The 55,185-nt window shown below is 70.8% G+C and carries 54 protein-coding genes, 4 pseudogenes and 1 riboswitch (2 of these 59 only partly in view); of the genes and pseudogenes, 40 read left to right on the top strand and 18 right to left on the bottom strand.

Annotated elements, in window-relative coordinates; genetic code table 11:
* The 7 genes from HJD23_RS11705 to gcvT form a co-directional block, all read right to left on the bottom strand.
* Positions 1–639 carry the 5' portion of a Crp/Fnr family transcriptional regulator gene (locus HJD23_RS11705; RefSeq protein ID WP_171112722.1) on the bottom strand. 39 nt of this gene lie to the left of the window's left edge, so only the first 639 of its 678 coding nucleotides appear in the window; its start codon is at positions 637–639; its stop codon lies beyond the left edge, outside the window.
* Positions 640–641: 2 nt separating this feature from the next.
* Positions 642–1,139, bottom strand: coding sequence for a Pycsar system effector family protein (locus HJD23_RS11700; RefSeq protein WP_171112724.1), 498 nt, complete (start codon positions 1,137–1,139; stop codon positions 642–644).
* 13 nt (positions 1,140–1,152) lie between these two features.
* The gene (locus HJD23_RS11695; protein WP_171112726.1) at positions 1,153–1,710 is read right to left on the bottom strand and encodes a glycoside hydrolase family 25 protein; all 558 of its coding nucleotides are present in this window, start codon (positions 1,708–1,710) and stop codon (positions 1,153–1,155) included.
* A 68-nt stretch (positions 1,711–1,778) separates the two neighbouring features.
* On the bottom strand, positions 1,779–3,146 hold the full coding sequence (locus tag HJD23_RS11690; protein WP_171112727.1) for an L-serine ammonia-lyase: 1,368 nt from the start codon (positions 3,144–3,146) through the stop codon (positions 1,779–1,781).
* A 64-nt stretch (positions 3,147–3,210) separates the two neighbouring features.
* The gene (glyA, locus tag HJD23_RS11685; protein WP_171112729.1) at positions 3,211–4,473 is read right to left on the bottom strand and encodes a serine hydroxymethyltransferase; all 1,263 of its coding nucleotides are present in this window, start codon (positions 4,471–4,473) and stop codon (positions 3,211–3,213) included.
* Between the two features lie 14 nt (positions 4,474–4,487).
* Positions 4,488–4,865, bottom strand: a complete 378-nt coding sequence (gene gcvH / locus HJD23_RS11680) for a glycine cleavage system protein GcvH (RefSeq protein ID WP_171112731.1) — start codon at positions 4,863–4,865, stop codon at positions 4,488–4,490.
* Positions 4,866–4,965: 100 nt separating this feature from the next.
* Positions 4,966–6,084: a glycine cleavage system aminomethyltransferase GcvT gene (gcvT, locus tag HJD23_RS11675; protein ID WP_171112732.1), complete on the bottom strand. Its 1,119-nt coding sequence runs from the start codon at positions 6,082–6,084 to the stop codon at positions 4,966–4,968.
* Between the two features lie 153 nt (positions 6,085–6,237).
* A riboswitch (glycine riboswitch) is annotated at positions 6,238–6,337 on the bottom strand.
* Between the two features lie 183 nt (positions 6,338–6,520).
* Between gcvT and HJD23_RS11670 the strand changes: the two genes are divergently transcribed.
* The 11 genes and pseudogenes from HJD23_RS11670 (at position 6,521) to HJD23_RS11625 (ending at position 17,582) form a co-directional block, all read left to right on the top strand.
* Entirely contained in the window at positions 6,521–7,189 is a 669-nt protein-coding gene (locus HJD23_RS11670) for an AAA family ATPase (RefSeq protein ID WP_171112734.1), read from the top strand.
* A gap of 384 nt (positions 7,190–7,573) precedes the next feature.
* Positions 7,574–8,353, top strand: a complete 780-nt coding sequence (locus HJD23_RS11665; protein ID WP_171112736.1) for an enhanced serine sensitivity protein SseB — start codon at positions 7,574–7,576, stop codon at positions 8,351–8,353.
* A gap of 179 nt (positions 8,354–8,532) precedes the next feature.
* On the top strand, positions 8,533–9,318 hold the full coding sequence (locus HJD23_RS11660; RefSeq protein ID WP_171112738.1) for an enhanced serine sensitivity protein SseB C-terminal domain-containing protein: 786 nt from the start codon (positions 8,533–8,535) through the stop codon (positions 9,316–9,318).
* 411 nt (positions 9,319–9,729) lie between these two features.
* Entirely contained in the window at positions 9,730–11,397 is a 1,668-nt protein-coding gene (locus HJD23_RS11655; protein ID WP_171112740.1) for an ABC transporter substrate-binding protein, read from the top strand.
* Between the two features lie 99 nt (positions 11,398–11,496).
* Positions 11,497–12,501 (top strand): ABC transporter permease, encoded by a 1,005-nt coding sequence (locus HJD23_RS11650; RefSeq protein WP_171112742.1) that lies wholly within the window; start codon positions 11,497–11,499, stop codon positions 12,499–12,501.
* A 1-nt stretch (position 12,502) separates the two neighbouring features.
* Entirely contained in the window at positions 12,503–13,459 is a 957-nt protein-coding gene (locus HJD23_RS11645; RefSeq protein WP_171112744.1) for an ABC transporter permease, read from the top strand.
* 6 nt (positions 13,460–13,465) lie between these two features.
* A complete protein-coding gene (locus tag HJD23_RS11640; RefSeq protein ID WP_171112746.1) occupies positions 13,466–14,470 on the top strand; it encodes an ABC transporter ATP-binding protein in 1,005 nt (334 codons plus the stop codon).
* Positions 14,467–15,648: an oligopeptide/dipeptide ABC transporter ATP-binding protein gene (locus HJD23_RS11635; protein ID WP_171112748.1), complete on the top strand. Its 1,182-nt coding sequence runs from the start codon at positions 14,467–14,469 to the stop codon at positions 15,646–15,648. The genes HJD23_RS11640 and HJD23_RS11635 overlap by 4 nt, the downstream gene beginning before the upstream one ends.
* 131 nt (positions 15,649–15,779) lie before the next feature.
* Positions 15,780–15,932: pseudogene (locus HJD23_RS43725) on the top strand (peptide ABC transporter ATP-binding protein); the annotation flags it as partial.
* 86 nt (positions 15,933–16,018) lie between these two features.
* Positions 16,019–16,711, top strand: coding sequence for a trimeric intracellular cation channel family protein (locus HJD23_RS11630; protein ID WP_171112750.1), 693 nt, complete (start codon positions 16,019–16,021; stop codon positions 16,709–16,711).
* A 25-nt stretch (positions 16,712–16,736) separates the two neighbouring features.
* Positions 16,737–17,582: a thioesterase family protein gene (locus HJD23_RS11625; protein WP_171112751.1), complete on the top strand. Its 846-nt coding sequence runs from the start codon at positions 16,737–16,739 to the stop codon at positions 17,580–17,582.
* Positions 17,583–17,598: 16 nt separating this feature from the next.
* On the opposite strand, the gene HJD23_RS11620 is transcribed toward HJD23_RS11625, so the two are convergent.
* Positions 17,599–18,222 carry a TetR family transcriptional regulator gene (locus HJD23_RS11620; RefSeq protein WP_171134015.1) on the bottom strand — a complete coding sequence of 208 codons (624 nt, stop codon included), beginning with the start codon at positions 18,220–18,222 and terminating at the stop codon, positions 17,599–17,601.
* 114 nt (positions 18,223–18,336) lie between these two features.
* Between HJD23_RS11620 and HJD23_RS11615 the strand changes: the two genes are divergently transcribed.
* The 3 genes from HJD23_RS11615 to HJD23_RS11605 all read left to right on the top strand — a co-directional run bounded on the left by HJD23_RS11615 (position 18,337) and on the right by HJD23_RS11605 (position 20,038).
* Positions 18,337–18,504, top strand: coding sequence for a hypothetical protein (locus tag HJD23_RS11615; protein WP_167529661.1), 168 nt, complete (start codon positions 18,337–18,339; stop codon positions 18,502–18,504).
* A gap of 16 nt (positions 18,505–18,520) precedes the next feature.
* Positions 18,521–18,787 carry a DUF4190 domain-containing protein gene (locus tag HJD23_RS11610; RefSeq protein WP_171112754.1) on the top strand — a complete coding sequence of 89 codons (267 nt, stop codon included), beginning with the start codon at positions 18,521–18,523 and terminating at the stop codon, positions 18,785–18,787.
* An 87-nt stretch (positions 18,788–18,874) separates the two neighbouring features.
* Positions 18,875–20,038, top strand: coding sequence for a cysteine desulfurase family protein (locus HJD23_RS11605; protein WP_171112756.1), 1,164 nt, complete (start codon positions 18,875–18,877; stop codon positions 20,036–20,038).
* 3 nt (positions 20,039–20,041) lie between these two features.
* Here HJD23_RS11605 and HJD23_RS11600 read toward each other — a convergent pair whose 3' ends face one another.
* Complete coding sequence (locus tag HJD23_RS11600; protein WP_171112758.1) at positions 20,042–20,713, bottom strand: N-acetylmuramoyl-L-alanine amidase; 672 nt, start codon at positions 20,711–20,713, stop codon at positions 20,042–20,044.
* Between the two features lie 60 nt (positions 20,714–20,773).
* Here HJD23_RS11600 and mnmA point away from each other — a divergent pair, with 60 nt between their 5' ends.
* On the top strand, positions 20,774–21,904 hold the full coding sequence (mnmA, locus tag HJD23_RS11595; protein ID WP_171112760.1) for a tRNA 2-thiouridine(34) synthase MnmA: 1,131 nt from the start codon (positions 20,774–20,776) through the stop codon (positions 21,902–21,904).
* A gap of 39 nt (positions 21,905–21,943) precedes the next feature.
* Here the strand turns inward: mnmA and HJD23_RS11590 are convergent, their stop codons facing one another.
* Positions 21,944–22,279 carry a DUF427 domain-containing protein gene (locus HJD23_RS11590; RefSeq protein WP_171112762.1) on the bottom strand — a complete coding sequence of 112 codons (336 nt, stop codon included), beginning with the start codon at positions 22,277–22,279 and terminating at the stop codon, positions 21,944–21,946.
* A gap of 51 nt (positions 22,280–22,330) precedes the next feature.
* On the opposite strand from HJD23_RS11590, the gene HJD23_RS11585 reads away from it, so the two are divergent.
* The 9 genes from HJD23_RS11585 (at position 22,331) to gatB (ending at position 33,121) form a co-directional block, all read left to right on the top strand.
* A complete protein-coding gene (locus HJD23_RS11585; RefSeq protein ID WP_171112763.1) occupies positions 22,331–22,870 on the top strand; it encodes a TIGR00730 family Rossman fold protein in 540 nt (179 codons plus the stop codon).
* A gap of 30 nt (positions 22,871–22,900) precedes the next feature.
* A complete protein-coding gene (locus HJD23_RS11580) occupies positions 22,901–23,590 on the top strand; it encodes an SDR family oxidoreductase (RefSeq protein ID WP_171112765.1) in 690 nt (229 codons plus the stop codon).
* A 32-nt stretch (positions 23,591–23,622) separates the two neighbouring features.
* A complete protein-coding gene (locus HJD23_RS11575; RefSeq protein ID WP_171112767.1) occupies positions 23,623–24,630 on the top strand; it encodes a methionine synthase in 1,008 nt (335 codons plus the stop codon).
* 15 nt (positions 24,631–24,645) lie between these two features.
* On the top strand, positions 24,646–26,841 hold the full coding sequence (gene ligA, locus HJD23_RS11570) for an NAD-dependent DNA ligase LigA (protein WP_171112769.1): 2,196 nt from the start codon (positions 24,646–24,648) through the stop codon (positions 26,839–26,841).
* A gap of 259 nt (positions 26,842–27,100) precedes the next feature.
* Positions 27,101–29,335, top strand: coding sequence for a bifunctional diguanylate cyclase/phosphodiesterase (locus tag HJD23_RS11565; protein WP_171112771.1), 2,235 nt, complete (start codon positions 27,101–27,103; stop codon positions 29,333–29,335).
* A gap of 221 nt (positions 29,336–29,556) precedes the next feature.
* Positions 29,557–29,853, top strand: a complete 297-nt coding sequence (gene gatC / locus HJD23_RS11560) for an Asp-tRNA(Asn)/Glu-tRNA(Gln) amidotransferase subunit GatC (protein WP_004925108.1) — start codon at positions 29,557–29,559, stop codon at positions 29,851–29,853.
* Between the two features lie 5 nt (positions 29,854–29,858).
* Positions 29,859–31,355: an Asp-tRNA(Asn)/Glu-tRNA(Gln) amidotransferase subunit GatA gene (gene gatA / locus HJD23_RS11555; RefSeq protein WP_171112772.1), complete on the top strand. Its 1,497-nt coding sequence runs from the start codon at positions 29,859–29,861 to the stop codon at positions 31,353–31,355.
* Entirely contained in the window at positions 31,352–31,591 is a 240-nt protein-coding gene (locus HJD23_RS11550; protein WP_141311504.1) for a hypothetical protein, read from the top strand. The genes gatA and HJD23_RS11550 overlap by 4 nt, the downstream gene beginning before the upstream one ends.
* Positions 31,592–31,606: 15 nt before the next feature.
* Entirely contained in the window at positions 31,607–33,121 is a 1,515-nt protein-coding gene (gene gatB / locus HJD23_RS11545; protein ID WP_171112775.1) for an Asp-tRNA(Asn)/Glu-tRNA(Gln) amidotransferase subunit GatB, read from the top strand.
* Positions 33,122–33,217: 96 nt separating this feature from the next.
* Here gatB and HJD23_RS11540 read toward each other — a convergent pair whose 3' ends face one another.
* Positions 33,218–33,997: a methyltransferase domain-containing protein gene (locus HJD23_RS11540; protein ID WP_171112777.1), complete on the bottom strand. Its 780-nt coding sequence runs from the start codon at positions 33,995–33,997 to the stop codon at positions 33,218–33,220.
* A 203-nt stretch (positions 33,998–34,200) separates the two neighbouring features.
* Between HJD23_RS11540 and HJD23_RS11535 the strand changes: the two genes are divergently transcribed.
* Genes HJD23_RS11535 through HJD23_RS11525 form a run of 3 tightly spaced genes read left to right on the top strand, consistent with a single transcriptional unit; the run spans position 34,201 to position 37,662 of the window.
* Positions 34,201–36,459, top strand: coding sequence for an MMPL family transporter (locus HJD23_RS11535; protein ID WP_171112779.1), 2,259 nt, complete (start codon positions 34,201–34,203; stop codon positions 36,457–36,459).
* On the top strand, positions 36,437–37,060 hold the full coding sequence (locus HJD23_RS11530; protein ID WP_171112781.1) for a GNAT family protein: 624 nt from the start codon (positions 36,437–36,439) through the stop codon (positions 37,058–37,060). Before HJD23_RS11535 ends, HJD23_RS11530 begins: the two co-directional genes overlap by 23 nt.
* Before the next feature lie 35 nt (positions 37,061–37,095).
* A complete protein-coding gene (locus HJD23_RS11525; protein ID WP_171112783.1) occupies positions 37,096–37,662 on the top strand; it encodes a hypothetical protein in 567 nt (188 codons plus the stop codon).
* Positions 37,663–37,796: 134 nt separating this feature from the next.
* Here the strand turns inward: HJD23_RS11525 and HJD23_RS11520 are convergent.
* A pseudogene (locus HJD23_RS11520) lies at positions 37,797–38,018 on the bottom strand (dihydrodipicolinate synthase family protein); the annotation flags it as partial.
* A 10-nt stretch (positions 38,019–38,028) separates the two neighbouring features.
* Positions 38,029–38,754, bottom strand: a complete 726-nt coding sequence (locus HJD23_RS11515) for an NAD(P)-dependent oxidoreductase (protein ID WP_232107780.1) — start codon at positions 38,752–38,754, stop codon at positions 38,029–38,031.
* Between the two features lie 352 nt (positions 38,755–39,106).
* Here HJD23_RS11515 and HJD23_RS11510 point away from each other — a divergent pair, with 352 nt between their 5' ends.
* The 6 genes and pseudogenes from HJD23_RS11510 (at position 39,107) to HJD23_RS43705 (ending at position 42,408) form a co-directional block, all read left to right on the top strand.
* Positions 39,107–40,168 carry an ABC transporter substrate-binding protein gene (locus HJD23_RS11510; protein WP_232107779.1) on the top strand — a complete coding sequence of 354 codons (1,062 nt, stop codon included), beginning with the start codon at positions 39,107–39,109 and terminating at the stop codon, positions 40,166–40,168.
* A 2-nt stretch (positions 40,169–40,170) separates the two neighbouring features.
* On the top strand, positions 40,171–40,488 hold the full coding sequence (locus HJD23_RS43720; RefSeq protein WP_232107778.1) for a hypothetical protein: 318 nt from the start codon (positions 40,171–40,173) through the stop codon (positions 40,486–40,488).
* A gap of 1 nt (position 40,489) precedes the next feature.
* The gene (locus tag HJD23_RS43715; RefSeq protein WP_240980688.1) at positions 40,490–40,798 is read left to right on the top strand and encodes a hypothetical protein; all 309 of its coding nucleotides are present in this window, start codon (positions 40,490–40,492) and stop codon (positions 40,796–40,798) included.
* Positions 40,753–41,418 carry an ABC transporter permease gene (locus HJD23_RS11505; protein WP_240980687.1) on the top strand — a complete coding sequence of 222 codons (666 nt, stop codon included), beginning with the start codon at positions 40,753–40,755 and terminating at the stop codon, positions 41,416–41,418. The genes HJD23_RS43715 and HJD23_RS11505 overlap by 46 nt, the downstream gene beginning before the upstream one ends.
* Positions 41,419–41,432: 14 nt before the next feature.
* Positions 41,433–41,984, top strand: a pseudogene (locus HJD23_RS44980) (ABC transporter permease subunit); the annotation flags it as partial.
* Positions 41,959–42,408: an ABC transporter permease subunit gene (locus HJD23_RS43705; protein WP_332109100.1), complete on the top strand. Its 450-nt coding sequence runs from the start codon at positions 41,959–41,961 to the stop codon at positions 42,406–42,408. The pseudogene HJD23_RS44980 and the gene HJD23_RS43705, both read left to right, overlap by 26 nt.
* Before the next feature lie 635 nt (positions 42,409–43,043).
* On the opposite strand, the gene HJD23_RS11495 is transcribed toward HJD23_RS43705, so the two are convergent.
* The 3 genes from HJD23_RS11495 to HJD23_RS11485 all read right to left on the bottom strand — a co-directional run bounded on the left by HJD23_RS11495 (position 43,044) and on the right by HJD23_RS11485 (position 44,790).
* Positions 43,044–43,517, bottom strand: a complete 474-nt coding sequence (locus HJD23_RS11495) for a hypothetical protein (protein ID WP_171112784.1) — start codon at positions 43,515–43,517, stop codon at positions 43,044–43,046.
* 578 nt (positions 43,518–44,095) lie between these two features.
* A complete protein-coding gene (locus HJD23_RS11490; protein WP_171111891.1) occupies positions 44,096–44,362 on the bottom strand; it encodes a hypothetical protein in 267 nt (88 codons plus the stop codon).
* A gap of 80 nt (positions 44,363–44,442) precedes the next feature.
* A complete protein-coding gene (locus HJD23_RS11485; RefSeq protein WP_171112786.1) occupies positions 44,443–44,790 on the bottom strand; it encodes a hypothetical protein in 348 nt (115 codons plus the stop codon).
* A 168-nt stretch (positions 44,791–44,958) separates the two neighbouring features.
* Here HJD23_RS11485 and HJD23_RS11480 point away from each other — a divergent pair.
* From HJD23_RS11480 to HJD23_RS11460, 5 genes and pseudogenes are all read left to right on the top strand, one after another.
* Positions 44,959–45,968, top strand: a pseudogene (locus tag HJD23_RS11480) (ABC transporter ATP-binding protein).
* A 61-nt stretch (positions 45,969–46,029) separates the two neighbouring features.
* On the top strand, positions 46,030–46,854 hold the full coding sequence (locus tag HJD23_RS11475; RefSeq protein ID WP_240980982.1) for a dipeptide/oligopeptide/nickel ABC transporter ATP-binding protein: 825 nt from the start codon (positions 46,030–46,032) through the stop codon (positions 46,852–46,854).
* Between the two features lie 128 nt (positions 46,855–46,982).
* A complete protein-coding gene (locus HJD23_RS11470) occupies positions 46,983–47,168 on the top strand; it encodes a hypothetical protein (RefSeq protein ID WP_171112788.1) in 186 nt (61 codons plus the stop codon).
* An 80-nt stretch (positions 47,169–47,248) separates the two neighbouring features.
* The gene (locus HJD23_RS11465; protein ID WP_171112790.1) at positions 47,249–50,323 is read left to right on the top strand and encodes a helix-turn-helix transcriptional regulator; all 3,075 of its coding nucleotides are present in this window, start codon (positions 47,249–47,251) and stop codon (positions 50,321–50,323) included.
* Between the two features lie 37 nt (positions 50,324–50,360).
* Positions 50,361–50,561, top strand: coding sequence for a DUF6191 domain-containing protein (locus tag HJD23_RS11460; protein WP_171112792.1), 201 nt, complete (start codon positions 50,361–50,363; stop codon positions 50,559–50,561).
* On the opposite strand, the gene HJD23_RS11455 is transcribed toward HJD23_RS11460, so the two are convergent.
* Together HJD23_RS11455 and HJD23_RS11450 are read right to left on the bottom strand one after the other, a co-directional pair.
* Complete coding sequence (locus tag HJD23_RS11455) at positions 50,562–51,764, bottom strand: PQQ-dependent sugar dehydrogenase (protein ID WP_171112794.1); 1,203 nt, start codon at positions 51,762–51,764, stop codon at positions 50,562–50,564.
* A 70-nt stretch (positions 51,765–51,834) separates the two neighbouring features.
* Complete coding sequence (locus HJD23_RS11450; RefSeq protein ID WP_171112795.1) at positions 51,835–52,833, bottom strand: aldo/keto reductase; 999 nt, start codon at positions 52,831–52,833, stop codon at positions 51,835–51,837.
* A gap of 75 nt (positions 52,834–52,908) precedes the next feature.
* On the opposite strand from HJD23_RS11450, the gene HJD23_RS11445 reads away from it, so the two are divergent.
* Positions 52,909–53,859: a 2-hydroxyacid dehydrogenase gene (locus tag HJD23_RS11445; RefSeq protein ID WP_171112797.1), complete on the top strand. Its 951-nt coding sequence runs from the start codon at positions 52,909–52,911 to the stop codon at positions 53,857–53,859.
* Between the two features lie 418 nt (positions 53,860–54,277).
* On the top strand, positions 54,278–55,185 hold the start of the coding sequence (locus tag HJD23_RS11440; RefSeq protein ID WP_171112799.1) for an EAL domain-containing protein. Its footprint extends 2,137 nt past the window's final position; the window shows 908 of its 3,045 coding nt (coding positions 1–908); the start codon lies at positions 54,278–54,280; the stop codon falls past the right edge of the window.

Genomic DNA, 55,185 nt, shown 5'->3' with positions numbered 1-55,185 from the left:
CACCACCAGCAGCGACTGACGCCCCGTCACCACCCAGCCCTGGGCCCGCCACTGCTCCAGCACCCGGCTCACCGTGCGCCGAGAGGTGAGCAGCAGTCCGGCGAGGTCGTCCTGGGAGAGGGGGAGACCGATCCGGCGGCCGGTGCCGTCGGGTTCCGGCTCGCCGCAGCGTTCGACCAGGTCGAGCAGGAGGGCGGCGAGCCGGGCGGGAACCGGCTCGGTGATGCCGGTGCGCTGGGCGTCGGCCTCGCGCAGCCGCTGCGACAGCGTCTGCTCCAGCGCCGCCGCGATGGACGGCCGGGACCGGGCGTACGCGGAGAAGCGGGCCGCCGTCAGCTGCAGTACGCCGACCGCGGTGGCCGTGAGGAGCGAGGCCGAGCGGCGCCGCCCCTCCAGACCGGCCTGCTCGCCCAGCAGTTGACCCGGACCGCGCAGGGCGAGCAGCGCGCGGTAACCGGCGTGCGACTGGGCGACCACCTTGATCCAGCCGCTCAGCAGCACGACCAGATGGTCCGAGTCGTCGCCCTGCGCCAGCAGCAGCCGGTCCGCCGGCAGCGACAGCCGGGTGCCGGAACGCTCCAGCAGGGCCCGGTCGTCGGGATCGAGCGCCTCCCAGAAGGAGGCGGGGCGGTGACTCATGGCTACCGACCCAGCAGCCAGGCGAGCACGACGACCACCACACCGGCCACCGCGAGCATCAACGACTGCCGCACCCGCTGCTGCTTGACCCATATGACCCGGCTCATGTCGACCAGCTGACGGCTGAGCGGGGCGAGCGCAGAGCTCTCGGTCAACGTCTCGGCAAGACGGTCGGGTTCCCAGTGCCGCAGATCCCCGAAGTACACGAAGTTCTGCCGCCAGTCGTGCCCCTGCGCCGTACCCAGCCGGGGACTGACCACGGAAGCGGCCGCGAGCGCCGCCAGCCCCAGCAGCCCCGCACCCAACCAGAACAGCACGGTCGCCAACGCACCGTCCAACTGCCCCACATGATGCCGGGATCCGGAGAACGCGACGATCGCACCGAGCGCAGCCGACTCCAACGTCAACGCGAACCCGGCCTTGGCGTCCACCTTCCCGGTCCAGTCGACAAGCGCCGCATGAATCCGCCAGGCCGTCTCGACGGCATCCGTCTCCGCCATGCTTCCCCCTTGTTCAGTCGCCCCTGGCCCACGTCCGTAAGGCGTCCTTGCTCGCGAAGTCCGCGACATTCTTGTCGATCGGGTCGTCCGTGTACTGGTGGAAGCGCCATTTCGCCTTGATGCGGGGCTTGCCCGCGGTGACGTAGTCGGCGATCCACAGGCCGTCGCCCGCGTAGGAGGTGGTGTCGATGTTCAACCAGAAGTGGCGGTTTGCATACAGCACCACCCGGTTCTTCGGCCGCAGCTCCTTCACCTTCCGAATGAACCGGTCCTTCTCCGCGTTGCTGGCATGCGTCCCGGCGCCGGTGGTCTCCCAGTCGACGGCGAGGATGTCACCGGCCCGCTCGGGGGCCTTGCCGACGAAGTACTCGGCCTGGGCCGTGAGGTTGCCCGGCCACAGGAAGTGGTAGAAGCCGACGACGAGCCCGGCGTCCCGGCCGCGCTCGGTCTGGGCGGCCAGCCTCGGGTTGACGTAGGAACGGCCCTCCGTCGCCTTGACGAAGACGAAGGAGAGGCCGTCGGTGTCGTACGTCGTGGACTGGTAGGAGCTGACGTCGATGCCGCGCAGCATGGGGACTCCCGGACATGACTGTGGGGGACGGGAGTTGATGATTCCCCTTCGCGGCGCCGACGACGCGCTCAGCACTCGATGATGTTCACCGCCAAGCCGCCCCGGGCCGTCTCCTTGTACTTCACGCTCATGTCGGCGCCGGTGTCCTTCATCGTCTTGATGACCTTGTCCAGGGAGACCTTGTGGCTGCCGTCGCCGCGCATCGCCATCCGCGCCGCCGTGACCGCCTTCACCGCGGCCATGCCGTTGCGTTCGATGCACGGGATCTGGACCAGGCCGCCGACCGGGTCACAGGTGAGGCCGAGGTTGTGTTCCATGCCGATCTCGGCGGCGTTCTCGACCTGCTCGGGGCTGCCGCCGAGCACCTCCGCGAGGGCGCCCGCGGCCATCGAGCAGGCGGAGCCGACCTCGCCCTGGCAGCCGACCTCGGCGCCGGAGATGGAGGCGTTCTCCTTGAAGAGCATGCCGATCGCGCCGGCGGCGAGGAGGAAACGGACCACGCCGTCCTCGTCCGCGCCCGGCACGAAGTTGATGTAGTAGTGCAGGACCGCCGGGATGATGCCGGCCGCGCCGTTGGTGGGGGCGGTGACGACCCGGCCGCCGGCCGCGTTCTCCTCGTTCACCGCCATCGCGTAGAGCGTGATCCACTCCATGGCGAGGGCCTTCGGGTCGCCCTCGGAGCGCAGCTTGCGCGCGGTGTTCGCGGCCCGGCGGCGCACCTTCAGCCCGCCCGGCAGGATGCCCTCCCGGGTCATGCCGCGCCGCACGCACGCCTGCATCACCCGCCATATGTCCAGCAGCCCGGCGCGGATCTCCTCCTCGGTGCGCCAGGCGCGCTCGTTCTCCAGCATCAGGGACGAGATCGACAGGCCCGTCTCCTTCGTCAGGCGCAGCAGCTCGTCGCCCGTGCGGAAGGGGTACTTCAGGACCGTGTCGTCCAGCTTGATGCGGTCCGCGCCGACTGCCTCCTCGTCGACGACGAATCCGCCGCCCACCGAGTAGTACGTCTTGGCCAGCAGCTCCGCCCCGGAGGCGTCGTACGCCCACAGGGTCATGCCGTTCGCGTGGTAGGGGAGGGCCTTACGGCGGTGGAGGACCATGTCGGCGTCGAAGTCGAAGCCGATCTCGTGCTCGCCGAGGAGGCTCAGCCGGCCTGCGGTCCTGATCGCCTCCACGCGTTCGTCGGCGCTCTCCACGTCCACCGTGCGCGGCGAGTCGCCCTCCAGGCCGAGCAGTACCGCCTTGGGCGTGCCGTGCCCGTGTCCGGTCGCGCCCAGGGAGCCGTACAGCTCGACGCGCAGCGCGGCGACGGAGCCCAGCAGCTCCTCGCTCCGCAGGCGGCGGGCGAACATCCGGGCCGCGCGCATCGGGCCGACCGTGTGGGAGCTGGACGGGCCGATGCCGATCGAGAACAGGTCGAAGACCGAGATGGCCACGGTGACTCCTCAGGGCAGGGGTGGTGCGGTGGGCTCCACGCGGCTGTGGAGCCCACTGTCGGAACTATTTGGTCAGGCCGGGGTACAGCGGGTGCTTGTCGGCGAGCGCCTTGACCCGTGCCTTCAGCGCATCCGCCTCGTACGACGGCTTGAGCGCCTCGGCGATCACGTCCGCGACCTCGGCGAAGTCCTCGGCCGTGAAGCCGCGGGTGGCCAGCGCGGGCGTACCGATCCGCAGCCCCGACGTCACCATCGGCGGGCGCGGGTCGTTCGGGATCGCGTTGCGGTTGACCGTGATGCCGACCTCGTGCAGCCGGTCCTCGGCCTGCTGGCCGTCCAGCTCGGAGTGGCGCAGGTCGACCAGGACCAGGTGGACGTCCGTGCCGCCGGAGAGGACGGACACGCCGTGCTGGGCGATGTCGTCCTGCACCAGCCGCTCGGCGAGCAGGCGCGCGCCTTCCAGGGTACGGCGCTGCCGCTCCTTGAAGTCCTCCGAGGCCGCGACCTTGAAGGCGACCGCCTTCGCGGCGATCACATGCTCCAGCGGGCCACCCTGCTGACCGGGGAAGACCGCGGAGTTGATCTTCTTCGCCAGCTCGGCCGTGGACAGGATCACACCGCCGCGCGGCCCGCCCAGCGTCTTGTGGGTGGTGGTGGTCACGACATGGGCGTGCGGCACCGGGTTCGGGTGCAGCCCGGCGGCGACCAGACCGGCGAAGTGGGCCATGTCGACCATCAGGTACGCGCTGACCTCGTCCGCGATCCGCCGGAAGGCGGCGAAGTCGAGCTGCCGGGGGTACGCCGACCAGCCGGCCACGATCAGCTTCGGCTTGTTCTCCTTGGCGAGGCGCTCCACCTCGGCCATGTCGACCAGGCCGTCCTCGCCGACGTGGTAGGCGACCACGTTGTAGAGCTTGCCGGAGAAGTTGATCTTCATGCCGTGGGTCAGGTGCCCGCCGTGGGCGAGGTTCAGACCCATGATCGTGTCGCCCGGCTTGAGCAGCGCGAACATCGCGGCCGCGTTGGCCTGCGCGCCCGAGTGCGGCTGCACGTTGGCGTGCTCGGCGCCGAACAGCTCCTTGATCCGGTCGATGGCGATCTGCTCGACCACGTCGACGTGCTCACAGCCGCCGTAGTAGCGGCGGCCGGGGTAGCCCTCGGCGTACTTGTTGGTCAGGACCGAGCCCTGCGCCTCCATGACCGCGACCGGGGCGAAGTTCTCCGAGGCGATCATTTCCAGGGTGGACTGCTGGCGGTGCAGCTCGGCGTCGACGGCGGCCGCGACGGCCGGGTCGAGCTCGTGCAGCGGGGTGTTCAAGGCGGACATGTGGCTACGACTCCTCAGCCGGCGGTGTGGGCGGCGTACTCGTCGGCGGAGAGCAGGTCGGCCGGCTCCTCGGCGATGCGCACCTTGAACAGCCAGCCACCCTCGAAGGGGGCGGAGTTCACCAGGGACGGGTCGTTCACGACGTCCTCGTTGATCTCGGTGACCTCACCGGAGACCGGGGAATACAGGTCGCTGACCGACTTGGTCGACTCCAGCTCGCCGCAGGTCTCGCCCGCGGCCACCTGGGAGCCCACCTCGGGGAGCTGGGCGTAGACGACATCGCCGAGCGCGTTCGCCGCGAACTCGGTGATGCCGACCGTCGCGACGCCTTCCTCGGCGGTCGACAGCCACTCGTGCTCCTTGCTGTAGCGCAGCTGCTGGGGGTTGCTCATGGCCTGAATTCTCCTGTACGCGCGGGAGTGCTGATGAATGGGGGACTGCTGGAACTGCGTGTGAGCAGGCAAAGGGTGCGCTTGGACCCGAGCCCAGTGTCTACTTCTGCCGCTTGTAGAACGGCAGCGCCACGACCTCGTACGGCTCGTGGGTGCCCCGGATGTCCACACCGACGCCCGGGGTGCCCGGCGCCGCGTGCGCGGCGTCGACGTACGCCATCGCGATCGGCTTGCCCAGCGTGGGGGAGGGGGCGCCGGAGGTGACCTCGCCGATCACCTCGCCGCCGGCGACCACGGCATACCCGGCGCGCGGTACCCGGCGGCCCTCGGCGACCAGGCCGACCAGGACGCGCGGGGGCTGGGAAGCGGCCCGCTCGGCGGCCTCGGTGAGCGCCGCGCGCCCCACGAAGTCGCCCTCCTTGTCGAACTTCACCACCCGGCCGAGCCCGGCGTCGAAGGGCGTGAGGGCGGTGGACAGCTCGTGCCCGTACAGCGGCATGCCCGCCTCCAGGCGCAGCGTGTCCCGGCAGGACAGCCCACACGGGACCAGGCCGACGCCCGCGCCCGCCTCGGTCAGCGCCTCCCACAGCGCGACGGCGTGCTCCGGCTTCACGAACAGCTCGAAGCCGTCCTCGCCGGTGTACCCGGTGCGCGCGATCAGCGCCGGGACGCCCGCGACGGTGCCGGGCAGGCCGGCGTAGTACTTCAGGCCGTCGAGGTCGGCGTCGGTGAGCTGCTTGAGGATGCCGGGGGACTCGGGGCCCTGGACGGCGATCAGGGCGTAGGCGTCCCGGTCGTCGCGGACGGCGGCGTCGAACCCCGCCGCGCGCTCGGTAAGCGCGTCCAGGACGATCTGGGCGTTGCTCGCGTTCGCCACGACCATGTACTCGGACTCGGCGAGCCGGTAGACGATCAGGTCGTCGAGGATGCCGCCGTCCGCCCGGCAGATCATGGTGTAGCGGGCGCGGCCGACGCCGACGGAGGCGATGTTGCCGACGAGCGCGTAGTTCAGCAGCTGCGCCGCCTGCGGGCCGGTGACGGTGATCTCGCCCATGTGCGACAGGTCGAACAGCCCGGCCTTCGTGCGCACCGCGAGGTGTTCGTCGCGCTCGGAGCCGTAGCGCAGGGGCATGTCCCAGCCGGCGAAGTCGGTCATGGTCGCGCCCAGCGAACGATGCAGGGCATCGAGCGCGGTACGACGGAGTGGGGTACTGCTCATCGGTCGGTCTCCCAAGGCATGACGGCGAGGTCGTTCCTCCCCATCTGTCATCGGAACCTGAGAGGTTCGCCATGACCGTCCGCGTGGGACGGGTGGACATGGCTTGCACCTTGGGTGGAGCCACTGCGGCAGCGGCCCGCTTTTCAGATGTGCCTCGCCCGCGCGGTAACGGGGCCTGAGAGATTCAAGGGAGGGACTTGCTCCTTCGGCGCCCCGGGCACGTCGTGTCCGGGAACTCTCCCGCGCGGATTCAAGCGGCCGGTATGCAGTTGGCGCGCACATCATTGCACGCATCGTTCCGGTGCGGCAGGGGGACCTTGGCTGTAGCAGCCTTGTTGCGTGAAGCGGACGGAAATGCGAGGCACCGCGTATTACCTTCTCTTTACGCTCGACGGGGACGGTAACTCGTGACCCGCCCCAGGGGAGGACGATCACGGTGAACAGGACCACGGCCTACGCGACCACCACGGGCCTCGCACTGCCCAAGCAGCCCGCCGCCCGGGCCCGGGAGGCGTGCGCCCCGCTGCCGTCCCCCGTGGTCCGCGACCTGCGCGACCGCGCGGGCCGCAGCCCGCACGCCCTGCTCTTCGGCCCCCACGACCTCGTCGTGATCACGGGCCTGCCCGGCAGCGGCAAGTCCACCCTCATGCGGCGGGCGGTCCGGGACGGGCGCATCGACTCCCAGGACACCCGCGACCGCTGGGACCGCGGTACGCCGAGCTGGCTGCCGTACGCGATCTACCGCCCCCTCGTCCGCCTCGCGCACTACGCCGGACTGCGCCGCGCCCTGCGCACCGGCGAGGGCGTCGTCGTCCACGACTGCGGTACGCAGGCCTGGGTGCGCGCCTGGCTGGCCCGCGAGGCCCGCCGCCGCGGCGGCACCCTCCACCTGCTGCTGCTCGACGTCACCCCCGAGCAGGCCCTGGCCGGCCAGCGCGCCCGCGGCCGCGGCGTCTCGCGCTACGCGTTCCTGCGCCACCGCCGCGCCGCCGCCCGCCTGCTGCACCGCGCCGAACGCGGCGACCTGCCCCGCGGCTGCGGCGCCGCGATCCTCCTCGACCGCCCGGCGGCGGACGCACTACGCAGAATCGGCTTCACGGGCTGACCCCTGCTCGCCCGCACTGCGGCGGGCGCGCTGCGCGGGATCGGCTGCAGGGGCTGACCCCTGCACGACCGCAGTGCGGCGGGCGCGCTGCGCGGGATCGAATGCAGGGGGCTGGGCGCGGCGGCGGAGGCATTGCGGTTCACGGGCTGAGCGCCGCGGCCGGTGCCTTGCGCGGGGGCCGGCTTTGCGGGCTGATCCCGGCTCGACCGCACCGCGGCGGGCGCGCTGCGCGGGACCGGCTTCACGGGCGGACCCGGCTCGACCGCACCGCGCCGGACGCGCTGCGTCGGATCGGCTGTACGGGCTGACGCGGCGGGCCGACCCGGCGTGTGGCGGGTTAGCCTTTTCAGCCGGCAGCACTGGTACGGAGCAGGCGGTAGGCAGATGGACTTCCCGGGGGACTTTCCGGCGCAGGCGCACCCCCATCCGCACGGCGGATGGCCCGGCAACGAGCTGGAGGAGGTGCTGTCGGCCTCCCTCGGCGTCCCGTCGGCCGGCGGCCGCATCGTCGAGGTGCTCGGCCGCAGCTTCGTGTGGGTGCCGCTGCCCAACGGCGGCGGTCCCCACAGCGGCCCCCTCGACCTGCCCAGCATGGAGATCGACGGCCAGGCCTACGTCCCGGTCTTCAGCTCCGAGGAACAGTTCCGCCAGGTCGTCGGCCCCCACATGTCGTACACCATCGCCCCCGCCGTCGAGTTCGCCCGCGGCCTGCCCCCACAGGCGGGCATCGCCGTGAACCCCGGCGGCGTCGTCGGCATCCCGCTCCCCCCGGCGGCGGTCGCCGAACTCGGCCGCGCCGGCCGCACCCCCCTCGACGGCCCCGCGAGCGGCGGCCGGGTCCGCCTCTTCGAACCCGACTGGCAGGACGACCCGGTCGACTTCCTCACCGCGGCGGCCACGGAGTTCGAGGCGATCGGCGTCGTCACCACGGCCCGCCGCTGCCTGGCGGCGATCGAGACGGCGGACCCGGTGATGTTCGTCGGCGTCGAACTCTCCCAATGGGAGGGCGACCTGCGCGCCGCCCCTCTGAACGCCCTCGGCCGCGCCCTGGGCAGGGTCCCGGTGAACTGGCCGGTCAACCTGGTCCTGATGGACGTGGCCCAGGACCCGGTGGTCACATGGCTGCGGGAGCGGGTGCGTCCCTTCTACCAACGGGGCCTGTAAAACGTCCCGGAAGGCAGCCAACCCAGGGGCGCGGGGCTGCATCGATGTGCGGCTCCGCCGCGTGGGCGCGGTCAACCACAAACCACCCGCACCCGCGAGGCGAGACCAAGCCCCAAGTCAGTAGGCGGCCTTAAGCTAGGTGCGAAAACGACGGCGTTGCACGAAGGGGCGGTAAAAGAGTGAGCGCGAGCGGCACCGCCGCGACCGGCCAGGTCGAGCACATGCTGCGCCAGGTGACGCCGGGGCGCTACGACTCCTACGAGGCACTCCTGCGCGCCCTCGCGACCCCCCACTCCGGCCAGGTGTGGATGCTGCTGTGGCACGGCCAGGCCGGCAGCCCCGACGCCCAGTACGGGAACATGGAGGTCGACGGCTACGGCTACGCGCCCTGCGTCACCTCCGCCCAGGAACTCTCGGCGAGCGGCTGGAACCGCTCGTACGAAGTGGTCGACGGCCTCGACGTGGCCCGCACCCTTTACCCCGACCACTACGGCCTCTGGCTGAACCCGCACGCCCCCGGCGGCGGCGTCGGCATCCCCTGGCTGGACCTGCGCCGCATCGCCACCGGCCTCGACCGCCAGCCCGCCGGACCCCTGCGGCTGACCGAACCCGGCATCCAGATCCCGCAGTTCTACGCCCTGCTGTCGCAGAACGCCCACCGCACCCCGGCCGTCCGCTCCCTGCGCCGCGCCTGGGTCCAGCCCGCGCTCGGGGCGCCGTATCTCGCCATCGGTCTCGATGTGTACGACACCTCCCCGCCCGCCGTGGACTCGGTGCGCGCGATGATGCAGCAGTCGATCGGCGCGGTCCCGGACGGACTGCCGGTGTCGACGGTCGCGATGTCCGACGAGTACGACCCGGTCGCGCTGTGGCTGCGCGCCAACGCCCGCCCGTTCTACGACCGCGAGGCCCACGCCGCCCCGGCACCGGCGGCCCGTGGATACGGTTATCCACCTTCCTACTGATCCCTACGGCCTTGTACGTGGCTGCGCCGAACGGCGGCTGTCTCTTGGCCCGCGACCATTCCTTCATGCTGATCCCCGTTTTCTGGTTTTGGTCTGTGGCGAAAGCATCGAGTGCTTCCGCTGCCGCAAAAGATGATGCGCAGGGGGAAACTCGCTGCACTGTGTGACCTGCGTCACTCGTCAGCTCGTTCCGTGAGTGCGGCTGGAGTTGAGGCATGCACCAACTCGCTCCTGTGTCAGGCGAGTTAACCACGCACATCCTTGATGTACCGGTAGCTTCCGATTTATCGAGTGTTCAGATCTCAGGTATGTATCACCGCTATGCGGACTGTTCTCGTGCGCCGGTCCCGTCTGTAGTGTTCAGGCGGTCAACTATGCATTCCCCTCAGCGGAACCCGGAGTGGCCGACCTATGCGCATACTCAGATCCCGCGCCGCCAGGGCGATCACGGCCGCGTTGGCGGTTGGTCTGATCGCCACCGGCTGTGCCAGTGAGCGAGACAAGGAAGACTCGAACGGCGACAAGGACACGTTCGTGTTCGGCGCCCCGGGAGACCCCAGCTCGCTGGACCCGGCGCTCGCGAGCGACGGCGAGACCTTCCGGGTCACCCGCCAGGCCTTCGAGGCGCTGCTCGAACACGAGCCGGGCGGCAGCAAGCTCGTCGGCGGCCTCGCCGAGAGCTGGGAGAGCAACGACGCGGGCACGGTCTGGACCTTCAACCTCCGCAAGGGCGTGAAGTTCCACGACGGCGAGACGTTCAACGCCGCGGCCGTATGCGCCAACTACGACCACTGGTTCAACTGGACGGGCACCTACCAGTCCAGCGCGGTCTCCTACTACTGGCAGACCATCATGGGCGGCTTCGCGAAGAACGAGGACAAGGAGACGCCCGAGGCGAACTACAAGTCCTGCACCGCGAAGGACGAGAACACCGCCGTCATCGAGGTCAAGAAGCCCTCCGCGAACCTGCCCGGCGGCTTCTCCCTCCAGGCCCTGGCGATCCACTCGCCGAAGGCCCTCAAGGAGTACGAGAAGCAGGAGGCGACCGCCAAGGGCGACGCCATCACGTACCCCAAGTACAGCCAGGAGGCCGGCACGGTCGCCGGCACCGGCCCGTACAAGATCGCGAAGTGGAACAAGGGCAACAAGGAAGTCACCCTTGAGCGCTTCGACGACTACTGGGGCGAGAAGGCCAAGGTCAAGAACCTCGTCATCCGCACCATCGACACCGAGGACGGCCGCCGCCAGGCCCTGCAGGCCGGTGACATCGACGGCTACGACCTGGTCGCGCCCGCCGATGTGAAGACCCTGGAGGGCGAGGGCTTCCAGGTCCCGACCCGTGGCGTCTTCAACCTCTTCTACCTCGGTATGACCCAGGAGAAGAACCCGGCGCTGAAGAAGAAGGAGGTCCGCCAGGCGATCGCGCACGCTCTCGACCGCGAGAACCTGGTCAAGACCCAGCTGCCCGAGGGCGGCAAGGTGGCCACGCAGTTCATGCCGGACACCGTCGACGGCTACTCGGACAAGGTCAAGACGTACGCGCACGACCCGGGCAAGGCCAAGCAGCTCCTCGCGGACGCCGGAGAGAGCGGCCTGCAGATCGAGTTCTGCTACCCGACCGAGGTCACCCGCCCGTACATGCCCGCCCCGCAGGACCTCTTCGAGCTGATGAAGTCCGACCTGGAAGAGGCCGGCATCAAGGTCACCCCGAAGCCCATGAAGTGGGCCCCGGACTACCTGGACGCCACCGAGTCCGGCAGCTGCGCCCTGCACATGCTGGGCTGGACCGGTGACTTCAACGACGGCTTCAACTTCATCGGCACCTGGTTCGCCGAGTACGACAAGCAGTGGGGTTTCAAGAACCAGCAGCTGTTCGACGCGGTGAACGCCGGCTCCGAGGTGGGCAACCCCGCGGAGCGCGTCGCGGCGTACAAGAAGGCCAACGAGGTCATCATGGACTACCTGCCGGGTGTCCCGATCTCCTCCTCGCCGCCCGCGATCGCCTTCGGCAAGAACGTGAACCCGCCGAAGGTCTCCCCGCTGACCCAGGAGAACTTCGCGGAAGTCTCCTTCAAGTAAGCATCAGGCAGGCATGACACAGGTCCGTCCGGCTGCCGACCTCGGCGGCCGGGCGGACCTGTTCATGAAGGCACACACGTAAGAAAGGGGCATTGCGGGGTGCTGCGTCTCGTCGTACGAAGACTGCTCCAACTCATTCCCACCCTGCTCGGCCTGTCGGTTCTGCTGTTCCTCTGGCTCAACCGGCTGCCCGGCGGACCCGCCTCAGCGATCCTGGGGGAGAGGGCCACCGAGGCCGAAGTGGCGCGCATCAACCGCGCGTTGGGGCTCGACCAGCCCCTGTACGTCCAGTACTGGCGCTTCCTCAAGCGGATCGCCGAACTCGACCTGGGCACCTCCGTGCAGACCGGACAGCCGGTCTGGGAGGAGTTCACGCTGCGCTTCCCCGCCACCGTCGAGCTGTCCGTCGCCGCGATGCTCATCGCCGTGGCGGTCGGAGTCCCGCTCGGCTACTTCGCCGCCCGCAAGCGGGGCGGCTGGCTGGACGTCACGGCGGTCTCCGGTTCGCTCGTCGGGATCTGCGTCCCGGTCTTCTTCCTCGCCCTGATCCTCAAGGGCATCTTCGCCGTCAACCTGGGCCTCTTCCCCAGCTACGGCCGCCAGTCCACCGGCATCAACGCCACGGACGTTACCGGTTTCGCCGTCCTGGACGGCATCCTCACCGGCGAGTTCGACGCCTCCTGGGACGCGATCACACACCTCGTGCTGCCGGCCATCACCCTGGCCTCCATCCCGCTCGCCGTCATCGTGCGCATGACCCGGGCCAGCGTCCTGGAGGTGCTGGGCGAGGACTACATCCGCACCGCCGAGTCCAAGGGCCTGCGGCGCCGGGTGATCCGCGAGCGGCATGTGCTGCGCAACGCCATGCTGCCGGTGGTCACCGCGGTCGGCCTGCTCACCGGGTCGCTGCTGTCGGGGGCCGTGCTCACCGAGTCCGTGTTCTCCTTCGGCGGCATCGGCTCCTTCATCCGGACCGCGATCGACGGCCGTGACTACCCGGTGCTGGTCGGCTTCATCATGTTCATCGCGATCACGTACGTCCTGATCAACCTGCTGGTGGACGTGGCGTACAGCCTCATCGACCCGAGAGTGCGGGTGCACTGACGTGAGCACCACCAAGACCGAGAAGATCCAGCGCCTCGCGGAGCTCACCGCACACAACGAGTCCACGACCGGCGCGAGTCTGTGGCGGGAAGCCTTCCGCCGGCTGAAGTCCAGCAAGATGGCGATCATCGGTGCCGCCATCATCGCCGTCTTCGTGATCCTCGCCGTCATCGGCCCGTGGGTCGCCCCCTACAGCCCGACCGCGCAGACGTGGCGCAGTGAAGTCCTGGTGAACGCGGGGCAGTTCGTCGGACCGCGCGCCGAGAACTGGCTCGGCCTGGACCACCTGGGCCGGGACATGTTCTCCCGCATGCTGGTCGGCGCCCGGCAGACCCTGCTCGTCGGTGTCGTGTCGACCCTCATCGGGCTCACGGTGGGCTTCCTCATCGGCGGCCTCTCGGGCGCCGCGGCCACGCTGGGCGGCGCGGCCGGCAAGCGCGTCGACTCCGTCGTCATGCGCTTCACCGACATGCTGCTGGCGCTGCCGTCGCTGCTGCTCGCGGTGTCCGTCGCGGCGGTCCTGGGCCAGTCCCTGACCACGGTGATGATCGCCGTGGGTGTGGTGCAGGTGCCGATCTTCGCCCGGCTGCTGCGCGGCTCGATGCTCGCCCAGGGGGGCACCGACTATGTGCTGGCCGCCCGCGCCCTGGGCGTCCGCAGGCGGCGCATCGTCCTGACCCAGATCATGCCCAACTCGCTCAGCCCGGTGATCGTGCAGGCGACGCTGTCCCTCGCCACCGCGATCATCGAGGCGGCCGCCCTGTCCTACCTGGGTCTCGGCAACCCCGACCCGGCGGTTCCCGAGTGGGGCGTCATGCTGTCGCAGGCGCAGCGCTTCTTCGACAACGCGCCGATGATGGCGGTCTATCCGGCGGTCGGCATCATCATCACCGCCCTCGGCTTCACCCTGCTCGGCGAGGCCATGCGGGAAGCCCTCGACCCGAAGCTGCGAGGCTGAACCACCATGCCACTTCTCACAGTCGACGAACTGACCGTCACCTTCGGCGGACAGCACGGCCGCAAGGAGTCCCGAGCGGTCGACGGCGTCTCGTTCTCCGTCGACCAGGGCCAGGTCGTGGGGCTGGTCGGCGAATCCGGCTGCGGCAAGTCCGTCACCTCTCTGGCACTGATGGGGCTGCTGCCGCGCAAGGGTGTCCGGGTCGGCGGCCGTGCCGACTTCGACGGTTCCGACCTGCTCACCATGGACCGGGCCAAGCTGCGCGACCTGCGGGGCAGCCGCATCGCCATGATCTTCCAGGACCCGCTGTCGTCCCTGAACCCGGTCGTCCCCATCGGTATCCAGGTCACCGAGATCCTCCAGCGCCACCGCGGGCTCAAGGGCGAGGCCGCCCGCAAGGAGGCCGCCCACCTCCTGGACCGGGTCGGCATCCCCGACCCCACCCGGCGGCTCAAGGAGTACCCGCACCAGATGTCCGGCGGCATGCGCCAGCGCGCGCTGATCGCCATGGCGGTGGCCTGCGCGCCGAACCTGCTGATCGCCGACGAGCCCACCACGGCCCTCGACGTGACGATCCAGGCCCAGATCCTGGAACTCCTCAAGGAACTGGTGGACCAGGAGGGCACTGCCCTGCTGATGATCACCCACGACCTGGGCGTCGTGGCCGGGCTCTGCGACCAGGTCAACGTGCTCTACGCGGGCAAGGTCGTGGAATCCGCCGGTCGCCGGGAGCTGTTCGCCCACCCCACCCACCCCTACGCGCACGGACTGCTGGGCTCCATCCCGCGTCTGGACGCGCCGCGCGGCGAACCGCTGAACCCCGTGCGGGGCTCCATCAACGACCGGATCGCCTGGGCCGACGGCTGCGCCTTCGCCCCCCGCTGCGACCGCTACGAGCTGGACTGCCTGACCGGCACTCCCGAGCTCACCGAACCCCGCACGCCCGGTCACCAGGTGCGTTGCGTCCACCCCGTAGCCGAAGCCGCCCGGGCCGAGGAGGTCCCCGCATGAGCCTGCTCGAACTGGACGGCGTGAAAGTCCACTTCCCGGTCAAGAAGGGCATCCTCTTCGACCGCACCGTCGGCCACGTCCACGCGGTCGACGGAGTCTCGCTCAAGGTCGAGGCGGGCCAGACCTACGGCCTGGTCGGCGAGTCGGGCTGCGGCAAGACCACCCTCGGCCGGGCCGTGCTGCGCCTGGTGGACATCACCGACGGCGAGGTCGTGCTGGACGGCACCGACCTGGCGAAGCTGCCCGCCGAGGAGATGCGGCGCTTCCGGCGCCGCCTCCAGATGGTCTTCCAGGACCCGCTGGGCTCCCTCAATCCCCGGCAGAACATCGAGTCGATCCTCACCGAGGGCATGCTCGCCCACGGCGTGGGCGGCGCCACGCAGGAGGAGCGCCGGGAGAAGATCAAGGCGATCCTGGCCAAGGTCGGTCTGCCGGCCAACGCCCTGTCGCGCTACCCGCACGAGTTCTCCGGCGGCCAGCGTCAGCGCATCGGCATCGCCCGCGCCCTGGTGCTGGAACCCGACGTGATCATCTGCGATGAGCCGGTCTCGGCGCTGGACGTGTCCATTCAGGCGCAGGTGATCAACCTGCTGGAGGAACTCCAGGAGGAACTGGGCCTGACCTACCTGGTGATCGCCCATGACCTCGCCGTGGTCCGGCACATTTCCGACGTCATCGGCGTGATGTACCTGGGTGCGCTCGTGGAGGAGGCGCCGAGCGACGCCCTCTACGCCGAGCCGCGGCACCCCTACACCAGGGCCCTGATGTCGGCGGTGCCGGTGCCCGACCCGGAGGTCGAGGACCTGCGCGAGCGCATCCTGCTCACCGGCGACCTGCCCTCCCCGGCGAACCCGCCCGCCGGGTGCCGCTTCCACACCCGCTGCCCGTGGGTACAGGACACCCTTTGCGCGACCGACCGCCCCGAACTCACCGACGTCGGCGGCGGACACCGGGTGGCCTGCCACTACGCCGCCGAGATCGCGGCCGGGACGCTGCGGCGGACCACGGGAGAGGTGGTAACGGCGGCGCGTGAGGAGATAGCGGACGGGCTTGCGTCCGAGGCGGTGAACGGCCCGGCGTCGGAAGAGCCCGGGAAGTCCGACGGTGCCGGGGACTCCGCGGAAGTGACGGTGCCGAAGCAGCCGGAGGCGGGGGACGAGATGGGCAAGGCCGTGTAGCCCGCGGCACGATCAGCCGACCTTGCCCGTCCGCTCCGTCGGCGACATGCCCGCGGCCTGTGTGGCCGCGGGGCATGCCGGCCGGCGCTGCTGTGGGCCGGCTGATCACCCGGCTGCTGGAGCCGACCGGCGGCAAGATCGTCGAACTCGCCGACGGCGGCAAGCTGTACGAGTCGCCGATGCACTCGTACACCAAGGCCCTGCTGTCGGCCGTGCCGATCCCGGACCCCCGGCGCCGGTCGGCCAAGAGCGAGCGCATCCTGCTCAAGGGCGATGTGGCGACCCTGAGGTCCGTAATGACACGTAGGGTTCATGCAGCCCCTGCCTTGCTTTGTAAGGCAGGGGCTGCTGGACAGGTCAGAATGATGGGGTGTTCCAGGAACTGTTCACCCCGTCCGTCCAGCACACCCTCGACCTGGGCGGCATCTTCGTCTTCGCGATCTCCGGCGCCCTGCTGGCCGTCCGCAAGAACTTCGACGTCTTCGGCATCGCCGTGCTCGCCGAGGCCACCGCCCTGGGCGGCGGGCTCTTCCGGGACCTGGTCATCGGCGCCGTACCGCCGGCCGCGTTCACGGACCTGGGGTACTTCCTCACCCCGCTGCTCGCCGCGCTCCTGGTCGTCTTCCTGCACCCGCACGTGGAGCGCATCCAGGCCGGCGTCAACGTCTTCGACGCGGCCGGTCTCGGTCTGTTCTGCGTCGCGGGCACCACGAAGGCGTACGAGTACGGACTCGGCCTGCACGCGTCCGCGGCCCTGGGCCTGGCCACCGCCGTCGGCGGCGGCGTCCTGCGGGACGTGCTCGCCAACGAGGTGCCGTCGCTGCTGCGCTGGGACCGCGATCTGTACGCCGTCCCCGCGATCGTCGGCGCGACGATGGTCGCCCTGTGTATCCGCTACGACGCCCTCACTCCGCTGACCAGCACACTCGCCGCCGCCACCGCCTTCGTGCTGCGGCTGCTGGCGATGCGTTTCCACTGGCGGGCGCCACGGGCGTGGAACCGGCGCTCGACGGTCCGCGAGGAGGAGCCGGCCCCGCAGCCCGCGACAAAAGCTACCGCTTAGTAGTTTGTTGTTGTACCGTACCGCCATGGCTCAGGCATCCCAGGCGACCACCGGCAACAGCGAGTTCGACCGCGACACCGCCGTCACCCGGCGCTCCGAGGGCGTCTACGACATCGACCTCTCCGCGGGCTGGACCATCATCAGCGCCGTCAACGGCGGCTACCTCCTCGCCGTCCTGGGCCGCGCCCTCGCCGACGCCCTGCCGCACCCCGACCCGTTCACGATCTCCGCGCACTACCTGACCGCCTCCCAGCCCGGCCCCGCGGTCGTCCGCACCGACGTCGTCCGCACCGGCCGCACCCTCTCCACCGGCCAGGCCTCGCTCTTCCAGTACGACGACCAGGGCCGCGAGGTCGAACGGATCCGTGTCCTCGCCTCCTACGGCGACCTCGGCTCCCTCCCGGACGACGTCCGTACGACCGCGCGGCCGCCCGCGATGCCGCCGATGGACCAGTGCTTCGGCCCCGAGGACGGCCCCGCCCCCGTCGACGGCAGCTCGGCGATCACCGAACGGCTGCTGCTCAAGCTCGACCCGTCCACCCTGGGCTGGGCGCTGGGCGCGCCCTCCGGCAAGGGCGAGATGCGGGCCTGGTTCGGCCTCAAGGACGGCCGGGACGCCGACCCCTTCTCGCTGCTGCTCGCGGTGGACGCGCTGCCGCCGACCGCCTTCGAACTTGGGATCTCCGGCTGGGTGCCGACGGTCGAGCTGACCGTGCATGTGCGCTGCCGTCCGGCGCCGGGCCCGCTCCGGGTGTCCATCACGACGCGCAACCTCGCCGGTGGGTTCCTGGAGGAGGACGCCGAGGTGTGGGACAGCGCGGACCGGTTGGTGGCGCAGTCCCGGCAGTTGGCTCGGGTGCGGCTCCGGTAGCGGCCGTACGCGCCGGTCAGTCCAGCCAGTGTTCGCGGCCGATGCTGATCAGCCGCAGTCGGCGGGTCGCCAGCCGGGCGACCCGCCGTTGCTGTTCCTCGGAGCCCAGTGCCTCCAGGAAGAGCGAGGCTGTGACCAGCATCTGGTCGACGTAGAGCCCCGCGAGCATCAGCAGATCGTCGTCGCTCCAGCCCTCGGCCGCGCGGTCCTTGGCCAGCTCGGCCTTCACTTCCTCGGTGAACAGGGCCAGTTGACCGCGAATGGCCTCCCGCACCGGCTGCACCCCGCCGTGCTGCTCGCGGGCGATGAAACGGATGTGGGCGGGGTGGGTCCGCACATGACCGCCGATCAACTCCACGGCGCGGGTGATGCGTGCGTCGCTGTCGCCGGCCGTGGACACGATGGTGCGGATCGTCGGATGCAGACTGCTCAGCGCCTCCTCGACCAGGGCCACGCCGAGGTCCGCGGTGGAGCGGAAGTGCCGGTAGAAGGCGGTCGGGGCGACACCGACCGCACGGGTGACCTCGCGCAGACCCAGACTGCTCAGGCTCTGCTCCTCCAGCAGCTCCAACGCGGCGTCCAGGAGCGCCTGTCGGGTCTTCTGCTTCTGCGCCTGCCGGATGCCGAGGGTGTGACTCATACCATGCAGTTAACAACTGTTCTCTGTAATTGGGAAGCCGTGCGCACGCTAGGCTGGGAAGTCAGTGAACAAGTGTAACTACAAACGTTCACCGAAGCAGAGGGGACTCATCCCATGCTCTTCCTGGTCGCCGCGCTCCTGCTGCTCGGCGTGGTCATGGGCACCGTGGCCCACGCGCCGATCGGCTTCACTCTCGTCACCGCCGCCGTGATCGCCGCCTGGCTCGGCGTCTTCGCACTCCGCGAGCGGCACGGCCGCCGGCGCCGGACGCCGACCCACTGACCGTCAGGAGCCCACCATGCAGCTGACCGCACCGGCCAAGCGCCGCACCGGCATCCACGACACCGACGGCATGGCCGTCGCGTCCTTCGTCCTGGGCCTCCTGGGCCTTCTGGTCCTCAACATCTTCCTCGGCCCCATCGCGATCGCCCTGGCCACCATCGCCCTCTGGCGCGGCACCAACCGCCGCTTCCGCGCCTGCCTCGGCCTCGGCCTGGGCGTCGCGGACCTGGTGGTCCTGGCGGCATTCATGCAGGCGGACAACACGATTTCGTGGAGTTTCTGAGGGCGACCCACGAATAGATGGGGTGAGCAACAACCCGGCCGACCTCGAAACCGGCCAAGGACCGCCGCGCGTAGAATCGGCGTCACCATGGCATACCTCGACCACGCCGCGACCACCCCGATGCTCCCGGAGGCGGCGGAGGCACTCACCGCCCACCTGCGCAGCACGGGCAACGCCTCCTCCCTCCACGCATCCGGCCGCCAGGCCCGCCGCACCGTCGAGGAAGCCCGCGAGACCCTCGCGGAAGCCCTCGGCGCCCGCCCCAGCGAGGTCGTCTTCACCTCCGGCGGCACCGAGGCCGACAACCTCGCCGTCAAGGGCCTGTACTGGTCCCGTCGCGCCGCCGACCCGGCCCGCACCCGGGTCCTGGCCAGCCCCGTCGAGCACCACGCCGTCCTGGACGCCGTCCACTGGCTCGGCGAACACGAGGGCGCCACCGTCGAGTACCTCCCCGTCGACTCCTACGGCCGGGTCCATCCCGAGGCCCTGCGCGAGGCCATCGCCCGCAACCCCGACGATGTCGCCCTCGCCACCGTCATGTGGGCGAACAACGAGATCGGCACGGTCCTGCCGATCCGCGAACTCGCCGAGACGGCCGCCGAGTGCGGCGTACCGCTGCACTCCGACGCCGTCCAGGCCTTCGGTCAGCTCCCGGTCGACTTCGCCGCCTCCGGCCTGGCCGCGATGACCGTCTCCGGCCACAAGATCGGCGGCCCGTACGGCATCGGCGCGCTGATCCTGGGCCGTGAGTACAGCCCCGTACCCGTCCTGCACGGCGGCGGCCAGGAGCGGCACGTCCGCTCCGGCACCCTCGACGTCCCCGCCATCGCCTCCTTCGCCGTGGCCGGCCGGCACGCCGCCGAGCACCGCGAGCGGTTCGCCCGCGAGATCGGCGCCCTGCGCGACGACCTGGTCGACGTGGTCCGCACGGCGGTGCCGGACGCGATCCTCGGCGGTGACCCGGTGAACCGCCTCCCGGCCAACGCCCACTTCACGTTCCCCGGCTGCGAGGGCGACTCCCTGCTGCTGCTCCTGGACGCCCAGGGCATCGAGTGCTCCACCGGCTCCGCCTGCACCGCCGGAGTCGCCCAGCCCAGCCACGTCCTGCTCGCCACCGGCACCGACCCGGACCTGGCCCGCGGCACCCTCCGCTTCTCCCTCGGCCACACCTCCACGACGGCCGACGTCGAGGCGGTCGCCAAGGCCATCGGCCCGGCGGTGGAACGCGCCCGCGCGGCAGGACTCACCTAGGACCTAGGCCGGCGTCGCAGCCGAACTCGCCTGCCGTACGAGCTTCATGTACCGGTCCCAGTCCCAGTGCTCCCCGGGATCGGTGTGGTCGGTGCCCGGCACCTCCACGTGCCCGATGATGTGCTCGCGGTCGACGGGTATGCCGTACCGCGCGCATATCCGCGCCGTGAGGCGGGCGGACGCGGCGTACATGGCGTCCGTGAAGTCCTGCGGGCGGTCGACGAAGCCCGCGTGCTCGATGCCGACGCTGCGTTCGTTGTAGTCGCGGTTGCCCGCGTGGTACGCCACGTCCAGCTCGCGGATCATCTGCGCGATGTGGCCGTCCTCGCGGACGATGTAGTGCGAGGCCGCACCGTGCCCCGGGTCCTGGAAGACCTTCACCGCGCTGTCGAAGCTGCCCTGGGTGACATGGATGATCACCATGTCGATCGTGAAGTCGTCGGGGCGGTCCGCCCGCCGCCAGTTCGCCGACGAGGCCGCCACCCAGCGCGCGCCCGTGTAGTCGACGGCCCCCGCCACCCGCGGCTTCTCCACCCCGGGCACCTGCCACCACAGCCGCGACAGCTCGTCGCGCGCCAGCACGGCGCCCGTGCCCACCGCGGCCGCGGCCCCGCCGATGATCAGCGCGCGCCGCCCGATCCGCCGGTCCTGGCCGCCGCCCTTCGTCTGCTCCATGTGATCGAGAACGGATACTCGCGGGCTTCGGTTCCCGCGCCCCCGTACCCTGGAAGGGTTATGACTGACACCCCGCAGCGCTCCCGCCCCCTCCGCGTCCTCGCCGCCATGTCCGGCGGTGTGGACTCCGCCGTCGCCGCCGCCCGGGCGGCCGAGGCGGGTCATGACGTGACCGGAGTCCATCTCGCGCTCTCCGCGAACCCGCAGTCGTTCCGCACGGGCGCGCGGGGCTGCTGCACGATCGAGGACTCCCGCGACGCCCGCCGCGCCGCCGACGTCATCGGCATCCCGTTCTACGTCTGGGACCTCGCCGACCGCTTCCGCGAGGACGTCGTGGAGGATTTCGTCGCCGAGTACGAGGCGGGCCGTACGCCCAACCCGTGCCTGCGCTGCAACGAGAAGATCAAGTTCGCCGCGCTGCTGGACAAGGCGCTGGCGCTGGGCTTCGACGCGGTCTGCACCGGGCACTACGCGAAGATCGTGACGCTGCCCGACGGCAGCCGCGAGCTGCACCGCGCCTCCGACATGGCCAAGGACCAGTCGTACGTCCTCGGCGTGCTGGACGAGAAGCAGCTCGCGCACGCGATGTTCCCGCTCGGTGACACGGTCACCACCAAGGACGAGATCCGCGCGGAGGCCGAGCGCCGGGGCCTGGCGGTGGCCAAGAAGCCGGACTCGCACGACATCTGCTTCATCGCCGACGGTGACACGCAGGGCTTCCTGGCGAACCGGCTCGGCCGGGCGGAGGGCGACATCGTCGACGAGTCCGGCACCAGGCTGGGCACCCACGACGGGGCGTACGGCTTCACCATCGGACAGCGCAAGGGGCTCAGGATCGGCACTCCCGCGCCCGACGGCAAGCCGCGCTACGTCCTGGACATCTCGCCGGTGAACAACACGGTCACCGTGGGCCCCGCCGAGGCCCTCGACGTCTCGGCGCTCACCGCGATCAAGCCCCGCTGGTGCGGCGCCGCCCCGCTCGGCCCCGGCACCTACACCGCCCAGCTGCGCGCCCACGGCGGCGAGACCGAGGTGAGCGCGGAGCTCATCGACGGCGAACTCCAGGTGACCTTCACCGAGCCGGTTCGGGGCGTCGCCCCCGGCCAGGCGATCGTCCTCTACGACGGCACGCGCGTGGTCGGCTCGGCGACCATCGCGTCGACCACGCGCGCGACGGCGGGCGTGGCCTGAACCGACCGGCTCGGGCCAACCGCCACCTCGTAGAACGATTCAGGCCACTTCCACCTCGTAGAAGCAGAGGTGGTCCTTGATCGCGGCCACGTCCGGCTTCGGTTCCGGGTAGGACCAGACGAGGTCGGCCGCGTCCGGCAGCGACCAGTAGGACGCGGTGCCCTTGAACGGGCAGTACGTGTGTGTCTCCGACGGCGTCAGCAGGTCGAGCCGGACGTCCTGCGGCGGGATGTAGTAGCGCACGGGACAGCCCGTCTCCCGCAGGACGAGGGGCCGGTCGCTCTCCGCCAGCACCTGCCCGTCATGGACGACGCGCACGCGCTGTGTGCTCTGCTCGATGGTGATCGTGTGGCCTTGAGTCGTGTCCTGGGTCATGTCGGGAAAAGCACTCGCGGGCGCCCGGTTCTTCCCCCGTACGGTTGCCCCATGAATATCTGCGTCTTCCTCTCCGCCGCCGACCTCGACGACTGCTACACCCGCCCCGCGCGCGAGTTCGCGAAACTGCTGGGCAAGGGCGGGCACACGCTGGTGTGGGGTGGTTCGGACGTCGGCCTGATGAAGGTGGTGGCGGACGGCGTGCAGGAGGCGGGCGGGTGGCTGGTGGGCGTCTCCGTGGAGTTCCTGGCTGCCAAGGCACGCGAGGGCGTCGACGAGATGGTGATCGCCCGGGACCTCGCCGAGCGCAAGAAGCTGCTCCTGGAGAAGTCCGACGCCGTGGTGATCATGGTGGGCGGTACCGGTACGCTGGACGAGGCCACGGAGATCCTGGAGCTGAAGAAGCACGGCCACACCGACAAGCCCGTGGTGCTGCTGAACACCGCGGGTTTCTACGACGGCCTGAAGGAACAGTTCCGCCGCATGGAGGACGAGGGGTTCCTGCCCCGGCCGCTGACCGACCTGGTGTTCTTCGCGGAGGAGCCGGTGGGGGCGCTGGCGTACCTGGAGGAGAGCCGGGGCGTGGCGTGATGACACGCGGGTGATGCGAGCATGGCGGACATGGCTACACATGTGATCACCGGGGCGGGTTCCGGCATCGGCGCGGCCGTGGCCCGCCGTCTGCACGCGCGCAGGGACGACCTCGTGCTGCACGCGCGCGACGCGGGCCGCGCGAAGGAACTGGCGGCCGAGTTCCCCGGGGTGAGGACACTCGTCGGCGACCTCGCGGACCCCGACAGGCTGAGCTGGGCGCTGTCCCACCAGACGCTGCCGGACCGGGTGGACTCCCTGCTGCACATCGCCGGCGTGGTCGACCTGGGCCCGGTCGGCGACCTCACCCCCAAGGCCTGGCGTCACCAGCTCAACGTCAACCTCATCGCCCCCGCCGAGCTCACCCGTCTTTTCCTGCCCCAACTGCGCGCCGCCCGCGGCCACGTGGTGTTCGTGAACTCCGGCGCGGGGCTGAACGCCCACGCCGACTGGTCCGCGTACGCGGCCTCCAAGCACGGCCTGAAGGCCCTCGCCGACTCCCTGCGGCACGAGGAGCACGCGGGCGGCGTCCGCGTCACCTCCGTCTACCCCGGCCGCACGGCGAGCCCCATGCAGGCCAAGGTCCACCAGCAGGAGGGCAAGGAGTACGACCCGTCGAAGTGGATCGACCCGGAGTCCGTCGCCACGACGATCCTGATGGCCCTGGACCTGCCGAGGGACGCGGAGGTGAACGACCTGACGGTGCGGCCGGGGCGGTGAAACCGGCGGCGGGCGTTCCGTAGGCTGCCGGAGTGAGCGAAAACAGCCAGTTCCACTTCGGTGCCGCCACCGGCGTCGGTTCCCTGCCGGGCGGGGACGCCCGTGAGGCCGCCAAGACCGTCACCGGGTCCTTCGAGGACTTCCCGTTCCTGCCCGAGCTGCCCGCGCGGGGGCCCGGCGCCGACATGATCGGGCGGACCGCCGGGATGCTCGTCGAGCTGTACGCGCGCGTGGAGCCCAGTGGCTGGCGTTTCGGGGACCGGCCGGGGCGGGACACCAAGCGGGCGTGGGCGTGGCTCGGCGAGGACCTCGACGCCCTGGAGGAGTTCACGCAGGGGTACGAGGGCCCGCTGAAGGTGCAGGCCGTCGGGCCGTGGACGCTCGCCGCGGCCATCGAGCTGAGGAACGGCGAGGCGGTCCTGTCCGACCCCGGCGCCTGCCGCGACCTCGCCGCCTCCCTCACCGAGGGCCTGCGCCTGCACCTGGCCGAGGTGCGACGGCGTGTCCCCGGCGCCCGGCTCGTGCTCCAGCTCGACGAGCCCTCCCTCACCGCCGTACTGCGCGGCCGGGTGCGGACCGCCAGCGGCTACCGCACCCACCGTGCCGTCGACCGGCAGATCGTCGAGGCCACGCTCCGGGACGTCGTCGGCGTGCACGAGGGCGGCCCGGTCGTGGTCCACTCCTGCGCCCCCGACGTCCCGTTCGCGCTGCTGCGCCGGGCCGGTGCCGCCGCCGTCTCCTTCGACTTCTCGCTTCTCACCGAGCGTGACGACGACGCGATCGGCGAGGCCGTGGAGGGCGGCACCCGGCTGTTCGCCGGTGTCGTGCCGAGCACGGACGGCCCATTGTCAGACCCTGCCGGTAGCGTCATGGGTGTCAGGACGCTGTGGCGCAGGCTGGGGCTGTCACCGGGGCTTCTTCCGGAGGCGGTCACGGTCACGCCCACGTGCGGACTCGCGGGCGCCTCCCCCGAGTACGCGCGCAGGGCCCTCGCCCACTGCGTCCGGGCGGCGAGATCCCTCGCGGACAACCCTGAGTAACGGGAGGACGACACGGTGGCCGGCGACAAGCAAGCGGAGTCCACAGCGGTACCCGCCGAGGCACGGGAGCGGCATGCGCAGCTCGCCGAGCAGGTCGAGGAGCACCGCTTCCGGTACTACGTGAAGGACGCTCCCGTCGTCAGCGACGCGGAGTTCGACCAGCTCCTGCGCTCCCTGGAGGAGCTGGAGGAGGAGTACCCGGAGCTGCGCACCCCGGACTCGCCGACCCAGAAGGTCGCCGGGTCCTACGAGACGGATTTCACGGCGGTCGAGCACCGCCAGCGCATGCTCTCCCTCGACAACACCTTCAACGACGACGAGCTCGCCGCGTGGGCCGATCGCATCGCCCGTGAGCTGGGCGCGCAGGACTACCACTTCCTGTGCGAGCTCAAGGTCGACGGCCTCGCCGTCAACCTCACCTACGAACACGGCCGCCTCACGCGCGCGGCGACCCGCGGCGACGGCCGCACCGGCGAGGACATCACCCCCAACGTCCGGACCATCGCCGAGATCCCGGACCGGCTGAAGGGCGACCGCGTCCCGGACCTGGTGGAGATCCGCGGCGAGGTCTACTTCCCGATGGAGAAGTTCGAGGAGCTCAACCGCCGCCTGGTGGAGGCCGGCGACAAGCCCTTCGCCAACCCGCGCAACGCGGCGGCCGGTTCCCTGCGCCAGAAGGACCCGCGCGTCACGGCCACCCGCCCGCTGCACATGGTGGTGCACGGCATCGGCGCCCTGGAGGGCTTCTCAGGCCTCACCCGCCTCTCCCAGGCCTACGACCTGCTCAAGGAGTGGGGCCTGCCCACCTCGCTGCACAACAAGGTGGTCGACGACCTCGAAGGCGTACGGGAGTTCATCGCGTACTACGGCGAGAACCGCCACTCCGTGGAGCACGAGATCGACGGCGTGGTGGTCAAGCTCGACGAGATCCGCCTCCAGGGCCGCCTCGGGTCGACGGCCCGCGCCCCGCGCTGGGCGATCGCGTACAAGTATGCGCCGGAGGAGGTCAACACCAAGCTCGTCAACATCCGCGTGGGCGTGGGCCGTACCGGCCGGGTCACACCGTACGCGCAGGTCGAGCCGGTGACGGTGGCCGGCTCGGAGGTCGAGTTCGCCACCCTGCACAACCAGGACATCGTCAAGGCCAAGGGCGTCCTCATCGGCGACACCGTGGTGCTGCGCAAGGCCGGTGACGTCATCCCGGAGATCCTCGGCCCGGTCGTCGACCTGCGCGACGGCACCGAGCGCGAGTTCGTGATGCCGTCCGAGTGCCCCGAGTGCGGTACGGCGCTGAGGCCGATGAAGGAGGGCGACGTCGATCTGCGCTGCCCGAACTCCCGCGCCTGCCCCGCGCAGTTGCGCGAACGGTTGTTCTATCTGGCGGGTCGCAAGGCGCTGGACATCGAGCACTTCGGCTATGTCGCCGCGGCCGCGCTCACCGGTCCGCTGGAGCCCGAGGAGCCGCCGCTGAAGGACGAGAGCGACCTGTTCGACCTCACCGTCGAGCAGCTGCTGCCCATCAAGGCGTACGTCCTCGACCAGGACAGCGGCCTGCCCAAGCGGGACCCGAAGACCGGCGAGGAGAAGATCGCCACGGTCTTCGCCAACCAGCAGGGCGAGCCCAAGAAGAACGCCCTCGCGATGCTGGAGAACATCGCGGCCGCCAAGCAGCGCCCACTCGCTCGTATCCTGACCGGCCTGTCGATCCGTCATGTCGGCCCGGTCGCCGCCGAGGCGCTGGCCCGCGAGTTCCGCTCCATCGACCGCATCGAACAGGCGACCGAGGAGGAGCTGGCCACCACCGATGGGGTCGGCCCCATCATCGCCGCCTCGCTCAAGGAGTGGTTCGCGGAGGACTGGCACCGCGAGATCATCCGCAAGTGGAAGGCCGCCGGCGTCCGCCTGGAGGAGGAGAGCACCGGCGAGGACGAGGGCCCCCGCCCGCTCGAAGGCCTCACCGTCGTCGTCACCGGCACGCTCGAACACTTCACGCGGGACGGCGCGAAGGAGGCGCTGCAGACCCGGGGCGCCAAGGTGACGGGTTCTGTTTCGAAGAAGACGTCATTCGTCGTTGTGGGTGACAGCCCCGGATCGAAATACGACAAGGCTATGCAGCTCAAGGTGCCGGTCCTGAACGAGGAAGGGTTCAACGTCCTGCTCCAGCAAGGGCCTGAGGCCGCGTCGGAGGTCGCGCTTCCGACCGGTGAGTAGCGGTTGAGGAACACCCGATCGGCGCATATCAGATGCATACGGGCGGCCGGGGCGCATTCGGGCAACCGTCGACGACCGGTGCCCGTGGAAGCCTTCTGCGGCCTACTGTTGAGGTGTGCACCTGCCGTGCCCAGCTGCGGTTGGGGCATCCCCTTGCTCTTGGCGAGCACGGGGAACGGTTTTCCAACGCGGTGCCGTTGAGGGATGTCGGGCAACGGGCCGCGTGGCGTGGGCACCGCCGGCTGTGAGAGGGACGGGAATGGAACCGACCGAGAGCGCCGCCCCGTACTCACGGCTGCGCCGGATGGCCGGCGCCTGGCGAGGGGGACTCCGTTCGGCCTGGCGCGCGAGTGCCGCGGCGACGCGGGATCACGACGCCGGGCAGCGCATCGTGCCGGCCGGATGCGACGCCGCCGCCCTCACCGCCGGGCAGACCGCCGGACTGCCGGGAGTCGACGCCGAACGGCACCTGTCCTGGCCCGCGCTGCCCGCGGCGGTCGTCGCGGCCGCCGGGTTCGCCCTCGGCGCCGGATTCCTGCGGGCGTTCACCGGCCACCACCCCCTCTTCCCGTCCGGCACGGCCGGCTGGTCGCTGGCCGTGCTGACCGGCATCATCGTCGGCCACCTGGTCGCGCTCGGCCGCGCCCGCTGGTGGGGCGGCACCGGCTCCGGCGCCGCCCTCACCCTCGCCGTCCTGCTGCTGTACGGCTGGGTGTCCGCCGGGCTGGTCAGCCTCACCGTCGTCGTCCTGGTCGGCATAGCCCGGCGCCACCGCTGGCGGCAGGGCGTGCTGCACGGCGCGGTGGACATCCTCGGCATCGGCGCCGGCGCCCTCCTCCTGGCCGCCTTCGGCCGCGTACCGTCCGTCGAGAACCCCTGGCACCCCGCCACCTGGACCCTCTACACCGCCACCGAGGTCATCCTGGTCGCGACCGCCTACCTGGCGGTCTCCCGCACCCTGCTGTGGTACCTGCACGCGCCCCGCCCCGGCGGACTGCCCACCATCGCCCGCACCGCCCTGGTCCGGCACGGCCTGGTCGCGGTCGCACTGTTCGGCATCGCACCCCTGATCTGCGTGGTCGCCGTCGCCAAGCCGATCCTGCTGCCGCTGTTCGCCATCCCCCTCATCGCCCTCGACTCCACCCTGTGGATAGCCCGCGCCCGCGCGGAGGAGCAACTGCGCGATCCGCTCACCGGGCTGCCCAACCGCCAGTGGCTGCTGGAGCGCATCTGGACCGCTCTCGACGACGCCGAGCGCATCGACGCCCGTGCCGCCCTGATGCTGATCGACCTGGACCGGTTCCGATCGGTCAACGACACCCTCGGTCATCTCGCCGGTGACCGGCTGCTGCTGCAGACCGCCGACCGGCTGCGGCTGGCGCTGCCGCGCGGGGCGGAGGCCGCCCGGCTCGGCGGCGACGAGTTCGCCGTCTTACTCCCGGTCGCCGACTCCACGACGTCCGCGACCCGGATCGCCCGCGGCCTGGTCACCGCGCTCAGCTCCCCGCTCGACCTCGACGGCCTCACCCTCGTGCTGGAGGCCAGCGCCGGCGTCGCCGTCTTCCCCGACCACGCCCTCGACGCCGAGGGCCTGCTGCGCCGCGCGGACGTGGCGATGTACCAGGCGAAACGCGACCGTACGGGGGTGGAGGTGTACGAGTCCAAGCGGGACTCCAACACCCCGGACCGCCTCGGCCTCCTCGCCGACCTGCGCCGCGCGCTGGACGCGCACGAGGTCGAGCTGCACTACCAGCCCAAGGTGCGCTTCGACGGGCAGGTGGCCGGTCTGGAGGCGCTGGTGCGGTGGGTGCACCCGGAGCGCGGGAAGGTGCCGCCGGACGAGTTCATCGCGATCGCCGAGTCGTCCGGGCTGATGCCGCAGCTGACGGAGTACGTGCTGGAGACGGCGCTCGGGCAGGTGGCGCAGTGGCGGTCGCAGGGGCTGTTCGTGCCGGTCGCGGTGAACGTGTCCCCGCGTGACGTGCACACTCCCGGCTTCGCGGGCTCCGTCGCCGCGCGCCTGGCCCGGCACGGAGTGCCCGCGGGAGCGCTCCAACTGGAGATAACGGAACATGTGCTCCTGGAGGACCCGCAGCGGGCTGCCGACACCCTCGCCGGGCTGACCGGGCACGGCGTGAAGATGTCGCTGGACGACTTCGGCACGGGGTACTCCTCGCTGGTCCACCTCAAGCGGCTGCCGGTGAGTGAGCTGAAGATCGACCGTTCGTTCGTGGCACGGCTGGCGGTCGACGCGGAGGACGCGGAGATCGTGCGGTGCACCGTCGACCTCGCGCATTCGCTGGGGCTGCTCGTGGTCGCCGAGGGGGTCGAGGACGACGAGACGTGGGAGCGGCTGCGGGATCTGCGGTGCGATGCCGTGCAGGGGTGGCTGGTCGCCGCGGCGATGCCTCCGGAGGAGACGACGGCTTGGTTGCGGGCGCGGGGGGCCAGGGGGTGGCAGCGGCCGAAGGCCGCACTGCCTGCGGCCGACTGAACTTCCATGGGTAGTGCCGGGTACTGAGGTCGTTCGGCTGCGGCGCCGTCGTGGTTGATCGCGCCCACGCGGCGGAGCCGCATATTGAATACAGCCCGCGCCCCTATGCGGCACTGCTGCACCGTTCCTTAGAAGGCTCCCGGTAACCGTTTCACTGTCACCCCTCCCCGCCCCATAGGATTGAGCCCAAACCACACACACTCACCCCAGAGGATCGCTGCATGCCTGGCATCACGCGCGAGGAGGTCGCCCACCTCGCCCGGCTGGCGCGTCTGGAGCTGAAGCCCGAAGAGCTTGACCACTTCGCCGGCCAGCTGGACGACATCATCGGCGCGGTCGCCCGCGTCAGCGAGGTCGCCGACCAAGACGTACCGCCGACCTCGCACCCGCTCCCGCTGACGAACGTCATGCGCCCGGACGAGGTCCGCCCGTCGCTCACCCCCGAGCAGGCGCTCTCCGGCGCCCCGGCCCAGGAGCAGCAGCGTTTCAAGGTGCCGCAGATCCTGGGGGAGGAGTAATCCGCATGACGGACGCAATCATCAAGCTCACCGCCGCCGAGATCGCCGCGAGGATCGCCTCCGGCGAGCTCACGGCCGTCGAGGTCACCGAGGCCCACCTGGCCCGCATCGAGGCCGTCGACGAGAAGGTGCACGCCTTCCTGCACATCGACCGCGAGGGCGCCCTCGCGGCGGCCCGTGCCGTCGACGAGAAGCGGGCCAAGGGGGAGAAGCTCGGGCCACTGGCCGGCGTTCCCCTCGCGCTCAAGGACATCTTCACCACCGAGGGCATCCCCACCACCGTCGGGTCCAAGATCCTGGAAGGGTGGATCCCGCCGTACGACGCCACCCTCACCAAGAAGCTGAAGGACGCCGACGTCGTCATCCTCGGCAAGACCAACATGGACGAGTTCGCCATGGGGTCCTCCACCGAGAACAGCGCGTACGGTCCCACCGGCAACCCCTGGGACCTCACCCGCATCCCCGGCGGCTCCGGCGGCGGCTCCTCCGCCGCGCTCGCCTCGTACCAGGCCCCGCTCGCCATCGGCACCGACACCGGCGGCTCCATCCGCCAGCCGGCCGCCGTCACCGGCACGGTCGGCGTGAAGCCGACGTACGGGGCCGTCTCCCGCTACGGCATGGTGGCGTTCTCGTCCTCCCTCGACCAGGGCGGGCCCTGCGCCCGTACGGTCCTGGACGCGGCCCTCCTGCACGAGGTGATCGCCGGGCACGACCCGCTCGACTCCACCTCCATCGACGCCCCGGTCCCGCCGGTCGTCGAGGCCGCCCGCAACGGCAGCGTCGAGGGCATGCGCGTCGGCGTCGTCAAGCAGTTCCGCGGCGAGGGCTACCAGGCCGGTGTCATCCAGCGCTTCGACGAGTCCGTGACCCTCCTCAAGGAGCTGGGCGCGGAGATCGTCGAGCTGGACTGCCCGTCCTTCGACCTCGCGCTGTCGGCGTACTACCTGATCGCCCCGAGTGAGTGCTCCAGCAACCTCGCCCGCTTCGACGGCCTGCGCTACGGCCTGCGTACCGGCGACGACGGTTCGCGCTCCGCCGAGGAGGTCACCTCGCTGACCCGCGAGGCCGGCTTCGGCGCCGAGGTCAAGCGGCGCATCATGCTCGGCACGTACGCCCTGTCGAGCGGCTACTACGACGCGTACTACGGCAGCGCCCAGAAGGTCCGTACGCTCATCAAGCAGGACTTCGACAAGGCGTTCGAGCAGGTCGATGTGATCGTCTCGCCGACCACGCCCACCACCGCCTTCCCGATCGGTGAGCGTGCCGACGACCCGATGGCGATGTACCTCGCGGACCTGTGCACCATCCCGACCAACCTGGCGGGCAACGCGGCCATGTCCCTGCCCTGCGGCCTCGCCCCGGAGGACAACCTGCCGGTCGGGCTGCAGATCATCGCCCCGGCGATGCAGGACGACCGCCTGTACAAGGTGGGCGCCGCCGTCGAGGCCGCCTTCGTGGAAAAGTGGGGGCACCCGCTCCTGGAGGAGGCTCCGTCGCTGTGAGTGCACTGTCCAAGGCCAAGGGCTTCAAGAAGTCGAAGTCCGGTACGTACCTGTCCATGGCCGCCACCGCGTTCGGCGCGATCGGCGTCGCCAAGCAGATCAAGAAGGCCCGTGCCGAGAACGACACGCTGCGGCTCGTCGACGCCGTCGTCACCGCCGCCGGTGTCGTCACCGGCCTCGCCATGCTCTACCGCGAGCTGAAGCGGCTGGGCGACGACGACGTCCTGCTGGGCTGAGAGGGAAGTTTCACCGTGACCACCACGACCGACCTGGTGTCGTACGAGGACGCGCTGGCGTCGTACGACCCCGTCATGGGCCTTGAAGTCCATGTCGAACTCGGCACCAAGACCAAGATGTTCTGCGGTTGTTCGACCGCGCTCGGTCAGGACGCCAACACCCAGACCTGCCCGGTCTGCCTCGGCCTGCCCGGCGCGCTCCCGGTCGTCAACGCGACCGGCGTCGAGTCCGCGATCAAGATCGGCCTCGCGCTGAACTGCGAGATCGCCGAGTGGTGCCGCTTCGCCCGGAAGAACTACTTCTATCCGGACATGCCGAAGAACTTCCAGACCTCCCAGTACGACGAGCCGATCGCCTTCAACGGCTACCTCGACGTACAGCTGGAGGACGGCGAGACCTTCCGCGTGGAGATCGAGCGCGCCCACATGGAGGAGGACACCGGCAAGTCCACCCACGTGGGCGGCGCGACGGGCCGTATCCACGGCGCGTTGCACTCCCTGCTCGACTACAACCGCGCCGGCATCCCGCTCATCGAGATCGTCACCAAGCCGATCGTCGGCGCGGGCGAGCGTGCGCCGGAGGTCGCCAAGGCGTACGTCCGTGAGCTGCGCGAGCTGATCCGCGCGCTCGGCGTGTCCGAGGCTCGCATGGAGATGGGCCAGATGCGCTGCGACGTGAACCTGTCGCTGATGCCCAAGGGCGCCGACAAGTTCGGCACCCGCTCCGAGACCAAGAACGTCAACTCGCTGCGCTCCGTGGAGCGTGCGGTGCGCTTCGAGATCCAGCGGCACGCGGCCGTGCTCGGCGACGGCGGCACGGTGATCCAGGAGACCCGGCACTTCCACGAGGACACGGGGACGACGACCTCGGGCCGTACGAAGGAAGAGGCCGAGGACTACCGGTATTTCCCCGAGCCGGACCTGGTGCCCGTGGCCCCGTCCCGGGAGTGGGTCGAGGAGATCCGCGCCTCGCTGCCGGAGCTGCCGCTGGTGCGCCGCAACCGGCTGCGCGAGGAGTGGGGCATCTCCGCGACGGACATGCAGGCGATTCTCAACGCCGGTGCGCTGGACCCGATCGTCGCCACGATCGACGCCGGTGCCGACGCGGCCGCCGCCCGCAAGTGGTGGATGGGTGAACTGGCCCGCAGCGCCAACGAGTCGGGCAAGGCGCTCGACGAGCTGGCCATCACTCCGGCCCAGGTCGCCCGGGTCGCCGAGCTGGTCTCGAAGGGCGACCTGAACGACAAGCTGGCCCGCCAGGTCATCGAGGGCGTCCTCGCGGGCGAGGGCATCCCGGACGAGGTCGTCGACAAGCGCGGCCTGAAGGTCGTCTCCGACGAGGGCGCGCTCACCACCGCCGTCGAGGAGGCCATCGCGGGCAACCCGGGCATCGCGGACAAGATCCGCGGCGGCAAGGTGGCCGCGGCCGGCGCCCTGGTCGGCGCGGTCATGAAGGCGACCCGGGGCCAGGCCGACGCGGCCCGCGTCAAGGAGCTGATCCTGCAGAAGCTGGGCGTCAGCGAGGGCTGAGCAACACACGAATGGGGGGTGCATCGGTCTCGGTGCACCCCCTTTGGCCTATCACCCCCTTGGCCTGTTACCCCCTTGGTGTGGCCCCCCTTGGTGTCACACCGGCCGCTGCCCCACCAGTCGTACGAAGCCCAGCGCGCGGCCCTCGTCCACCCGCAGCATCTCGCCGACCCGGCGGGACATCGTGCGATGGAACTCCTCCGGGCTCTCCTCGGCGACCACGTCGCACCACAGCAGCCAGTCCCGCCAGCCGTCGTTCAGCCAGTCGGCGGACTCCACCTCGACGGCGCCGCCGCGGGTCCAGTGGCGTCGCCACCAGTCGGCGGAGTGGAAGCACCAGAAGTCGGGCTCCCACCACGGTTTGAGATGCTCGGGCGGCTCGGTGCCGTCCGGTTCGTCCCGCAGCGCGGGCACGACGACACCGATCCGCCCGCCGGGCTTCACCAGCCGCATCAAGGTGGGCAGGTAGAGGTCGTCGGTGCCGAAGTACTGATACGCGTCGATGCTCACGATCGCGTCGAACGTGCCCTCGCCGAACGGCAGGTCGTGCGCCTCGGCGTGCACCGGCAGCACCCGGTCGGCGACGCCCGCCGCGGCGAGCCGCTCGGCGTTCTCGTCGGGCTTGATCCACAGGTCGGCGGCGGTGACCTGGACGTCGTACTCACGGGCGAGGAAGACCGAAGTGAGCGCGCGGCCGCAGCCCAGGTCGAGCACGCGCGCGTGTGGGGGCAGGGAATCGAGGCGGAGTGCGGGGGCCAGCCACTCCAGCAGCCACAGTGGGTTCGGGCCCATCTGGTGGTCGACGACCCAGCGCGCGTCGTACTGATTGCTGCGCGGGTAGCGGTCGTTGGTGAGTCGCTCGGTGAGATCAGGCATAGGTTTCTTCTTACGCTCGACAGAGTTCACCCGATTGTCCTGTGAGCTGTCTCCCACTCTTGTGAATAGACATACGAAACGACCAAACGATCATTTCTCCCTGTAAGAGTGGCTGCATTGCTCATGAGTTCTTTGCGGGCCGTTCAGAATACGGACGACTGTTCCCGGTCAAAGATCCACAAGTCATACCTGGGAGCACGTTCGTGGCAGCCCTCGCCCGCTGGTGTGTTCGGAACCGCTTGGTCGTCGTACTCCTGTGGCTCCTCGCCTGCGGCGGCGTGACCGCTGCCGCCACCGCGACCGGCACGGCGTACTCGAACGACTACCAGGTCCCCGGCACCGAGTCGGAGAGGGCCGGGCAGCTGCTGAAAGAGGGCTTCCCCGAGCTGGGCGGCGCCGCCGGCACGGTCGTCTGGCACACCGAGAACGGCTCTGTCCGCGCGGCCGACGTCGAACAGACGATGACCCGCACCCTGCACGCCATCGCGCAACTGCCCGGCGTGGCCACCGTGGTGAGCCCGTACGACGGTCAGGGCGCGGGCCGGATCAGCGAGGACGGCCGTACCGCGTACGCCACCGTCGCCTTCCGAGACCCGTCCCAGGACATCGACGAGTCCGAGGCACAGGCCGTCGTGGACACCGCCAAGGGCGCCGAGGCCGACGGGCTCCAGGTGGAGCTGGGCGGCACCGCCATCGGCCTCACCGACCCGTCCGGCGGCCATCTCGCCGAGGTCGTCGGCGTGGGGGTCGCCGCGGTCGTGCTGTTCCTCGCCTTCGGCTCGCTCGCCGCGTCCCTGCTGCCCATCGCCACCGCCCTGGTCGGCGTCGGCACCGCCTACGCCGGGATCGTGCTGCTCGGGCACGCCATGACCGTCGCCGACTTCGCGCCCATGCTGGGCATGCTGATCGGGCTCGGCGTCGGCATCGACTACGCGCTGTTCATCGTCACCCGCCACCGGCGGGGCCTGAAACGCGGCCTGGACGTCACCGAGGCGGCCACAACGGCCGTCGCCACCACGGGACGTGCGGTGGTGTTTGCGGGTGCGACCGTGTGCATCGCGCTGCTGGGGATGCTGATACTCCGGCTCGGCTTCCTCAACGGCGTGGCCATCGCCGCCTCGTTGACCGTCGTGCTCACCGTCGCGGCCTCCGTGACCCTGCTGCCCGCCCTGCTGTCCTTCATCGGCATGCGCGCGCTCAGCCGCCGTGAACGCCGCCGCCTGGAGGAGCACGGTCCCGAGCCGGAGCTGCCCACCGGGTTCGCCGCCCGCTGGTCCGCGTTCGTCGAACGGCACCCCAAGAAGCTCGGCGCCGTCGCGCTCGCCGTCATCACGCTGCTCGCCCTGCCCACCCTCTCGCTCCGCCTCGGCACCTCCGACCAGGGCAACAACCCCGCGTCGACGACCACCAGGCAGGCCTACGACCTCCTCGCCGACGGCTTCGGACCCGGCGTCAACGGCCCCCTCACCCTCGTCACCGAGATCCAAGGCGCCGAGGACCGGCTCGCCGTCGACAGCCTCGGCAGCAGCCTGCGCGCCACCGAGGGCGTCGCCGCCGTGACACCGGTGACGTTCGACTCCGGCGGCCACACCGCGTACCTCACCGTCGTACCCGAGTCGTCCCCGCAGTCGGCGAGCACCAGTGACCTCGTCGACCGGCTGCGCACCGAGGTGCTGCCGCGCGCCGAGGCCGGCACCTCGCTCGACGTGCACGTCGGCGGGGTCACCGCGGCCTATGACGACTTCGCGGAGGTGATCGTCGACAAGCTGCCGCTGTTCGTCGGCGTGGTCATCGGGCTCGGCTGTGTGCTGCTGCTGCTCGCCTTCCGGTCCGTCGGCATCCCGCTGAAGGCCGCCGCGATGAACGTCGCCGCCGTCGCCGCCTCCTTCGGGGTGGTCGTCGCGATCTTCCAGTGGGGCTGGGGCAGCGAACTGCTCGGCCTCGGCCGCGCGGGCCCGATCGAGCCCTTCCTCCCCGTGATCATGGTGTCGGTGCTCTTCGGGCTCTCCATGGACTACCAGGTCTTCCTGGTCAGCCGGATGTACGAGGAGTGGCTGGAGACCGGCGACAACCGGCGGTCCGTCCGGGTCGGCCTCGCCGAGACCAGCCGGGTGATCAACTCCGCCGCCGTCATCATGATCTCGGTCTTCCTGGCCTTCGTGCTCAGCGGCGACCGTGTGATAGCCATGTTCGGCATCGCGCTCGCCGCCGCCGTCGCCCTCGACGCGTTCGTGCTCCGTACGCTGCTGGTGCCCGCCCTGATGCACCTGCTCGGCGGCGCCAACTGGTGGCTGCCCCGCTGGCTCGACCGGCACCTGCCCCGGATCAGCATCGAGCCGCCCGAGTCCCGTGCCGAGCAGGAAAACCTCACGGACGTCGACGCCGAACGTGAGAAGCTCACGGACGTCGTGGACGTACTGGAGAAGGAGCGGCGTTCGGATGTACGCGATATCCCTGGGTGACGACGACGGAGCCCGGCTGCGACCCCTGGAGCCCTGGCACGCCGAGGAGTTCCTCGCCCACCTCGACCGCGGGCGGGACTTCATCACCCGGCACATCCCGTTCGGCTCGAAGGCCACCGACCTCGACTCCGCCCGGGCCCTGCTCCAGGCGTACGCCGACAAGCGCGCCGCCGACAGCGGCTCCCTGCACGGCATCTGGCTGGACGGCAAGCTCGTCGGCGGCGTCCTCTTCCGCGTCTTCGACGCCGCCACCGGGGTCTGCGAGATCGGCGTCTGGCTGGAACCGGCGGCCACCGGACGAGGCCTCGTCACGCGCGCGTCCCGCGTCCTGATCGACTGGGCGTTCGACGAACGCGGTATGCACCGGGTGGAGTGGCACGCGGCGTCCGACAACACGGCCAGCATCAACGTGGCACGCCGGCTCGGCATGACCCGGGAGGGCGTGCTGCGCGAGAGCTATCCCTGGCGGGGCGTGCGGCAGGACTACGAGATCTGGGCGGTGCTGGCGCCGGAGTGGGCGAAGGCACGCGCGCGTGGTGATGCCGACGCGGGCACGCGCGTGGAGCGCTCACAACGATCATTCGCTCACAACGATCATTAAGGAACCTCTCAGACTCCGTCCGTACGGTGCGGGGCATGGGAACCAAGACTGTGGACGAGACCCCCGCCGAGACCGGCGCCGAGGCCGGGGCGAAGACCGACGAGGAGCGGGTCGAGGAGGCGGCGGACGCCACCACCACGGAAGCCGACACCGACCCCGGCACCGAGGACGGTGACGCGCAGCCCGAAGCGTCGCACGACGCAGGCCCCTCCGGTGTCGGCCAGGGCGCCGGCGCCGTCGTCGCCGTCGCGCTCGGCATCGTCTCGCTCACCGGCAGCTGGGTCGGCACCGTGGCCTCCGCGCGCGAGTCGCTGATCGGCCAGCTGCAGACCTCGCAGTCCTCCAGCGTCGCCACCATGGTCAAGGAGGGCTACGGCGACGCCTGGGCCGCCAACGCCCTGTGGGCCGGCGTGTTCGCGCTGGCCGCGCTGATCGTCGGCGTCGTGGTCCTGGCCCGCCCCGCGTTCGGCGCCCCCGGAAGGCCGCAGGCGCCGTGGATCAAGTCGGTCGCCTGGGCCGGTGTCTCCCTCGGTGTGATCGGCCTGTTCCTGGCCGTCCTGAAGTACACCGGCGTACTCCTGGGCCTGCCCGCCACCGGCTGAGCCGACGCGGACCCACGAGGGGTCCCTGGACGTCCTGCGGTACCGACGGACGTGCGGGGACCCCTCGTGCGCGTCGGCGTGCGGCTCAGGACGCGAGCACGGCGCGGCCCTCGGCGATGACGGCCGCCAGTTCCGTACACCGGGACGCGTCCCCCCACCGCGTCGACGGCGGTCCGCACGACCGCGGTGAACTCGTCCAGGTCCAGGGCATGGAACTCGCCGGTGCCGCAGACGACGAACACTCCGCCCGGGCCCGCGTCGACCCCGGCCGCGATATGCCGGCGCAGCGCGTCGAGGTCGACCTCGCCGGTCGCGGTGAACGGGGTGACGGGGAAGAAGAGAACGCCTTCGAGCATGGGTGTTTTCCTACTCATCGTGAGGGAGAGCGCGGGCGGGGGACGGGGGTGCTGCGGCGACGCTTCCGGCGGCCGCCGGGGCGCGGACCACGTTGCTGAGCGCGTCGCCTCGCTCCAGCCGGTCGATGTTGTCGGCGATCTCTGTCGCGCGGGCGGCGAAGGTGTCGGCCGTGTGGCCCGAATGGTGCGGGGTCATCAGCACGTTCGGCAGATCGTGGAAGGGCAGTCGGCTGAGCGCCTCGGGAGGGCCCGACCACCACACGTCCAGCGCGGCGCCCGCGATGGTGCCCGAGCTCAGCGCTTCGTAGAGCGCATCTTCCTGCGCCACCGGACCTCGGGCCACGTTGACCAGTAGGGCCTCGGGGCCCATGGCCGCCAGTTCGGCCGGGCCGATCAGCCCCCTGGTGGCGCCGTTCAGGGGGACGGTGACCACCACGATGTCGGAACCCGCGAGGAGTTCGGGCAGCCGGTCGTTGCCGCCCACCCAGTCGGGCCGCAGATCCGCCGGGAACGGAGTCGACGGGTCGCGCCGTACGGCGCGGGTCCGCAGGCCGACCGCCTGGCAGAGCCGGGCGACCTCGGTGCCGGTCTCGCCGAAACCGATGATGTCCACCCGGCGGCCCGGCAGCCTGGTCCCGAAGGGAAGCGCGGGATCGACCGCCACATTGCGCCAGTGCCCGGCACGCAGCGCGCGGTCGGCTCCCAGGACGTCCCGGGAGAGCATCAGGATCGACATGAGCACGTGCTCGGCGATGGAACGGCCGCCACGGCGTCGGTTTAGCTTCGGCGTTCACATATGCGGACTGCGTTCGCAATTGTGGGCACCGCCTCGCGGCCGCCGTACATGGAACGCGACACATCAGCACTCACCGGAGACGAGCCGACGATGAAGTTCTCCGTTTCCCCCATCCCGCCCGCCGGACGAAGGCGGTCCTGCGCGACGACTGCGATGCTCCTGGCGGGCACGGTGCTGTTGTCCAGCGGCTGCGCTGTCGCGGGCGGCGCCGCCGGTGACGCCGGCCGCGCCGACGGCCGCACGCTGCGGGTGGTGCTCACTCAGGAACCACCGACCCTGGAACCCTGCGAGGTTGACCGGCACCGGCGTCGTCGTCCGGTCCAACATCACCGAGCCGCTCGTCGAACGCGACCCGGACTCCGGCGAACTGCACCCCCTGCTCGCCACGGGCTGGCAGCAGACGGACGAGCGCACCTGGACCTTCGACACGCGCACCGGGGTGACCTTCCAGAACGGCGAGCCGTTCACCGCCGAGGACGCCTTCTCCATCGATCGGGCGGTCAACTCCGACCTCGCCTGCAACGTCGAGGGCTATGTCTTCGGCGACGCCGACCTCGAGGTGAAGGCGGTGAGCGACACCCGGCTGACCGTCACCACCGAGCAACTCGACCCGATCCTGCCGCTGCGCCTGAGCTTCGTGGAGATCGTGCCGCGCACGACCGACGCCGAGGCCAAGGTCCGTATCCCCATAGGCACCGGCCCCTACGCCGTCAGCTCCTGGCAGTTCGGAGCGGCGATCTCCCTGAACCGCTACGACGGCTACTGGGGCGAGGTCCCGGCCTTCCCCCGGGCCCGCTACGTCTGGCGCAGCGACGCGAGCGTCCGGGCCGCCATGATCGACAAGTGCGAGGCGGAGATCGCGGTGGCCCGCGACCCCATCGAGGCGGACAAGGACACGACGGTCTCCTACCCGAACAACGAGACGACCGCGCTGCGGCTGGACGGCTGCGAGCCGCCGCTCGACGACCTCCGGGTACGCCGGGCCGTCGACCTGGCCGTGGACCGCGAGGGCATCATCGACGCCCTGCTCGGCGGACTCGCCGAACCGGCCGGGCAGCTGGTCCCGCCCGGAGTGGTCGGACACAACGACGAGATCCGGCCGACCCGGCAGAACGTGGCCCGGGCCAAGGCCCTGGTCGAGAAGGCCAAGGCCGACGGCGTGCCCGTCGACCGGCAGATCACCCTGGTCGCCCGCAACGGCATGTTCGCCGGGGTGTCGGAGACCGCTGAGGCCGTCCAGTACCAGATGCAGCAGATCGGGCTGAACGTACGAGTCCGTATGGCCGACACCGCACCCAGCTCCAGTACCAGCTCCGGCCGCTGCCCGAGGGCGTCGGCCCCATCGCCCTGCTGATCATGCACGGCAACCAGGCCGGGGACGCGGCCTTCACCACGAGCCAGTACCTGCTGAGCGACGGCCCGCAGTCCACCTTTGGCACCGAGGAACTCGACCGGCGCATCGCCGAGGCGGACGCCCTCTCCGGCGAGGAGCGCCGGCAGGCCTTCGCCGAGCTGCTCGCCGACCAGAACAAGACGGTCGTTCAGTACACCCATCTGGCCCACATGAGCGGACTGCTCGGCCTGTCACCGTCCATCCGGTACGAGCCGAACTCCGCCACCGGCGACGAGATGCGGCTGGCAGAGGTCAGCCCGGCGAAGGCGGCACAGCACTGACATGGTTACCTTTCTGCGCAAACGCATACTCTCCAGCGCCATCCCCCTGGTGTGCGTGGTGCTGGGCGTGTTCTTCCTGGCCCGGATGACCGGCAACCCGGTCGACCTCTATCTCCCGCTGAGCGCCACCGCCGAGCAGCGCGCGGAGTTCGCCGCGGCGCAGGGCTTCGACCTCTCCATCCCGGCACAGCTGTGGAACTACCTCGTCGACGCCGCGCGCCTGGACTTCGGCACCTCGCTGCGGACGGGTCGTCCGCGACCGAGATGGTGCTGGACGCCTTCCCCGTCACCCTGCAGCTCGCCGGCGTGACCATGCTGCTGGCGATCACCGGAGCCGTACTGATCGGAAGCCTGGCCGCCTACCGGCCCAACTCCCCGGTCGACCGGATCGCCGGCCTGCTGTCGATGACGGCCGCCAGCATCCCCTACTTCTGGTTCGCCGTCATGGGCGTCCTGGTCTTCGGCGTGAGCCTCGCCTGGTTGCCCACCTCGGGCACCCTGGGCGGACCCGAGGTCTGGGTCCTGCCCATCGCGACCCTGCTGATCCGCCCGTTCGGTGTGCTGGTCCAGGTGGTGCGCGGCAGCATGGTCTCCGCGCTCTCCGCGCCCTACGTCAAGATCGCCCGGAGCAAGGGCGCCACGCCCCGCCGGGTGATCTTCGGTCACGCCCTGCGCAACACGGTGACGCCCGTGCTGACCGTGGCCGGTGACCTGACGGTGGACCTGGTCAACGGTGCCGTGATCGTGGAGACGATCTTCGGCTGGCCCGGCATCGGCAAACTCATGATCGACTCCATCCTGCAGCGCGACTTCGCGGTCCTCCAGGCGGCCGTTCTGCTCACCGCGGTGACCATCTTCGCGCTGCACATCCTGGTCGACGTCTGCCACGCGCTGACCGACCCCCGAGTGCGTCAGGCGGTGCCCGCGTGAGCGAAGGAAGCAGCATGACCACAGCAGAGACCTCCGCCACCCCGGTGAACGACACCGCTCCGGCCGGAAACCGTCCGCCGCGCTGGTGGCGGCTGCTCGGCCGGGACCGCGCCGCGGCCGCCGGAGCCGTCGTCCTCACCCTGCTCGCCCTCGTCGCCCTCTTCGGCCGGCTGTTCATCGGCGACCGCGCACAGCGCCAGGACCTGGACGCCTCCCTGCGGCCGCCGTCCCTGAGCGACGGGGTGTACGGGCTGCTCGGCACCGACGTCCTCGGGCGCAGCGTGCTCGCACGCCTGATCGACGCGGTGGCGACGACCCTGTCCGTGGCCGTCCCCGCGGTGCTGTGCTCACTGGTGATCGGATCGGCCCTCGGCCTGTGGGCCGGCTACCACGGGGGACGCAGGGAGAGCCTGGCGATGCGCGTCGCCGACGTCATCCTCAGCTTCCCCTCCCTGCTCATCGCTGTGGTCGTGCTCTACGTCTTCTCGCCCTCCGCGCTGAACATCGTGCTGATCCTCGCCGTGGCCCGCATCCCGGTGTATCTGCGCACCTCCCGGGCGGAGGCGGCCGAGCTCAGGAGCCGGCTGTTCGTCGACGCGGCCCGCACCTTCGGCACCCCCAGGGCACATCATCCACAGGCACATCCTGCCGATCGCCCTGCCCACGCTGCTGACCGTCGCCGCCCTCGACTTCTGCTTCGTGATGCTCACCGAGTCCTCGCTGAGTTTCCTCGGCATCGGAATCCAGCCCCCGGACGTCAGCTGGGGCCTGATGGTGGCCCAGGGCCGGCAGTACCTCCAGACCGCCTGGTGGATCACGGTGCTGCCCGGTCTCGCCATCGTGCTCACCACGGTGTCCGCCACGCTGCTCGCCGCGTGGGCCCGGATCGCCACCGATCCCGCTCAGCGCTGGCGTCTGCCCCCAACCCAAACCCGAGAACAACGACCCACAGCCCAAGCCCGAAGACGACAAGCCCGCCCCAAAGCCTGAAGAGGACGACCCCGAGCTCAAGCCCGAAAACGACGACCTCCAACCCAAACCCGAAAACGACAACTTCCCAACCCAAGCCTGAGAACAACGACCCCGAATCCAAGCCCAACAAAGACGACGACCCCAAGCCCAAGCCCCAAGACAACAACCCCGCACCAAACCCCGAAGAAGACGACCCGAAGCCCAAGCCCGAGGACGACAACCCCGCACCGAAGCCTGAGGGGGACGACCCCGAGCTCAAGCCCGAAAACGACGACCTCCAACCCAAACCCGAAAACAACGACCCAGAGTCCAAGCCCGACAAAGACGACTCGAAGCCCAAGCCCGAGAACAACGCCCCCGCACCAAACCCCGAAGGAGACGACACCAAGCCCAAGCCCCAGAACAACGACCCCGCCCCGAAGCCCGAAGGGAACGACCCCCAACCCAAGCCCAACAGCAACGGCCCTGAATCGAACAACGACGGTCCGGAGCCCAAGCCCAACGACGATTTCCCGGAGTCCAACCCCAATAACGACAACGACAACGACTCACACCAATGACAGTGCGGGCCACGTGATGCGGCCCGCACATGCTCTATTCCTCTGACAGCCGCGGACCGGCTGGACGGCATTACCGCCCAGCCGGACCGTGACTCAGTTGTTGTTATTATTGTTGTTGTTCGCACCCCCACCGCCGCCATTGTTGTTGTTATTGTTGTTGTTCGCGCCGCCACCCCCGTTGTTGTTATTGTTGTTGTTGTTCGCGCCGCCACCCCCGTTGTTATTGTTGTTGTTATTGTTCGCGCCACCGCCCCCATTATTATTGTTGTTGTTATTGTTGTTGGCGCCCCCACCACCGCCGTTATTGTTGTTATTGTTGTTGTTATTGATGATGACGATGACCTTGCCCTTCTTACCCTTTCCGCTCTTGTGGCCGTGCTTCTTGCCGTGCTTGTCCCACTTGTGGGGCTTGTGGTGATTGTCGAAGCCCTGAGCGGTGACGCCGGCGGTCTGCGCGCCCGCGGGGGCGGCGGATGCGCTGGCAGCGGGGATCAGGGCGCCTCCTGCGGCCAGAGCCGTCGAGGCGGTGATAATCGCGAAACGCTGGGTGCGGGAAATGCGAGCCATGAGAGTTCTCCCCTTGTGAGTCAGGTGACTGGGTTTCGGTGTTCTCCGTGAACCCATGACTCAATTAAGCCCGGCCCGCCGACCCGGGTCATGCCGCGACAAGTCGGGGCTTGACGCGGCGCGTGCCGGTGGGTAAAAGCGGCGTCCGCCGCGGTCGTGGTGCGCTACGACGCCGGCCACCTAAAGCCGCCAACGGCCCCTGTCAAGTAACGAATAGCCGGGACTACGGCCCCACCCGTCCCCCGTCCACGGTGGCAAACAACCGCCCTGCGCAAGAGCAGGCACGAAACGCCATCCGGATCGGAGGCCTGGATGTCCCGTCGTACGGGGGCTTCGTGACCCGTCGTCCCCGAATCGTCCTCCTCGCAGCGCTCGCGTTCCTGGTGCTGTCCGTCGTTCTCGGTGCGGAAGCGACCGGTCGGCTGAAGACTCAGGGCTACGACGATCCGCGCTCCGAGTCCAGCCGTGCCGCCGCTGTGGCGGCCGAGCGCTTGGGGGCGCGCGTCCCCCAACCTGGTCGTCGTCGCGGAGTCCCGCACCGGTTCCGTCGACGGTCCGGCTGCCCGGACCGCGGGCGGTCAGCTGACCAGACGCCTCGCCGCCCAACCACACGTGAGCGCGGTGACCTCGTACTGGACCGGCGGCGCGGCGGAGCTGCGCAGCCGCGACGGCCACGCCGCGGAGTCGGACCTGAAGCGGGCCGAGGCCGTGGTCCTGCCCGGCACTCTGTCCAGCGGACTGTCGCCGTCACCGTAGTACGCCTGCGATGCCTCACTCAGGGTCTGGAGCGCGGCCTCGTATTCGGTGCGGCTGGACAGCTGCGGATCGGCGGGAAGAGTCGTCATACAGGTGATCCTTACGTAGGGGACTGACAATGCCTGGCCGCAGGCGCGGCCGAGCGGGGTCAGGGGACTGGCCAGGAGTCTCAGCTGCGGCGGAGACGGGCGTGACAGTGTCCGCAACGGGTCAGACCGGACGACCCGGAGCGCTTGGCGGAGTGCCGTCGGCTCTCGCTCACCGGGCAGCGCCCGGTGACGCGCAGGGTGTCCAGAGCCTCGTGCGCCTGCCCGCTGAGGTCGGTGTTGGCAGTCCGGCCGTTGCCCGACAGGGCGGCGATGGTGCGTGCGAACGTGGCGAGGGCATCGCGTTCGCCACGAAGGACTTCCGCTTCGCGAGCCAGCGCGCGGACGAACACGGCGCCCGCGGTGTCCCCGAGGGCGTCGAGTCGCTCGGCGAGCTGTTCAGGGTTGAGGCGAGCAGGCGCGGTCGTCATCGGACTGCCGTCGTGGCGGGGGTCGGCCGGCGCAGGACCCGCCCATCGAGCGCGACCGGGTGGGCGTGCCGGGCGCCGTGGTACGGGCAGGCGATCGCGGGGTTCTTGGCGCAGTTGGTGACGATCCTGGCGCTGTGCCTCCGCCGCCGTTCCTCCGGAGATGATCCCGTGACGACCACTTCCGCCCCCGCCCCGTCCGGCACCGACCCCGCCCTCGACGTCGAAGGGCTGTGCGTGGACCTGAGCACGCCCTCCGGGACGGTCCGCGCCGTGAACGGCGTCAGCTTCAGCGTCCGCCGCGGCCGCACGCTCGCCCTGCTCGGCGAGTCCGGCTGCGGCAAGTCGATGACCGCGCTGTCGGTGGTGGGGCTGCTCGACCCCGCGGCCTCCGTGACCGGCGGCGCCGTACGGGTCAGGGGCGAGGACACCCTGCGGCTGAGCCCGGCCGAACGCCGCAAGCTGGCCGGCCCCGTCCTGTCCATCGTCTTCCAGGACGCCCTGACCGCCCTCGACCCGGTGCAGCCGGTGGGCCGGCAGATCGGCGAGCCGTTCCGCATCCACCGCGGACTCTCCCGGCGACAGGCCCAGGAGAAGGCGATCGAGCTGATGACCCGCGTGGGCATCCCCGAGTCGCGGCAGCGGGCCAAGTCCTGTCCGCACCAGTTCTCCGGGGCATGCGCCAGCGGCTGCTGATCGCGATGGCCGTCGCCCTCGACCCCGACGTGCTCATCGCCGACGAGCCGACCACCGCGCTCGACGTCACCGTGCAGGCACAGATCATGCGGCTGCTGCGGGACCTCCAGGACGAGCGGCACATGGCCGTCGTACTGATCACCCACGACCTGGCCGTGGTCGCCCAGCGCGCCGACGACGTGGTCGTGATGTACGCCGGCACGGTCGTGGAGCAGGGCACGGTGCACGACGTCTTCACCTCCCCCCGCCACCCCTACACCCGCGGACTGCTCCACTCCGTCCCCGAGGACGCCGAGCGCGGGCGCCCGCTGCCCGCCGTACCCGGCAGCCCGCCCGAGCCGAGCGCGGTGCCGCCCGGCTGTGTCTTCCAGGCCCGCTGCCCGCTGGTGCGGGAGCGATGCGTCCGGGAACGGCCGTCCCTGCGCAGCGCGGGCGACGGACGTTCGGCCGCCTGCCACTTCTCCGAGGAGCTCGACCGTGTCTGAGTCCCGCGCCACCACCGCCACCCCCGAACCCCGGGCCGAGGCGGCCGACGGACACCCGCCGCTGCTGGAGGTCCACGGTGTCACCAAGAGCTTCGGCAGCGGCCGCCGCCGGCTGACCGCCCTGGACGGAGTGGACGTACAGCTCGGCCGGGGACAGACGCTCGGGCTCGTCGGCGAGTCCGGCTGCGGCAAGTCCACCCTGGCCCGGGTGCTGCTCGGACTGGAACGGCCCGACGCGGGCACGGTGCGGTACGACGGCGTCGACCCCTTCGCCCTGCGCGGCAAGGAACTGCTGAACTGGCGGCGCCGCGTCCAGATGGTCTTCCAGGACCCCTTCGCCTCGCTCAACGCCCGTATGTCGGCCGCCGATCTGATCGGCGAGCCCTGGCGCACCCACCGGGACGTCGTCCCGGACGCGAAGGCCCGCGAGAGGCGGATCCGGGAACTGCTGTCCCTGGTCGGGCTGCGGGAGAGCGACGCCCACCGCTACCCCGACGAGTTCTCCGGCGGGCAGCGCCAGCGCATCGGCATCGCCCGCGCGCTGGCCCTGGACCCCGACCTCATCGCGTGCGACGAGCCCGTCTCCGCCCTGGACCTGTCGGTGCAGGCACAGGTCCTCACCGTGCTCTCGGAACTCCAGTCGCGGCTCGGCGTCGCGTACGTGTTCATCTCCCACGACCTGTCCGTGGTGCGGTACATCTCCGACCGGGTGACGGTGATGTACCTGGGCAAGGTCATCGAACACGGCGAGACCGAGGACACACCGTCCTGTGCCACTTCCCGCTGGAGGCGCGGTCCGCGTGGGCCTGACCGGGGACTTAGGCCGGGTATGCCGGCTCTTAGGCGGGGGCTTAGGAGATGCCCTGCCGAACCGGTGCCGTACTAAGTGCCTTCCAAGGCCCTGGCCCTGCCGAAGATACGGAACTCTCCCGATGTGGCGAACCCTCCTGGGAAACGAAGGTGGAGGCATCGCACCGAGCGATACCGCACACCGAACTCTCCGGGGGAGAAGAGATGTACGCGTACGAGCTCCAGCAGATCCGTTCCGCCGAACTGATCCGCCGGGCCGAGCACGAGCGGCTGGTCCGCGAAGTCATACGCAGCGGCCGCGCCGCCCGCCGGGAAGCCGCCGAACGCGCCGCCGGGAACGAGGCGGATACCCGCCGTCCACGGCGGAACCGGTCCCCACGCACCGCGTGAGCGCGGCCGGGCCGGGGGACGGCGCGCGGGACGGACGCCACCGCGGGAAAACCGGTGCCGCGTTGTCGGACCCCCGTGCGATGCTCGGACTTGTGGAGACCAGGTCCGTCAGTCCCGTCTTCGTCGGCCGCGCCGAGGAGTTGGACACGCTGAACGACGCGCTCGCCCGCGCTGCCGGTGGGGGTACCTCCCAGGCGTTGAGCACTGGGGGAGAGCCGCAGGCGTTGCTCCTGGGCGGTGAGGCGGGCGTGGGAAAGACCCGACTCGTCGAGGAGTTCAGCACCGCGGCGGCCCGCAAGGGCGCCGTCGTCGCGCTCGGCGGCTGCGTCGAGATCGGCGCCGACGGGCTGCCCTTCGCCCCGTTCTCCACCGCACTGCGCGCCCTGCGCCGGGAATTGCCGGACGAACTGGCCGCCGCGGCCGCCGGACAGGAGGAGGAACTGGCCCGGCTGCTCCCCGAGTTGGGTGACACAGGCACCGGCCGGCCCGACGAGGAGGGCATGGCCCGCCTCTTCGAACTCACCGCCCGCCTCCTGGAGCGCGTAGCCGCCGACCGCACCGTCGTCGTCGCCCTGGAGGACCTGCACTGGGCCGACGCCTCCACCCGCCACCTCCTCGCCTACCTGTTCCGCACCCTGCGCACCGGCCGCCTCGTCGTCCTCGCCACCTACCGCTCCGACGACATCCACCGCCGCCACCCGCTGCGCCCGCTGCTCGCCGAACTCGACCGGCTGCGCACGGTCCAGCGCATCGAACTCGCCCGCTTCAACCGCGCGGAAGTCGCCCGCCAGATCGCCGGCATCCACGCCGCCGAACCCGACCCCGCCCAGGTCGACGAGATCTTCCAGCGCTCCGACGGCAACGCCTTCTTCGTAGAGGAACTCGCCGTCGCGGCCCACGAGGGCTGCCGCACCGGACTCACGGATTCGCTGCGCGACCTGCTCCTCGTCCGCGTCGAAGCGCTGCCCGAGAGCGCCCAGCGGGTCGTCCGGATCGTCGCCGAGGGCGGCTCCACCGTCGAGTACCGGCTGCTCGCCGCCGTCGCCGGTCTCGCCGAGGACGACCTCATCGAGGCGCTGCGCGCGGCCGTGAACGCCAACATCCTGCTCGCCGCCGCCACCGGCGACGGCTACCGCTTCCGCCACTCCCTGGTCCGCGAAGCCGTCGCCGACGACCTGCTGCCCGGCGAGCGCTCCCGCCTCAACCGCCGCTACGCCGAAGCCCTGGAGGCCGACCCGGGCCTCGTCCCCGCCGACCAGCGCGTCATGCGCCTGGCCAGCTACTGGTACCACGCTCATGACGCCGCCAAGGCCCTGCCCGCCGTCCTCGACGCCTCCGTCGCCGCCCGCCGCCGCCACGCCTACTCCGAGCAACTCCGGCTCCTGGAACGCGCGATGGAGCTGTGGGACCCCGCCCCCGAGGACGTCCGGGCCGCACTGCGCCCCGCCGGCTACACGGACGTGTACCGCGCTCCGGACGGCGGAGATCAGGCGAACACTGCGCTGCGCTACCTCGACCTGATGGCCGCGGCCGCCGTCGCAAGCCGCTTCTGCGGAGAACGCGAACGCGCCCTGAAGATCACCAAGCGGGCGCTGCGCCTGCTGGAGGACGAGGACGACCCGCTGCTGGCCGCCTGGTTCTGGGTCCAGCGCTCCCGCCTGGTCCAGGCGAAGGCCCGCGACGACGGCTGGAAGGAACTGGCCACCGCCCAGGAACTGGTCCGTGGACTGCCGCCCTCCGAAGTGCACGCCGAGGTCCTGACCAACGTCGCCGGCTGGTCCATGCTGCACCAGCCCGGCGCCGAGGCCCTCGCCGCCGCCGAGCGCGCCGTGGAGTACGCGCGCATGGTCGAGGCCCGCGAGGTCGAGCTGAACGCCCGCGTCACCCGCGGCGTCCTCCTCGTCGACGCCGGCGACATCGAAGCGGGGCTCGCGGAGATGTACGAGGTCAAGGAGCAGTCCCTGGCCGGGTCCTTCACCCATGTCGCCGGCCGTACGTACGTCAACCTCCCGTCCGAACTCGAAGCCGTCGGCCGCTCCCTCGAAGCCGCCGGGATCCTGGAGGAGGGCACCGGGTTCGCCCGGAAGTACGGCCTGCTGGACACCGAGGCGTGGGTCTGGGGCAACCTCTCCGACTCGCTGTTCTCACTGGGCCGCTGGGACGAGTCCGCCGAAGCCGCGTCGAACGCGCTGCGCCGGGGCCACAGCGCCAAGCCCCAGGGCACGGCCGCCCTGTGCCTGGCCAATGTCGCCCTGGCCCGCGGCGACGCCGCCGAAGCGGGCCGCCAACTGGCCGCCGCACACGGCTATTTCGGCACCCACGACCCCATGCCCCAGCAGTGGCTCCCCCTGGCCTTCATCGCCATCGGCGTCGCCGCCTCGGAAGGCCGCATCCTGGACGCCCGCGGTGAACTCGACCGCGCCCTCGACGCCGGCATCCCGCCCGGCACCCAGCGCTACGGCTGGAAGCTGCTGCTCGCCGCCGCCACCGCCGAGGCCGACAGCCGCAGCCTGCCCGCCGCCCGGCAGGGCCGCGAGGAGACCCTGGAACGCATCTTCAGCACGGTCAAGCGTCTCACCACCGGCGCTCCCATCTGGGTCGCCCACGAAAAGTGGGTACGCGCCGAACTCCAGCGCGCCGAGGGCATCGCCGACCCGGACACCTGGTCCGAGGTGGTCACGGCCTTCGAGCGCCTGGAACGCCCCTACGACCTCGCCCGCGTCCGCCACCGCCTCGCCGAGGCTCTCCTCACCGCCGGGGGAGAGGACGACCGCGACCGTGCCATCGAGTTGCTCCGCCTCGCCCACGCCGTCGCCGACCACCTCGGCGCGCGCCCCCTCGCCGACGCCGCCTGCCTGCTCGCCCAGCGCGCCCGCCTCAGCCTCCGCCAGGCCCCGCAGCAGTCGCCCGCCGCCGACCCGGTCCAGGCCCTCGGCCTCACCAGCCGGGAACGCGACGTCCTCCGCCTGGTCTCCATCGGCCGCACCAACCGCCAGATAGCGGAGGAACTCTTCATCTCCCCGAAGACGGCCAGCGTCCACGTCTCCAACATCCTCGGGAAGCTCGGCGTCTCGGGGCGCGGCGAGGCGGCGGCGCTGGCGCATCGGCTGGGCCTGTTCCCGCCCGAAACCCTCGGTGCTCCGACGGCAGGGTGAGGCTTACGCTGTAAAACAACCGGCCGAGGGAGGCCCCGTGTTCAACGTCTTCGAGGAACTGTTCGCACCCGGCCGCAAACACACCCGCGACGAACAGAACCGCCTGGAACTGACCCGAGAGGACGTCGGCGACGGCGACCCGGGCCGCGGCCCCATAGACCTCGCGTCCGGCAAGGTGGTGGTACGGCCACCGGAGCCGACCGAGAACGAGCAGCCGGCGTCGGAGGGGCCGCGCTAGCTAACTCACCTCCAGCTCCAGAATCCGGTCGTCCCCCTCACCCGGGGAACCCCGGCCGTCCGTCTCGCTCGTCGTCAGCCACAGCTTGTTGCCGTCGGCCGCGAGGACCGTGCGCAGGCGGCCGTACTCTCCCTCCAGGAAGGCCTGGGGGTCGGCGGAGGTCTGTGTGCCGTCCAGGGGGATGCGCCACAGGCGCTCGCCGCCCAGGCCCGCCATCCAGATGGAGCCCTCGGCGTAGGCGATGCCGCTGGGGGAGGCCTCGTCGGTGCTCCACTGGGCTATCGGGTTGCGGTACGCGGAGTCGTCGGACCTGCCCTCCACCTCCGGCCAGCCGTAGTTGCCGCCCGGCTCGATCGCGTTCAGCTCGTCCCAGGTGTCCTGGCCGAACTCCGCGGCGAACAGGCGCTGCTTGCTGTCCCAGGCGAGGCCCTGCACATTGCGGTGGCCGTACGAGTACACCGTCGAGTCCGGGAACGGATTGCCCGGGGCCGGCTCGCCCTCCGGGGTCATGCGCAGGATCTTGCCGCCGAGCGACTCCCTGTCCTGCGACAGACCCTCCTCGCCGCTCTCGCCCGTGCCCGCGTACAGCATCTTGTCCGGGCCGAAGGCGATCCGGCCGCCGTTGTGGATGAAGCCCTTGGGGATGCCCCGGAAGACCGTGTCGGGGGCGCCCAGCTGTTCGCCGGAGGGCTTCTGCTCGTCGTACAGCATGCGGACGATGCGGTTGTCCGAGGCCGAGGTGAAGTACGCGTAGACCATGTGGTCCGAGGCGTAGTCCGGGGAGAGCGCGAGGCCCATCAGGCCGCCCTCGCCCGCCGGAGACACCCCGGGCACCTCGCCCACCTCGGTCTTCCGGCCCGTCTCCGTGTCGACGCGCGTGATGGTGGCCTCGTCGCGGGAGGAGACCAGCAGGTCGCCGTCGGGCAGCGCGGCCAGCCCCCAGGGGCTGTTGAGGCCCTCGGTGACCGTGCGCACGACCTTCACCGAACCCTTCGCGGGCGGGGGCTCCTCGGCGGCCGCTCCGGAGGGCGACGCCTGCGCCGACGTACCACTCGGCGTCGCGCCCCCCTGCGGTGGGCCGCCTCTGCCGTCGTCGGAGGAGCAGCCGGCCGTGAGCAGGAGGGTGGCCGCGGCCAGAACGGCCGTCACAGCTCGACGTTGCACGATCATGGTCCCTTCGACGCGGCGGGTTCTACTTGTCATACACCGCTCGCGCCCCACAGGTTCCCGATCAGCGGATCCCGAACCACAGGCGCACGAAAACCGCCTCGACTCAGTCCCAGGACCCCTGCGCCCCCGGCAACCCCGACACCTCCGCCAGATCCTCCGCCGTCAGGCGTACCCCCACCGCCCTGGCGTTCTCGGTCACCCACCGCTCCCGCTTCGTCCCCGGCACCGGCACCACGTGCCGCCCCTGGGCCAGCACCCACGCCAGGGCCACCTGGGCCGGTGTGACGTCCTCGCCGTGGCGGGCGGCGACGCGGCGCAGGCCTGCCACGATCGGCTGGTTCGCGGCCATCATCTCCGCCGTGAAGCGCGGGTGGCGGGCCCGCATGTCGTCCGGCTCGAAGCCCTCGCCCGGCGTGAGGGTGCCGGTCAGGAAGCCGTTGCCGAGCGGCATCGCCGCCAGGAAGCCGATGCCGCGGGCCTCGCACCACGGCAGCAGCGCGTCCAGCGCCTCCGGTGACCACACCGACAGCTCCGCCTCGACCGCGCTCACCGGAAAGACCTGCTGCACCCGCTGCAACTGCCGGATCGTCGCATCGTGCAGCCGCGTCCCGGACCGGCGTCCGCCCCGCGCGCCCACGGCGCACAGCCCCAGCGCCCGCACCTTTCCGGCCCGCACGAGTTCCGCCATCGCGCCCCAGGTCTCCTCGACCGGGACCTCGGGGTCCGCGCGGTGGAGTTGATAGAGGTCGATGACGTCGGTCTGCAGCCGCCGCAGCGAGGCGTCGCAGGCCCGCTTCACATACCCGGGCCGGCCGTTGGCCACGATGTGCTGCTCGCCCACCAGCAGCCCCACCTTGGTCGACACAAAGGCGTCCGAGCGCCGCTCCTTCAGCACCCGTCCCACCAGCAGCTCATTGGTGAACGGGCCGTACATGTCGGCCGTGTCCAGCAGCGTCGAGCCCAGATCGAGCGCCCGGTGCACGGCCCGCAACGATTCGTCGCCCCGCTGCCGTGACGTGCTGTACGCCCAGCTCATCGGCATGCACCCGAGTCCGACGGCCCCCACCGCGAGCGCCGCCGCGCCGATCGTCCTGCCCTCCACCTGCCCGTAACCCTCCCTGTCCCGGCCCCCCAACCTAACCTCCGCACCACCCCGCCCCTCACATAGCCTCTGACCATGACTGCTGACGTGTGGCTGCCCATCCCGCCGGAGGACATCGAGGGGCTTCCGGACGGGCCGGAGTACCGCTTCTGGAACGGTGGAGAAACGTTCCCTGCGGACCCCGCCGACTGCTCCTTCTACGTCGTCCCCTACATGAAGCCCACCGGGGTCGGCGTACGGCCGATGCCCGAGATGACCTCCGTGCAGGTCGTGCAGACGCTCTCCGCGGGAATCGACCATGTCGAGCCGGGGCTGGGACACCTGCCTCCGGGGGTGCGCCTGTGCAACGCGCGCGGAGTGCACGAGGCGAGCACGGCCGAGCTCGCCCTCGCCCTGATCCTCGCCTCGCTGCGCGGCATTCCGGACTTCGTCCGGGCCCAGGACAGGGGCGAGTGGATCGGCGGTTTCCGGCCGGCGCTCGCCGACAGGACCGTCCTCATCGTCGGGTACGGCTCGATCGGCGCGGCCATCGAAGACCGGCTCGCGCCCTTTGAGCTCGCGCGGGTGGCGCGCGTCGCGCGCTCTGAGCGCACCACGGCGCGCGGTCCCGTGCACCCGCTCACCGAACTGCCGGTCCTGCTCCCCGAAGCGGATGTCGTGATCCTCTCCACGCCGCTCACCGAAACCACCCGCGGGCTGGTGAACGACGAGTTCCTGAGCCGGATGAAGGACGGCGCGCTGCTCGTGAACATCGCCCGCGGTCCCGTCGTGGACACCAAGGCGCTGCTCACGGAGCTGGAGAGCGGCCGGATCACCGCGGCCCTCGACGTCACCGATCCGGAGCCGCTGCCGCCGTCACATCCCTTGTGGCAGGCGCCCGGCCTGCTGATCAGCCCCCATGTCGGCGGCCCCACGTCCGCGTTCCTGCCGCGCGCCAAGCGGCTGCTCGTGGACCAGTTGCACCGCTTCGTGAACCGCGAGCCGCTGCGCAACGTGATCCTAACGACGGGCGCGAGGGGTGCGTAGAACCGTCGGCCTGGCCGACGCCTGACCTGGTTCGGGCACCCTCCGCAACCGTCCGGACGCGGTCCGTGCCGCGTTCTCCCCTGGTGGTCACTGAGCGTAGAGAAGCTATGTCCCTGAGTGACGATCCTGGTGTATCGTCCCGACAGGGGCTGCGCCGCTCACCGTTCGGCGCGGGGGATGGACAGTTCAGACTGCGAGGGGGGCGACGGGCGATGCACGGCCTATGGACGAACGATCCGACGAGGCGGGGGCGCCGACGGCGGCCCTGGCGCACGGCCACGCGACGACGGGGCCGCCACGCCAGTCATGGCGGGCACCACAGCCATCACCACCGCAGGCACAGCAGCCGCAGGAAGCAGGCACACGGCGCGCCCCGGGACCCTCGGGACGCCGGAGTGGTACGGACCGGGAGGGCCTGGTGAACGCGCCCTCGCCGTCCACGACCACCCTCGACCGGGCGCTGCGGCCGCAGCGCGCGCGGGGCGCCCTGCTGCCCCGGCCGCAGGGCGTCCGCAGCGGGTCGGGTATGTATCCCCAACTGGTCCTGGTCCTGCTGTGCGCGGGCTACGCCGTCGGCTCCGCGGTCGGCTGGGGCTCGGGCCAACTCGCCCTGATCATGGGTGACTTCGGGCTGAGCGCCGCGGCCGGCGCGGCCGCCGTGTCGTGCTTCCTGTACGCGCACAGCCGCCGCGTCCGGTTCCGCTCCGCCTGGCTGCTGTTCGCCCTCTCCTCGGCGATGGCCGCCCTGGGCAACGGGGTCTGGGGGTGGTACGAGGTCGTCCTGGGACAGCCCGTGCCCAGCCCCAGCTACGCCGACCTGTTTTTCCTGTGCTTCGCGCCGCCCGCCATCGTGGGCCTGCTGGTCCTCGCCAAGCGGCCGGTGACGAAGGCGGGCTGGGTCTGCCTCGCCCTGGACGCCTGGCTGATCGGCGGCTCCCTGGTCACCCTGTCGTGGAGCCTCGCGCTCGCCCAGGCGGCCAAGGGCGGCGGCGCCGGCGTCGCGCACACCGCGCTGTCGCTGGCGTACCCGCTGCTCGACATCGCCCTGGTCAGCATGGTGCTCGCGCTGCACTTCCGGCGCTCGGGCGCGAACCGCTCCGCGGTGAACACCGCGATCGGCGCCCTCGCCCTGACCGTGATGTGCGACGCCCTGTTCACCTCACCGCTGATGCACAACAACTACCACTCGGGCCAGCTGCTGGACGCCGGCTGGTTCGCCGGCTCGCTGCTCCTGGCCTACGCCCCCTGGACCGCCCCGCGCCCCGGGCAGCCCGGCGACGAGCCGCACACGCGCGTGGTGCACGAGCACCTGCCCGGGCAGCGCGG

Origin of the sequence: Streptomyces sp. Z423-1, assembly GCF_013009255.1 — a bacterium.
Taxonomy (GTDB): domain Bacteria; phylum Actinomycetota; class Actinomycetes; order Streptomycetales; family Streptomycetaceae; genus Streptomyces; species Streptomyces gossypiisoli.
Note: the sequence above shows the minus strand (reverse complement) of the source record. Positions and strands in the feature narration are given on the sequence as shown.

What these genes read in the sequence shown, in the direction of transcription:
- HJD23_RS11615 (WP_167529661.1), top strand. Translation starts at nt 18,337, where the DNA reads ATGCTCTTCCTGGTCGCCGCGCTCCTGCTGCTCGGCGTGGTCATGGGC.
- HJD23_RS11610 (WP_171112754.1), top strand. Translation starts at nt 18,521, where the DNA reads ATGCAGCTGACCGCACCGGCCAAGCGCCGCACCGGCATCCACGACACC.
- HJD23_RS11655 (WP_171112740.1), top strand. Translation starts at nt 9,730, where the DNA reads ATGCGCATACTCAGATCCCGCGCCGCCAGGGCGATCACGGCCGCGTTG.
- gcvH (WP_171112731.1), bottom strand. Translation starts at nt 4,865, where the DNA reads ATGAGCAACCCCCAGCAGCTGCGCTACAGCAAGGAGCACGAGTGGCTG.
- HJD23_RS43715 (WP_240980688.1), top strand. Translation starts at nt 40,490, where the DNA reads ATGGTTACCTTTCTGCGCAAACGCATACTCTCCAGCGCCATCCCCCTG.
- gcvT (WP_171112732.1), bottom strand. Translation starts at nt 6,084, where the DNA reads ATGAGCAGTACCCCACTCCGTCGTACCGCGCTCGATGCCCTGCATCGT.
- HJD23_RS11540 (WP_171112777.1), bottom strand. Translation starts at nt 33,997, where the DNA reads ATGCCTGATCTCACCGAGCGACTCACCAACGACCGCTACCCGCGCAGC.
- gatA (WP_171112772.1), top strand. Translation starts at nt 29,859, where the DNA reads ATGACGGACGCAATCATCAAGCTCACCGCCGCCGAGATCGCCGCGAGG.
- HJD23_RS11700 (WP_171112724.1), bottom strand. Translation starts at nt 1,139, where the DNA reads ATGGCGGAGACGGATGCCGTCGAGACGGCCTGGCGGATTCATGCGGCG.
- HJD23_RS11465 (WP_171112790.1), top strand. Translation starts at nt 47,249, where the DNA reads ATGCTCGGACTTGTGGAGACCAGGTCCGTCAGTCCCGTCTTCGTCGGC.
- HJD23_RS11580 (WP_171112765.1), top strand. Translation starts at nt 22,901, where the DNA reads ATGGCTACACATGTGATCACCGGGGCGGGTTCCGGCATCGGCGCGGCC.
- HJD23_RS11600 (WP_171112758.1), bottom strand. Translation starts at nt 20,713, where the DNA reads ATGGAGCAGACGAAGGGCGGCGGCCAGGACCGGCGGATCGGGCGGCGC.
- HJD23_RS11605 (WP_171112756.1), top strand. Translation starts at nt 18,875, where the DNA reads ATGGCATACCTCGACCACGCCGCGACCACCCCGATGCTCCCGGAGGCG.
- gatC (WP_004925108.1), top strand. Translation starts at nt 29,557, where the DNA reads ATGCCTGGCATCACGCGCGAGGAGGTCGCCCACCTCGCCCGGCTGGCG.
- HJD23_RS11625 (WP_171112751.1), top strand. Translation starts at nt 16,737, where the DNA reads ATGGCTCAGGCATCCCAGGCGACCACCGGCAACAGCGAGTTCGACCGC.
- HJD23_RS11665 (WP_171112736.1), top strand. Translation starts at nt 7,574, where the DNA reads ATGGACTTCCCGGGGGACTTTCCGGCGCAGGCGCACCCCCATCCGCAC.
- HJD23_RS11590 (WP_171112762.1), bottom strand. Translation starts at nt 22,279, where the DNA reads ATGACCCAGGACACGACTCAAGGCCACACGATCACCATCGAGCAGAGC.
- HJD23_RS11695 (WP_171112726.1), bottom strand. Translation starts at nt 1,710, where the DNA reads ATGCTGCGCGGCATCGACGTCAGCTCCTACCAGTCCACGACGTACGAC.
- HJD23_RS11515 (WP_232107780.1), bottom strand. Translation starts at nt 38,754, where the DNA reads ATGTCGATCCTGATGCTCTCCCGGGACGTCCTGGGAGCCGACCGCGCG.
- HJD23_RS11640 (WP_171112746.1), top strand. Translation starts at nt 13,466, where the DNA reads ATGCCACTTCTCACAGTCGACGAACTGACCGTCACCTTCGGCGGACAG.
- HJD23_RS11455 (WP_171112794.1), bottom strand. Translation starts at nt 51,764, where the DNA reads ATGACAAGTAGAACCCGCCGCGTCGAAGGGACCATGATCGTGCAACGT.
- HJD23_RS43720 (WP_232107778.1), top strand. Translation starts at nt 40,171, where the DNA reads ATGCACGGCAACCAGGCCGGGGACGCGGCCTTCACCACGAGCCAGTAC.
- HJD23_RS11620 (WP_171134015.1), bottom strand. Translation starts at nt 18,222, where the DNA reads ATGAGTCACACCCTCGGCATCCGGCAGGCGCAGAAGCAGAAGACCCGA.
- HJD23_RS11635 (WP_171112748.1), top strand. Translation starts at nt 14,467, where the DNA reads ATGAGCCTGCTCGAACTGGACGGCGTGAAAGTCCACTTCCCGGTCAAG.
- HJD23_RS11505 (WP_240980687.1), top strand. Translation starts at nt 40,753, where the DNA reads ATGGTGCTGGACGCCTTCCCCGTCACCCTGCAGCTCGCCGGCGTGACC.
- HJD23_RS11495 (WP_171112784.1), bottom strand. Translation starts at nt 43,517, where the DNA reads ATGGCTCGCATTTCCCGCACCCAGCGTTTCGCGATTATCACCGCCTCG.
- HJD23_RS11565 (WP_171112771.1), top strand. Translation starts at nt 27,101, where the DNA reads ATGGAACCGACCGAGAGCGCCGCCCCGTACTCACGGCTGCGCCGGATG.
- glyA (WP_171112729.1), bottom strand. Translation starts at nt 4,473, where the DNA reads ATGTCCGCCTTGAACACCCCGCTGCACGAGCTCGACCCGGCCGTCGCG.
- mnmA (WP_171112760.1), top strand. Translation starts at nt 20,774, where the DNA reads ATGACTGACACCCCGCAGCGCTCCCGCCCCCTCCGCGTCCTCGCCGCC.
- HJD23_RS11445 (WP_171112797.1), top strand. Translation starts at nt 52,909, where the DNA reads ATGACTGCTGACGTGTGGCTGCCCATCCCGCCGGAGGACATCGAGGGG.
- HJD23_RS11525 (WP_171112783.1), top strand. Translation starts at nt 37,096, where the DNA reads ATGGGAACCAAGACTGTGGACGAGACCCCCGCCGAGACCGGCGCCGAG.
- HJD23_RS11485 (WP_171112786.1), bottom strand. Translation starts at nt 44,790, where the DNA reads ATGACGACCGCGCCTGCTCGCCTCAACCCTGAACAGCTCGCCGAGCGA.
- HJD23_RS11470 (WP_171112788.1), top strand. Translation starts at nt 46,983, where the DNA reads ATGTACGCGTACGAGCTCCAGCAGATCCGTTCCGCCGAACTGATCCGC.
- HJD23_RS11490 (WP_171111891.1), bottom strand. Translation starts at nt 44,362, where the DNA reads ATGACGACTCTTCCCGCCGATCCGCAGCTGTCCAGCCGCACCGAATAC.
- HJD23_RS11530 (WP_171112781.1), top strand. Translation starts at nt 36,437, where the DNA reads ATGTACGCGATATCCCTGGGTGACGACGACGGAGCCCGGCTGCGACCC.
- HJD23_RS11585 (WP_171112763.1), top strand. Translation starts at nt 22,331, where the DNA reads ATGAATATCTGCGTCTTCCTCTCCGCCGCCGACCTCGACGACTGCTAC.